Source organism: Pseudescherichia sp. (assembly GCF_031987975.1).
GTDB lineage: Bacteria > Pseudomonadota > Gammaproteobacteria > Enterobacterales > Enterobacteriaceae > Pseudescherichia.
In genome coordinates, this window is record NZ_DALZYX010000012.1 from 57672 (window position 1) to 98216 (window position 40545).

Annotated in this window: 36 protein-coding genes (1 of these 36 cut by a window edge); 17 read left to right on the top strand and 19 right to left on the bottom strand. The window is 55.5% G+C overall.

The window, feature by feature from the left end:
* The 5 genes in view from RTN40_RS18710 to rhaM are tightly spaced (at most 30 nt apart) and all read left to right on the top strand, a layout consistent with a single transcriptional unit that may run on beyond the window.
* Positions 1-1162, top strand: the 3' portion of a protein-coding gene (locus tag RTN40_RS18710) for a sugar ABC transporter ATP-binding protein (protein WP_312229783.1). 341 nt of this gene lie to the left of the window's left edge; only the last 1162 of its 1503 coding nucleotides appear in the window; the start codon falls outside the window, past its left edge; it ends in the stop codon at positions 1160-1162.
* Positions 1162-2166, top strand: coding sequence for an ABC transporter permease (locus RTN40_RS18715; protein ID WP_312213989.1), 1005 nt, complete (start codon positions 1162-1164; stop codon positions 2164-2166). Before RTN40_RS18710 ends, RTN40_RS18715 begins: the two co-directional genes overlap by 1 nt.
* A complete protein-coding gene (locus RTN40_RS18720) occupies positions 2163-3167 on the top strand; it encodes an ABC transporter permease (RefSeq protein ID WP_312229784.1) in 1005 nt (334 codons plus the stop codon). The genes RTN40_RS18715 and RTN40_RS18720 overlap by 4 nt, the downstream gene beginning before the upstream one ends.
* 30 nt (positions 3168-3197) lie before the next feature.
* Complete coding sequence (gene fucO, locus RTN40_RS18725) at positions 3198-4346, top strand: lactaldehyde reductase (protein WP_312229785.1); 1149 nt, start codon at positions 3198-3200, stop codon at positions 4344-4346.
* Positions 4343-4657 carry an L-rhamnose mutarotase gene (gene rhaM, locus RTN40_RS18730; RefSeq protein ID WP_312213995.1) on the top strand — a complete coding sequence of 105 codons (315 nt, stop codon included), beginning with the start codon at positions 4343-4345 and terminating at the stop codon, positions 4655-4657. The genes fucO and rhaM overlap by 4 nt, the downstream gene beginning before the upstream one ends.
* Before the next feature lie 496 nt (positions 4658-5153).
* Here rhaM and RTN40_RS18735 read toward each other — a convergent pair whose 3' ends face one another.
* The 6 genes from RTN40_RS18735 to RTN40_RS18760 form a co-directional block, all read right to left on the bottom strand.
* Complete coding sequence (locus RTN40_RS18735) at positions 5154-5546, bottom strand: hypothetical protein (RefSeq protein WP_312229786.1); 393 nt, start codon at positions 5544-5546, stop codon at positions 5154-5156.
* Positions 5547-5550: 4 nt separating this feature from the next.
* A complete protein-coding gene (locus RTN40_RS18740; protein ID WP_312229787.1) occupies positions 5551-7011 on the bottom strand; it encodes a PAAR domain-containing protein in 1461 nt (486 codons plus the stop codon).
* Between the two features lie 964 nt (positions 7012-7975).
* Positions 7976-9253: an MFS transporter gene (locus RTN40_RS18745; protein ID WP_312229788.1), complete on the bottom strand. Its 1278-nt coding sequence runs from the start codon at positions 9251-9253 to the stop codon at positions 7976-7978.
* Positions 9254-9297: 44 nt separating this feature from the next.
* On the bottom strand, positions 9298-11421 hold the full coding sequence (locus RTN40_RS18750) for an alpha-galactosidase (protein WP_312229789.1): 2124 nt from the start codon (positions 11419-11421) through the stop codon (positions 9298-9300).
* Positions 11422-11525: 104 nt separating this feature from the next.
* On the bottom strand, positions 11526-12521 hold the full coding sequence (locus RTN40_RS18755; protein ID WP_312229790.1) for a LacI family DNA-binding transcriptional regulator: 996 nt from the start codon (positions 12519-12521) through the stop codon (positions 11526-11528).
* A 19-nt stretch (positions 12522-12540) separates the two neighbouring features.
* Complete coding sequence (locus tag RTN40_RS18760; protein ID WP_312214004.1) at positions 12541-13089, bottom strand: XRE family transcriptional regulator; 549 nt, start codon at positions 13087-13089, stop codon at positions 12541-12543.
* Between the two features lie 115 nt (positions 13090-13204).
* Between RTN40_RS18760 and RTN40_RS18765 the strand changes: the two genes are divergently transcribed.
* Together RTN40_RS18765 and RTN40_RS18770 are read left to right on the top strand one after the other, a co-directional pair.
* Positions 13205-13864 (top strand): AzlC family ABC transporter permease, encoded by a 660-nt coding sequence (locus RTN40_RS18765; protein WP_312214006.1) that lies wholly within the window; start codon positions 13205-13207, stop codon positions 13862-13864.
* The gene (locus RTN40_RS18770) at positions 13864-14187 is read left to right on the top strand and encodes an AzlD domain-containing protein (RefSeq protein ID WP_268106337.1); all 324 of its coding nucleotides are present in this window, start codon (positions 13864-13866) and stop codon (positions 14185-14187) included. Before RTN40_RS18765 ends, RTN40_RS18770 begins: the two co-directional genes overlap by 1 nt.
* A gap of 39 nt (positions 14188-14226) precedes the next feature.
* Here the strand turns inward: RTN40_RS18770 and RTN40_RS18775 are convergent, their stop codons facing one another.
* Positions 14227-14439, bottom strand: a complete 213-nt coding sequence (locus RTN40_RS18775) for a DUF1471 domain-containing protein (RefSeq protein ID WP_312214009.1) — start codon at positions 14437-14439, stop codon at positions 14227-14229.
* Positions 14440-14567: 128 nt separating this feature from the next.
* Positions 14568-15392, bottom strand: a complete 825-nt coding sequence (gene fdhD, locus RTN40_RS18780) for a formate dehydrogenase accessory sulfurtransferase FdhD (protein ID WP_312229791.1) — start codon at positions 15390-15392, stop codon at positions 14568-14570.
* 191 nt (positions 15393-15583) lie between these two features.
* Here fdhD and fdnG point away from each other — a divergent pair, with 191 nt between their 5' ends.
* The 4 genes from fdnG to fdhE are packed head-to-tail and all read left to right on the top strand — an operon-like array spanning position 15584 to position 21110.
* Positions 15584-18634, top strand: a complete 3051-nt coding sequence (gene fdnG / locus RTN40_RS18785; protein WP_312229792.1) for a formate dehydrogenase-N subunit alpha — start codon at positions 15584-15586, stop codon at positions 18632-18634.
* A gap of 12 nt (positions 18635-18646) precedes the next feature.
* Positions 18647-19552 carry a formate dehydrogenase subunit beta gene (gene fdxH / locus RTN40_RS18790; RefSeq protein ID WP_312229793.1) on the top strand — a complete coding sequence of 302 codons (906 nt, stop codon included), beginning with the start codon at positions 18647-18649 and terminating at the stop codon, positions 19550-19552.
* Positions 19549-20184: a formate dehydrogenase cytochrome b556 subunit gene (gene fdoI, locus RTN40_RS18795; RefSeq protein ID WP_312214017.1), complete on the top strand. Its 636-nt coding sequence runs from the start codon at positions 19549-19551 to the stop codon at positions 20182-20184. Before fdxH ends, fdoI begins: the two co-directional genes overlap by 4 nt.
* Complete coding sequence (gene fdhE / locus RTN40_RS18800) at positions 20181-21110, top strand: formate dehydrogenase accessory protein FdhE (protein WP_312229794.1); 930 nt, start codon at positions 20181-20183, stop codon at positions 21108-21110. The genes fdoI and fdhE overlap by 4 nt, the downstream gene beginning before the upstream one ends.
* Before the next feature lie 63 nt (positions 21111-21173).
* Here fdhE and fabY read toward each other — a convergent pair whose 3' ends face one another.
* The 5 genes from fabY to typA form a co-directional block, all read right to left on the bottom strand.
* Positions 21174-22115, bottom strand: a complete 942-nt coding sequence (gene fabY / locus RTN40_RS18805) for a fatty acid biosynthesis protein FabY (protein WP_312229795.1) — start codon at positions 22113-22115, stop codon at positions 21174-21176.
* A gap of 44 nt (positions 22116-22159) precedes the next feature.
* Complete coding sequence (gene dtd, locus RTN40_RS18810; protein WP_312229796.1) at positions 22160-22597, bottom strand: D-aminoacyl-tRNA deacylase; 438 nt, start codon at positions 22595-22597, stop codon at positions 22160-22162.
* Entirely contained in the window at positions 22594-23466 is an 873-nt protein-coding gene (locus RTN40_RS18815; RefSeq protein WP_312229797.1) for a virulence factor BrkB family protein, read from the bottom strand. The genes dtd and RTN40_RS18815 overlap by 4 nt, the downstream gene beginning before the upstream one ends.
* Positions 23460-24059, bottom strand: a complete 600-nt coding sequence (yihX, locus tag RTN40_RS18820) for a glucose-1-phosphatase (RefSeq protein WP_312229798.1) — start codon at positions 24057-24059, stop codon at positions 23460-23462. The genes RTN40_RS18815 and yihX overlap by 7 nt, the downstream gene beginning before the upstream one ends.
* 155 nt (positions 24060-24214) lie before the next feature.
* The gene (typA, locus tag RTN40_RS18825; protein ID WP_312214028.1) at positions 24215-26038 is read right to left on the bottom strand and encodes a ribosome-dependent GTPase TypA; all 1824 of its coding nucleotides are present in this window, start codon (positions 26036-26038) and stop codon (positions 24215-24217) included.
* Between the two features lie 372 nt (positions 26039-26410).
* On the opposite strand from typA, the gene glnA reads away from it, so the two are divergent.
* The 3 genes from glnA (at position 26411) to glnG (ending at position 30488) form a co-directional block, all read left to right on the top strand.
* Entirely contained in the window at positions 26411-27820 is a 1410-nt protein-coding gene (gene glnA, locus RTN40_RS18830; protein ID WP_312214505.1) for a glutamate--ammonia ligase, read from the top strand.
* Positions 27821-28017: 197 nt separating this feature from the next.
* Positions 28018-29067: a nitrogen regulation protein NR(II) gene (gene glnL, locus RTN40_RS18835; protein ID WP_312229799.1), complete on the top strand. Its 1050-nt coding sequence runs from the start codon at positions 28018-28020 to the stop codon at positions 29065-29067.
* Between the two features lie 11 nt (positions 29068-29078).
* Positions 29079-30488 carry a nitrogen regulation protein NR(I) gene (gene glnG / locus RTN40_RS18840; protein ID WP_312229800.1) on the top strand — a complete coding sequence of 470 codons (1410 nt, stop codon included), beginning with the start codon at positions 29079-29081 and terminating at the stop codon, positions 30486-30488.
* 45 nt (positions 30489-30533) lie between these two features.
* Here the strand turns inward: glnG and hemN are convergent, their stop codons facing one another.
* Positions 30534-31907: an oxygen-independent coproporphyrinogen III oxidase gene (hemN, locus tag RTN40_RS18845; RefSeq protein ID WP_312229801.1), complete on the bottom strand. Its 1374-nt coding sequence runs from the start codon at positions 31905-31907 to the stop codon at positions 30534-30536.
* A 200-nt stretch (positions 31908-32107) separates the two neighbouring features.
* The gene (yihI, locus tag RTN40_RS18850) at positions 32108-32620 is read right to left on the bottom strand and encodes a Der GTPase-activating protein YihI (protein ID WP_312229809.1); all 513 of its coding nucleotides are present in this window, start codon (positions 32618-32620) and stop codon (positions 32108-32110) included.
* A 586-nt stretch (positions 32621-33206) separates the two neighbouring features.
* Between yihI and yihA the strand changes: the two genes are divergently transcribed.
* Positions 33207-33839, top strand: coding sequence for a ribosome biogenesis GTP-binding protein YihA/YsxC (gene yihA, locus RTN40_RS18855; RefSeq protein WP_312229802.1), 633 nt, complete (start codon positions 33207-33209; stop codon positions 33837-33839).
* A 260-nt stretch (positions 33840-34099) separates the two neighbouring features.
* Here yihA and polA read toward each other — a convergent pair whose 3' ends face one another.
* From polA to RTN40_RS18875, 4 genes are all read right to left on the bottom strand, one after another.
* Positions 34100-36886: a DNA polymerase I gene (gene polA, locus RTN40_RS18860; RefSeq protein WP_312229803.1), complete on the bottom strand. Its 2787-nt coding sequence runs from the start codon at positions 36884-36886 to the stop codon at positions 34100-34102.
* A 412-nt stretch (positions 36887-37298) separates the two neighbouring features.
* On the bottom strand, positions 37299-37922 hold the full coding sequence (gene dsbA, locus RTN40_RS18865) for a thiol:disulfide interchange protein DsbA (protein WP_312229804.1): 624 nt from the start codon (positions 37920-37922) through the stop codon (positions 37299-37301).
* 27 nt (positions 37923-37949) lie between these two features.
* On the bottom strand, positions 37950-38936 hold the full coding sequence (locus RTN40_RS18870; RefSeq protein WP_312229805.1) for a serine/threonine protein kinase: 987 nt from the start codon (positions 38934-38936) through the stop codon (positions 37950-37952).
* A 76-nt stretch (positions 38937-39012) separates the two neighbouring features.
* Positions 39013-39282, bottom strand: a complete 270-nt coding sequence (locus tag RTN40_RS18875) for a YihD family protein (protein WP_312229806.1) — start codon at positions 39280-39282, stop codon at positions 39013-39015.
* A 70-nt stretch (positions 39283-39352) separates the two neighbouring features.
* On the opposite strand from RTN40_RS18875, the gene mobA reads away from it, so the two are divergent.
* Together mobA and mobB are read left to right on the top strand one after the other, a co-directional pair.
* On the top strand, positions 39353-39937 hold the full coding sequence (mobA, locus tag RTN40_RS18880) for a molybdenum cofactor guanylyltransferase MobA (RefSeq protein WP_312229807.1): 585 nt from the start codon (positions 39353-39355) through the stop codon (positions 39935-39937).
* On the top strand, positions 39934-40434 hold the full coding sequence (mobB, locus tag RTN40_RS18885; protein ID WP_312229808.1) for a molybdopterin-guanine dinucleotide biosynthesis protein MobB: 501 nt from the start codon (positions 39934-39936) through the stop codon (positions 40432-40434). The genes mobA and mobB overlap by 4 nt, the downstream gene beginning before the upstream one ends.
* The last annotated feature ends 111 nt before the right edge of the window (positions 40435-40545 follow it).

A 40545-nucleotide genomic window follows, 5' to 3' on the forward strand; every position in this document is an offset into this window, starting at 1 on the left:
CGACTGGCCCGCCATGCACCAGAAAGCGCGGGATATCCTCGCCCGTCTCGAAGTACAGATCGATCCCCACGCGACCCTAAAAACCCTGAGCATCGCCCAGCGTCACATGGTCGCTATCGCCCGCGCGCTCTCCTTTGATGCGCAGGTGGTGATCCTCGACGAACCCACCGCCGCGCTCTCCCAGCACGAGATTCTGGAGTTCTACCAGATCGTTGAGCGCCTGAAGCAGGAGGGCAAAGCGATTCTGTTTATCTCCCATAAGTTCGACGAGATTTTTGAGCTGGCGGATCACTACACCATCCTACGCGACGGGGTGTACGTTGGCTCCGGGGCGATGAGCGAAATCAGCGAAGAGCGGATGGTGGCGATGATGGTAGGCCGCGCCATTACCCAGACCTATCCCAGGATCGCCTGCGATCCTGGCGAAACGGTGCTAGAGGTGAAGGATCTTTGCCATCCTACCGAGTTCGCCCACATCAACTTCACCCTGCGCAAGGGGGAAATCCTCGGCTTTTACGGGCTGGTGGGCGCAGGCCGTACCGAACTGATGCAGGCGCTCTCCGGCGTATCGCGTCCCTCCTCCGGCGAGATCGTGCTTAACGGTAAAGCGGTGCAGTTCCACCAGCCTGCGGACGCCATCCGGGCCGGTATCGTCTGCGTACCGGAGGAGCGGCAGAAGCAGGGGGCAATCATCGCCCTGCCCATTGCCCAGAACATTAGCCTGCCGCAGCTCAGCAAGCTTAACCCGAACGGCGTTCTGCATGACGACCGTGAGTGGCGGCTGGCCGACGAGTATGCCAGACGGCTTCAGGTCAAAGCGTTCAGCTGGAAACAGCCGGTGGAGACGCTCTCCGGCGGCAACCAGCAGAAGGTAGTGATCGGTAAATGGCTTGCCACCCATCCTGACGTCATCATCCTCGATGAGCCGACCAAAGGTATCGATATCGGCTCGAAGGCCGCCGTACACCAGTTTATGTCCGAACTGGTGGGCCAGGGGCTGGCGGTGATCATGGTCTCCTCGGAGCTGCCGGAGGTAATGGGCATGGCCGACCGGATCGTGGTGATGCACGAGGGGCGGATGGTCGCTGAATATGCGGCGGGTGAAGCCACGGCGGAGACTATCGTCAGCGCCGCCAGCGGTGCGAAACAGGAGGCTGCATAATGTGGCAACAACTGCTTAAAAACCGTGAAGCGCTGCTGGCCGCGGTGATCGTCCTGATGGTACTGGCTATCGGCAGCCGTGTGCCGTCGTTTATCGCGCCCGGCAACCTGGCGGAAATTTTCAACGATACCGCGATCCTGATTATTCTCGCCCTCGGCCAGATGATGGTGCTGCTGACCAAGGGCATCGACCTGTCGATGGCCGCCAACCTGGCGCTGACCGGGATGATCGTCGCCCTGCTCAACTTCCATCATCCTGATATTCCGGTCTGGGCGCTGCTGATCCTGGCGACCGGCCTTGGATTGGTGATGGGCATGATCAACGGCCTGCTGGTGTGGAAGATGGGGATCCCGGCGATTGTGGTCACCCTCGGCACCATGAGCATCTATCGCGGGATTATCTTTCTGCTCTCCGATGGAGGCTGGATCAACTCCCACCAGATGAGCGGCGACTTCCTTGCCCTGCCGCGCACCAGCGTGCTGGGGCTGCCGCTGCTGAGCTGGTGCGCCATCGCCGCGCTGCTGGTAGTGGGCTACTTCCTGCGCTACAGCCGCACCGGCCGGGCGCTCTATACCGCCGGCGGCAACGCCACGGCAGCCTACTACACCGGCATCAACGCCGGAAAAATGCAGTTCGTCAGCTTCTGCCTCTCGGGGGCGCTGGCCGGTTTCTGCGGCTACCTGTGGATCTCCCGCTTCGCCGTGGCCTATGTCGACGTCGCCAATGGCTTTGAATTACAGGTGGTGGCCGCCTGCGTGATCGGCGGGGTCAGCACCATGGGCGGCACGGGCCGCGTGCTCGGCTGTTTGTTTGGCGCGCTGTTCCTCGGCGTGATCAACAACGCGCTGCCGGTGATCGGTATCTCGCCCTTCTGGCAGATGGCCATCTCCGGCACGGTGATCGTGATAGCGGTGCTGCTTAACGAGCGCGGCAATAAACGTAAAGGTCGGCTGATCCTGCGCGATGCGGCGCTGGCCCGACAGAAACAGGCGGTGAAACCATGAGCAAAATGTTAACCACTGACGGCATGGGCAGCACCCCCACAACGCTGCCGCTGCTGAAACGGCTCCTGTGCTGGGAAGGCTTTTTACTCGCCGTCACGCTGCTGGTGTTTTTAATTAACGCCTTCGCGTCGCCCTACTTTCTTAATATTTGGAACCTCTCCGACGCCACCTTTAACTTCACCGAGAAGGCGATCATCGTTCTGCCAATGGCGATGCTGATCATCGCCCGAGAGATTGACCTGTCGGTGGCCTCCACCATTGCCCTCAGCTCTACCGTGATGGGCTTTTGCGCTCAGGCAGGGGTGGATACGCCGCTGCTGGTGATTGTGGGATTAGGCGTGGGCCTGCTGTGCGGGCTGTTCAACGGCCTGCTGGTGACGCGGTTTAATCTCTCCTCCATTGTTATCACCATCGGCACCATGAGCCTCTATCGCGGCATTACCTACATTCTGCTTGGCGATAAGGCGCTGAACGACTATCCCGAAAGCTTTGCCTGGTTCGGCCAGGGCTACGTCTGGGGGGCGCTGTCATTTGAGTTTGCGCTCTTTATCGTACTGGCGGGCCTCTTCGCGTTCGTGCTGCACCGCACTAACTTTGGCCGCCGCACCTATGCCATCGGCAATAACCCAACCGGGGCCTGGTACTCCGGCATCAACGTTAAGCGCCACAACCTGCTGCTCTTTGCCCTGGTAGGGCTGATGGCCGGGCTGGCCTCGGTGCTGCTCACCTCGCGCCTCGGCAGCACCCGCCCCACCATCGCCACCGGCTGGGAGCTGGCGGTGATCACCATGGCGGTGCTGGGCGGGGTCAACATTCTTGGCGGCTCCGGCAGCATGGTGGGCGTGATTATCGCCGCCTTCCTGATGGGACTGGTGACCTTTGGCCTGAGCCTTCTCAACGTGCCGGGCATCGTGATGTCGATCATTATCGGCGCGATGCTGATTGTGGTCATCTCCCTGCCGATCATCACCCGCCGGATTTTGCAGCGAAGACGAATTTAACAAAATCACAGTACTTAACGGAGATCTATCATGAGCTTTATGTTGGCACTGCCTAAAATCAGCCTGCATGGCGCAGGCGCAATTGGCGATATGGTTAATCTGGTAGCAAACAAGCAGTGGGGCAAGGCGCTGATTGTCACCGACGGCCAGCTGGTTAAGCTGGGCCTGCTCGACAGCCTGTTTGCCGCCCTGGATGCGCACCAGATGCCATACCATCTGTTTGATAGCGTCTTCCCCAATCCCACCGAGGCGCTGGTGCAGGAGGGCTACGCGGCCTATCGCGCAGCGCAGTGTGACTACATCATCGCCTTCGGCGGCGGCAGTCCGATCGATACCGCGAAAGCAGTAAAAATCCTTACTGCCAACCCCGGTCCCTCAACCGCCTACTCCGGCGTCGGTAAAGTGGTTAACGCTGGCGTGCCGCTGGTAGCCATTAATACCACCGCCGGTACGGCGGCAGAGATGACCAGCAACGCGGTAATCATCGACTCGGCGCGCCAGGTGAAAGAGGTGATTATCGACGCAAACATTATTCCGGATATTGCCGTGGACGATGCCAGCGTGATGCTGGCGATCCCGGCATCGGTTACCGCCGCCACCGGCATGGATGCCCTGACCCATGCGATAGAGGCGTTTGTCTCCGTCGGTGCGCATCCGTTAACGGACGCCAACGCGCTGGAGGCGATTCGCCTGATCAACCTCTGGCTGCCGAAGGCGGTCGATGACGGAAAAAATATCGAAGCCCGCGAGCAGATGGCCTTCGGTCAGTATCTGGCGGGGATGGCGTTTAACAGCGCCGGGCTGGGCCTGGTACACGCCCTGGCGCATCAGCCGGGAGCGACGCATAACCTGCCTCATGGCGTCTGCAACGCGATCCTGCTGCCGATTATCGAAAACTTTAACCGCCCACATGCGGTGGCGCGCTTTGCCCGCGTCGCCCAGGCGATGGGGGTCGATACACGCGGCATGAGCGACGAGGCGGCAAGCATGACGGCCATCCAGGCGATTCGTGACCTCAGCGCCCGCGTCGGGATCCCGTCCGGCTTCAGCCAGCTCGGCGTGACCAAAGAGGACATCGAAGGCTGGCTGGATAAGGCTCTGGCCGATCCGTGTGCCCCCTGCAATCCGCGTACCGCCAGCCGCGACGAGGTGCGTGAACTCTATCTGGAGGCGCTATGATCCGTAAGGCCTTTGTGATGCAGGTTAACGCTAACGCCCACGAGGAGTACGAGCGCCGCCATACTCCCATCTGGCCCGAGCTTGAGGCGGTCCTGAAGGACCACGGCGCGCATCACTACGCTATCTACCTCGATAAGGCGCGTAACCTGCTGTTTGCCACCGTGGAGATCGAGTCTGAGGAGCGCTGGAGTGCGGTCGCTAATACCGACGTTTGCCAGCGCTGGTGGAAGCATATGCGCGACGTGATGCCTGCCAATGCCGATAACAGTCCGGTCAGCGCCGAGCTGAAAGAGGTGTTCTATCTGGAGTGATAGGTTGCCAGGTGACGTTAGCCTATGTCGCCTGGCTGATCGGTTGAACATTCGTGAAGTTGTTCGTGCTGTGATCAGCCGTGTGAGCATCAGTAAAGCGGCCAATAAGACGCTGATGTTGAGGTATGACATTTATGATAAGCAAAGCTGCCTTTTCGAGTGGAAAATCAAAGCTGACAAGAGCAGTGGTAAGTGTTGTTGATATTTGATGTATATTGAAGATTATACGTTCTTGCTTATAGCCATTCTCCGGCAATATCAGAACCGCTCAAGAAATTTACTGACACAACCATATTGCTTTAAGAAAAAATAGATGGAGTATTAACCACTTCCTCGAATAAAAACATCAGATTCCGTAAGTAAGTTACGGATATTTGGTAGGTCGACCTTTGGGCTTTTTGAGCTTAACAATAATGATTTTTGGGAAACATTAAGGTTATCAACGCCACCAAATGACAACGCTTCATTTGGTGCCGTTCAAGGGATGATATGTGTGCTAGTTTCTGCCGTATGTTATTACCAGAATCAATATTACCGCGATGATAAAGAATGCAAGGCTTGCAAGTGTAAGATATAGCTCAAGGTAAAACGGCCCGATAAGTCGTTTGGGTAATTCACGGATAAAATCTTTATCATCATTCTTAGTAAAATTTGAACTTTTTTTCCTGAGCAGCGGCTTGAAAATAAACTGCATCTTTATACTGTAAGCAAAGTTCACATAGAAAGTATTCATATTATCAAAAACTTTCACCACCTCTGGTAAATCTCCATATTTCTCCTTATATAGTAAGCATATATCCTTGAACCGTTTGCGATTTAATACAGACATTATAATGCTTGTGATCCCAAGTAAGATCGCAATTATCCATACTATGGCTTCGGTAATCATCAAACTAATCATTGTTTATGACCTCATACAGAGTGTTCATAATTTCGCCTGTTTTTTCACCCGCCCAGCTGAAAGCACCTTCACTTCCATATGAGATTCCACCAGCAATGCCAATCGTACAAAGTAATGCCCCCGCGCCACCAGCCTCAAAAGTAGTAGCACCTAAAACAACAGCGCAGACTGCATCTGCAGCGTTACCTGCCAATATTTTTGTTGCAACCCTTCCACCAATTAAACTTCCGGAAAATTCACCAATTGACGTAAACGAGGTTTTGGCGCAATCCCTACCCACAGTGCAGGCTTCAGTAATTTTTGCTGTGGTATCAAGTGCAGACAAGCCAAGGCCTATTTTCCCGGCGGTTTCCATCAGTTTCACGTATTTCGCCAGCTTTTCAATATGAGTGGCGTAACCTTCAATATCGCTTACGCCCGTTTCATTCCAGCGGTGAGTGATAGAATTACTTGAAAGTCCAAGAGCCTTTTTGAGACTGGTGTATTCGTTGAGCATAAAACGGTGTTTTGTGAACATCCTGAGGACGCTATCAAGTTGACCAAACAAGCGACGGCGCTCAACGAAAAATTGTTCACCGAGCAGAGCGCCGCTGGTGATGTAATGGTTCTTATATGTCTTCTCGATCTGTATCAGAATTTTTTCTATTGTTTCGAAATACCCCTTTGCGGCTTCGGTTGCCTTGCCTGAATATCCGGCTGCATCGTTTACAGTGCTCGCTGCGGCTGCGAACATTTCAATGGTATCTTTATGCTTGTACAGAAAGTTGGCTTGCTGATGTGAGAGTGGCGCTAAAGCGTCATCAATACGTTGTTTCGCCGCTTGCATATGGGCGATCTGTTCACTGTCCTGCATGTCTGGATCGACTACCAGCATAATAGAACCGGCTTTATATTCTTTACCTTCGCCGTTCAGAGAGCGAAATAACTCGCGAGTTCCTGCTGGCGGTTCGCTTTGAAATAGCCATGGCTCATATGCCTTTGTAACTGCGCCATAAGGGAGGATACAAAAGCCAGCATCTACAGGCTCGCGTTTTGACTCTTGCAGTTTTGGTTCTTCTTGCACAGGCTTTTTAGCTGCCTGTGCGTGTTGTTCCGGCTCCTGAACTGGCTCAGACGTGGCTTTCATCGCAACTGGCATAGAGGCTGCTTTTACAGGTGCGTCCTGGTAAGGGCCATGTTTAGCCCAGGTTTGGGAAGGAATAAAAAAAGCCTTACATGGGCAAGTTGAACGACTGTAGAGCGTGCTTGCCCCCAGACAACCATGAATAATTTCTCCCGGATGTCCTCCACTAATGCTATATATGCCTGGATGTTTACCGCATGATACTTTGTTACCTTGTACCGCTTGCGGATTTAGATTACGTCCAAATTTTTGCCCTTTTGGGTGCCCTTCAAGAACACTACCACCGCAAGAAGTTTTGTCACCTTTAATAATCCAGTAACCCAATCTCATAAATCCCTCTACTTTTAGTGAAAATAATTACAGTGGTCATTTTACAAGCAATAACCACATGCACAACAAGCATTAGACTTAAGCCAAATTGTCTTTGGTAACATTGGGTAAACGTATTTCCGCCCTGAATGTTTTATTCGCTGTCGTCGATATTGGAGGTGCTACTGTAGGAGCAATACTTCGACTTGGTGACGTAGGTATCGGTAGTAAATGGACGTGACGATTCGCTGGCGCTATTGGTGTGCGTCAGTCGTTATAGCTTTGCTGTGATATATATGATCTATCAGTAAGCGGCGTTAAAAGTTTGATTGCAGTTCGGACAGAATTTCGGTCCCTCTGCTATCAGGAGATATCAGCGACAGGCTCCCGAGTGATCGACAATGAAATCCACCAGACCAAAATCGGCAAAAGTGGACAGATTTTGGTGTATTGTTGATAGTGGCAAATTAACCTGCTGTAACAGGTCAAAAGCAGTGAGAGGGATCTGGACCTGCGTCAGGTAGTATAATAGGTGAATTGTAGTGGTTAAGGTTAGACCTGCGGTCTTAGGGATAGTTACCAGCTTTTTACGTTCATCGGTGGATGGAGGGTTAAATACTGATGGAATGTAACGGCACAATGCATCCTCATGCTGGGACCATATATAAATACCATAAAGTTCGCATTCATTGGCACTGCGAAACGTTGTACGATAGCTTCCAAGCCTTACCGATGAGATTAACGATATAACTGGTGAATAATTAGCAGCTTGCGGCATTTATGCTTGCTCCGTTAGCGGTGTGCTGAAGCATACCATATATGTGCAGAAGAAGTTGACGGCGATAAATACACCCTTTAGTATCCACAATTAACAGCCTGTACTGTCTACTTCCCCTTTACCAGGTTCTGGTTGCGTACACCATAGGCAAAGCGATTTATGAAACCCACCTCTGGTGGGTTTCGTCGTTTTTGGATAACAGCCCGATTAGCGTCGAGCTGAAAGAGGTGCTCTGCCTGGGTTAATACCGACGCTCTGCTGCCTGCCGCTGAGCGTAAACGCCGATACCACCGTAATTGCCAGAACAAAGCAGCCCAACATCAGATAGGTATCCTGGAAGCCGATCCGGTCATACATATTACCGGCAAAGGCAGAGAGGAATATCGCCGCTGACTGCTTAGCAAACTGGAAGCCAATCAGGTAGATAGTGGCAGACAAACGGGTATCAAATACGCCGGTAATGTACTTAAAGGCTCCCACCAGCAGGAACGGCACCTCCAGCGCATGCAGCATCTTGAGGGCGACGACCTCTACTACCGTAGTGGCAAACGACGAGCCGATAATGCGTGCCGCCATAATCAGCCCGGCAATCAGCAGCGTATTTTTTGCGCCGATGCGGTTAATGATCCACGGCGAGCAGAACATAATGATGGCATTGCAGATCTCCCCGGCCGTGGTGGCAAAACCAAAGGCGCGGGTACCCTCCTGCGGCGTGGCGAAGAAGGATTTGAAGAAAGTGGCAAACTGCTGGTCGAACACGTCATAGACGCAGGCAACGCCAACCACGTAGAGAATAAACAGCCACATTTTGCGCTGGCGGAACAGGTTAAATACCGTCTTCGCCGTGATCTGCGGCTGGTTGGCACCGAGCGCGTTCATCACCTCCGCCGTCTGGTTGGGTTTCGGTTTGGCGATAATTAGCAGCAGCATGAGCAGCAACGCCGCCGCTGAACCCATCCAGAACACGTACGACGGGTCGATACCGAACAACACCCCGCCCGTAGAGGCACATAGCCCCCAGCCCAGGCAGCCAAACATGCGTGCCTTACCGTATTCGAAGTAGCTGTTGCGGCTTACACGCTCAACATAGGCTTCGATGGCCCCCGATCCCGCCGAGAAAACAAAGCCGATATACAGACCGCCGCTTAATGCCCCCAGCCAGATGTTAGTTTTCAACAGGGGGGCGAAAACATAGAGGAAAAACGGCGCAAACAGAAACAGCAGCACCGAGATGATCCACAGCATATGTTTTTTCAGCCCCAGCTTGTCTGAAATTACGCCCAGCACGGGTTGAAAGGCGATGGCGGAAAGCGAGATGCAGGAGAAGACGATCCCCGTATGGGTTTTATTCAGGCCGATGATATCCGACAGCCAGATCGGCAGGAACGGAAAGCAGGTGGCCATAATGAAGAAGTAGAAAAAGAAAAACAGTCCGAAGATCCAGAAGTTAGGGTTATCTTTGTGGGTACAGGCAGTTGTGCTCATTATTATTATCCTCAGCTGTGGGCCGGCTTCCCGGCCCATCACCATTACACCCGTTCTACACCAATCAGAATGGCGCTTTCCGGATCCAGAATCGGCAGTGCAATTCCCGACTGCATCAACCACTCACCGCTTACCGTCTGCGGGGCCTCCATCCATGCGGGCAGCTTACGCATGGTGTGCCCGCCCTCGCCGGTTAAGCGAATATTGGGATGATCGAGCAGCGTGATACGGTACTGCGCGCCAGCCTCCAGCCCTGGCATGCGCAGCGGCATCATCAGGGTGTGATCCGGCATCGCCAGTTGGCTGACGATAAACAAGCCCTGGCCTCGATCCTGGCTCACGACTCCCTGCGCCAGGGTGGTGGCATCCGGCATATCTACGCGCCACTGGGTACCCGTGTGGATGATCGCGCGCCACCGTTTGTGCAGCGCGGCATAGTGCCGGTAGCCTTCACGCTCCTGCTCATCGACGCTGAGCGGATCCAGCTCCAGCCCCATATGACCAAACAACGCGGTAAGCCCGCGAAACGCAATGCTGTGCTGACGGAAGGTGGCGTGACATTTATGATGACCGATATGCGCGCCCATCACTTCTGGCGGGAAGAAGTAGCTCATCCCGCGCTGAATGGTATTACGCTCCAGCGCGTCGTTGTTGTCCGATGCCCAGAAACGGTGGCAGCGGGTGAGCACCTCGTAGTCAATGCGTCCCCCGCCCGAGGAGCAGGACTCAAACTCGACCTGCGGGAAGCGTTCCCCCAGCGCATCCAACAGACGATAGAACTGACGCGTCTGCGCATCGGCGGCAGCCTTGCCGTTGTGTCCAGGCTGCACCAGCTCCCGGTTCATGTCCCACTTCACATAGTCCACCGGATGCTCGCCCAGCAGCCAGCTCATACGCTCAAGCAGGTACTCAAACGCCTCTGGAATATTCAGGTTGAGCACGTACTGATGGCGGCCCGTGGGCTGAGCATAGCCCGGCAGCGCCAGCACCCAGTCCGGGTGCGCCCGGTAGAGATCCGAGTTGGGGTTGATCATCTCCGGCTCGGCCCAGATACCAAACTCCATGCCGAGATTTTTAACGTGGTTAATCACCGGCATCAGACCGTTGGGGTATTTCTTCTCGTCGAGGTACCAGTCGCCCAGCGCAGCGTGGTCGTCGTTGCGTCCTTTAAACCAGCCGTCGTCGATAATAAAGCGCTCCACGCCCAGCGCTGCCGCTTCGTCCGCCATCCGCATGATGTATTGCGGATCGTGGTCGAAATAGATCCCTTCCCAGGTATTGAGGTGTACCGGGCGCGGCTTGTTCTCCGGGAAGCGGATAACGTTGTCTCGCAGGTAGCGGTGAAACTGCTGGCTCATTCCGTTCAGCCCGTTTGCGGAGTAGCTGGCGTATAGCCGCGGCGTCCACAGCGTTTCCCCCTCCTCAACGGCCATCTCTCCCGGCAGGTAGAGCGCTTCGGCCTGCAGATAGCGGCGACCGTCGGTTTTTACTTCGGCCCGCAGACGGTGGTTGCCGCTCCAGCCCAGATGCACGCCCCATACGTCGCCGCGCATTTCACTGAATGCCTGCGTGCCGCTAATCAGTGCCGGAAAGTGTTCATGGGAGGTGCGGCCGCGACGGTTTTCAATCACGAAGCTGTCATGCTCAAGCTTCATGCGGTGCGGCTGAAACTCGCGGGTCCAGCGTCCATGAAAGGCCATCACCTCTCCGGCGCGCTCGGCAATCGGCAGCGTGACGGCAAGGCGATCAGCCTGCCACGCCTGCGCCCGAAGATTAGTTAAACCGTGGCGTACCACCAGCACGCCGCTGTCGTCGAGCGCAAGTTCGCTGGTCAGGCGCAGTCCGGCATGCTCATCTTCAGCAGTAATCGTCAGGGTTTGCCCTTGCTGCTGTACGTGTGTGGTTTTGAATACCGGCGACCCGTCCAATCCCTGGCGGTGACCTTCAATGCCCGGCGAACCAAACAGACCCTGACCCAGCTCGGCCATCAGCGTCACTGGCGAGTCCACGTCCAGCCTGCCGTTGGCTACCGGGCGGGATAAACTTGCTGCATCCTGCGGCGAAAAGTGGTGAAGGTGCGAACCCCAGTAAAGAATTTCGGCAAAGGGGTGAGTTTTGATCACCACGTCTACCGTTTTGCTTTCCAGTCTTAAAATCGAATCATGCATCAGACATCTCCTGTCATCGGGATGTTCTGAGTGTTGATCCGAAACGTTTCGGATACAAACCAAAACGTTTCGGATTTGTGATCGGCTTTAGAATTTCGGCAGATTTACGCCGTCTGGCCAGCAGAAAACTCAGGCTGCCATAGCACCTGAAGCTGATTGATATCTTCGCCGTTGATTAACCGCAGCACCATGTCAGCGATCTGTTTGCCTACGCCCTGACGGGTAGCCTGGATCACCGCCGCCACGTCGATATCCACAATGCTGTCCTGCGGCAGACCGTCGTAAACCACCAGCGAAACGGCGTTATCACCGGTTAAAAGGCCAAGCTGGGACAGGGCCATCGCCACACCGTCGCCGTGGGTGTTACAGTCAGTAAGAATTGCCGTTGGAGGCGAGTCCAGCGAAAGCAGATCCTGAGTCGTGGTATAGCCCGCCCGCCGTGAAGGCGGCATGGTGCGCAGCCATTCGCTGGACAGCCCTGCTTCGCTCAGGGCATCAAGGTAACCCTGGCGGCGCTGGGTGATAAAAGCCTGCGTGTTACTCTCTCCCAGCAGGGCGATACGCCGATGGCCCTTTTCAATCAGCCAGCGCGTGGCGTGATACATCCCGGCGTAGTTGTCGAAGTCAAACCATGCATAGGGCTGCGGCAGCTGGCTGCGGCCCAGCGCGAGGAACGGGAAACCGATAGCCTGAAGCTGTGCCAGGCGCGGATCGTGATCGAGGGTATGGGCAACAATTAGCGCATCCACGCGGCGGCTTTGCACCATACGCATATAGCTATGCTTATCAGCCAGATCGTCGTCGGCGATCAGCAGCAAATCAATCTCATATCGCGCAAGTTCGTGGCTAATTTCGCCAACCATCTCCATAAAAACGCTGTTATTGAGCGGAACAGGGTGCACCGGAAAAACCAGCCCAACGGCGTCAATTTTGCCCATCTTCAGACGGCGGGCAAAGGTGTTCGGGCGATAGCCACGGCGTTGTGCTTCCGCTTCGACCCGCGCACGCGTCTCTTTGGAGACATCATCATAACCGTTGAGCGCACGGCTAACGGTGGTAACGGACAGTCCCAGTTCTTTGGCAATGGCTTTAAGCGACATGTTTTTCCGTGTCTTGCTGTTAATTTTGTTCCGCAACCAGAAGCGCATGCGTATCCGGTTCGAGAGCCTGAAAGATATGTGGCCGATCGGCGGGATAGCAGATGTAATCCCCCTCTCCCAACTCCTCCGGCGCGTCGGTCAGCCCCACAATCGCCCGCCCCTGGGTCACAATGATGTGCTCTACCGATCCCGGAGGGTGAGGCTGGGAGATGCGGTCTGCGCCCGGCTGGGTCAGCAGTAGATAGATATCACGTCGCGCTCCCGGTGGACAGGCGGCCAGTAAAATGGCCTCATAGTTAGCCTGCCCGGCAATGACTTTCGTTCCCTCTCCCCGACGGATCACCTGCGTAGCGGGCTGCTGCGGCTCCAGCAGACGGGCGAAAGGAATGTCCAGTGCTACGCACAGCGACCAGAGCGTCTCCAGGCTGGGGTTGCCGTTGCCTGATTCCAGCTGTGAAAGCGTGGATTTGGCGATCCCGGCCCGGCGGGCAATTTCCGCCAGTGAAAGTCCGGTTCGCAGACGTTCTCGCACTAAACTTTTAGCGATCACGCTAATTGGCTGCGTCATATAACGGCCCTTGCTCTATAAATCGAACGAATCGTTCATCTTGTAAAACGCACCTGATGTGTTCATTATAATGGATACTCGTTCGATATAGCTAAACCAATACGGCTAAAATAGTATGAAACATCATCTCTCTTGTCTTAAAGGCGATACGATAAAGGCGATCGTTCTGGTCTGCCTGGCCGTAGGTATCGTCGGCATGTCCTACGGCTCGCTGGCAATGGCCTACGGCTTCCCGCTCTGGGTTCCTTTTGTGCTCTCTATCACCGTGCTGGCGGGCGCGTCTGAGTTTATGTTTATCGGCATCGTTGCCAGCGGTGGTAATCCCCTGGCGGCCGCCGCCGCTGGACTCCTGGTTAACGCCCGCCATGTGCCGTTTGGCGTGACGGTGCGCGACCTGGTCGGCAAGCGCGGTGCCAGCCTGCTCGGCTGCCACATTATGAATGACGAAAGCGTGGTGTTTGGCCTGTCGCAAAAAACGCCTGAGCAGCGTAAGGCGGCCTACTGGCTGTGCGGCCTGGGGGTAGCGATTATCTGGCCTCTCGGCGCGCTGCTGGGTGCTATGGTGGGTAAACTGCTACCCGATCCGGAAACCATCGGTCTGGACGCGGTCTTTCCGGCTATTTTGCTGGCGTTAGTGGTGCCGGCGTTTAAAAACCGTACCACGCTTATTCGAGCCTGTAGCGGCGCAGCGTTATCACTTGCCGCCGTACCCTTTGCACCAGTGGGTTTACCGGTTCTGCTTTCTCTGCTCGGCCTGGCCGCGAGGAAAAAATAGTGGAAAACATGACGGTATTTATTCTCGGCATCGTTCTGTTATCGGCAGGGACCTATTTGATGCGTCTCGGCGGCGCTAAACTCGGTAGCCGCCTGGCCCTCTCTGAGCGTTCACAGGCGCTGCTTTCTGATGCCGCCACCGTGCTGCTGTTCTCCGTGGCGCTGGCAACTACCTTTTATGAAGGGGATCATTTTGCCGGTATGGCGCGGGTGATCGGCGTCGCCTTTGCCGTATTTCTGGCCTGGCGGAAGATGCCGTTAATTGTGGTGATCGTGGCGGCGGCGGTAGTGACTGCGCTGCTGCGGCTGGCGGGAATAGCATAAAAAAAAGCGCCCGTAGGCGCTCTTTCAACGATGAAGATGTTATTTAGTCAGCTCAGCAGTCATGTGTACATAGTTACCTGAGTAAGCCTGGGTAATTTTGTAGGATGATGCGCCAGCCTGCTCGGCCTGAGCGGCGATTTTCGCTTCCGCACCGGAGAGCGTGGTGTCAGTCACAGAGACGGACTGGGCAGCGAAAGAACCGAAGGAAGCGGCAAGAGCGATAACTGCAACAAAAGTTTTGATGTTTTTCATGATGGTTACCCTTTAATTAAGTTGTTTGTATAAGGCGTGTCGCCTTGATGTGATAAATAATAGACCGGTTAATCACCAACTAAAAGTAAAGGGATTTGCTGACTACATTCAAAATTTTTGAATAAATGCTATGCACCCGCTAAACGCTGAGGATGGGTATAGATTGTTGCCCTGCCCGGCTTGCAAAAACCCACCAGCGTCAGATTGCAGCGCTCGGCCACCTCGACTGCCAGCGTGGTTGCCGCCGACACCGCAAACAGAATCTCCACGCCGCACATGGCGGACTTCTGCACCATCTCATAGCTTGCCCGGCTGGAGACCAGCGCCGCCCCCTGCTGCCAGCCTGCGCCTTCCCGGGCGCGATGGCCCAGCAGCTTATCCAGCGCCACGTGTCTGCCAACATCCTCGTGCCCGCCAATCAGTTCACCCTCGGGCGCGATCCACGCGGCGGCATGAGTGCAGCCGGTGAGCTGGCCGACCGGCTGGACGCTGCTCAGTTGGCGCAGCGCCCGATCCAGGTTCGCCAGATCGAACGTCTGGGTAAAAGGCAGCGGGGCGACCGGCTTGCCAATATCGTTAAGCTGCTCCACGCCGCATACGCCGCAGCCGGTACGGCCCGCCAGCGCCCGGCGACGCTCCTTCAGTCCCATAAAGCGACGACTGGAGAGCTCAATCTGTACCTCCAGGCCATTACAGGAGGGCACAACCTCCATCCCATAGATCTCCGCTGGGGCATCAATAATGCCTTCCGACAGAGAAAATCCCATGGCGAACTCGGTGAGATCCTTCGGCGAGGCCATCATCACCACGTGTGAAATCCCGTTGTAGACCAGCGCGATAGGTACCTCTTCCGCCAGGCTGTCCGGCTGAGGATGCTGTAGATCATCACGTTTCCAGAGCATCACCTCGCGACACCCTGTGATATCGGTCGACTTTTTAGGAGTAGAGAGCATTTTATTGTTCACTTTTTGTTAACTGAATGGGAACAGGCCTGGCGACATTGTGGTATTCTGGCGGCAATTCCTCCAGCGCGAGGAGGACCATCCTATTCTGAACCTTTACGGCCATGCCCGCAAAGCGTAAAGACTCGAGAGCACCATTCGAGACAATGTCGATATAAATAAAAAAAGTAAGGAGCGACCCCATGCAGGTCAGCAGAAGACAGTTCTTTAAGATCTGTGCTGGCGGTATGGCAGGTACAACGGCAGCCGCACTGGGCTTTGCACCCAGCGTCGCGCTGGCGGAAACACGGCAGTATAAGCTGCTGCGCACCCGCGAAACTCGTAACACCTGTACGTACTGCTCCGTTGGCTGTGGGCTATTAATGTATAGCCTTGGCGACGGTGCAAAAAATGCCAAATCATCCATCTTCCATATTGAAGGGGATCCGGATCACCCGGTGAACCGCGGTGCATTGTGTCCAAAAGGGGCCGGACTGGTGGACTTCATCCACTCCGAAAGCCGCCTGAAATATCCGGAATACCGCGCACCAGGTTCTGATAAATGGCAGCGTATCAGTTGGGATGAAGCGTTCGATCGCATCGCCAAACTGATGAAAGAGGACCGCGACGCAAACTATATCGCGCAGAATGAGCAGGGCGTGACCGTAAACCGCTGGCTCTCTACCGGTATGCTGTGCGCCTCTGCGGCCAGCAATGAAACCGGCTATTTATCCCAGAAATTTACCCGCGCACTCGGCATGTTAGCCGTCGACAACCAGGCGCGTGTCTGACACGGACCAACGGTAGCAAGTCTTGCTCCAACATTTGGTCGCGGTGCGATGACCAACCACTGGGTCGACATGAAGAACGCCAACCTCATCGTGGTGATGGGTGGGAACGCGGCAGAAGCGCATCCGGTGGGTTTCCGCTGGGCGATGGAAGCCAAGATCCACAATGGCGCGAAGCTGATTGTCGTCGATCCGCGCTTTACGCGAACCGCCTCGGTCGCGGATTTCTATGCGCCTATTCGTTCCGGTACTGACATCGCTTTCCTGTCAGGCGTCATGCTGTACCTGCTGAATAACGAAAAATATAACCGTGAATACACCGAAGCCTATACCAACGCCAGCCTGATCGTGCGGGAAGATTTCGGCTTTGATGACGGTCTGTTTACCGGCTATGACCCGGATAAACGCAAGTATGACAAAGCCAGCTGGAACTATGAGCTGGACGAAAACGGCTATGCGAAACGCGACATGACGTTGACGCATCCTCGCTGCGTATGGAACCTGCTGAAAAAGCATCTGGCTCGCTATACGCCTGAGGTTGTAGAGAACATCTGCGGTACGCCAAAAGCTGACTTCCTGAAGGTTTGCGAATACATCGCCGAAACCAGCGCCCACGATAAGACCGCGTCGTTCCTCTACGCGCTCGGCTGGACGCAGCACTCGGTCGGTGCGCAGAACATTCGTACCATGGCGATGATCCAGCTGCTGCTCGGCAACATGGGCATGGCAGGCGGCGGCGTTAACGCCCTACGCGGCCACTCCAACATTCAGGGTCTGACCGACCTTGGCCTGCTGACCCAAAGTCTGCCGGGCTACATGACGCTGCCGAACGATAAGCAGAGCGATCTGGAAACTTACTTCGCGGGTAACACCACGAAACCGCTGCTGGAAGGCCAGGTTAACTACTGGAGCAACTACCCGAAATTCTTCGTGTCGATGATGAAAGCCTTCTACGGCGATAAGGCGACGGCAGAGAATAACTGGGGCTTTGACTGGCTGCCGAAGTGGGATAAAGGCTACGACGTCCTGCAGTATTTCGACATGATGGCGAAAAACGAGGTGACGGGCTACATCTGCCAGGGCTTTAACCCGGTGGCATCGTTCCCGAATAAAAACAAGGTTGTCTCGTCGCTGTCGAAGCTGAAGTTCCTGGTCACTATCGATCCGCTCAATACCGAGACCTCGACCTTCTGGCAGAACCACGGCGAGCAGAACGACGTCGACTCATCGAAAATCCAGACCGAGGTGTTCCGTCTGCCATCCACCTGCTTCGCGGAAGAGGACGGCTCCATCGTCAACTCCGGTCGCTGGCTACAGTGGCACTGGAAGGGTCAGGACGCTCCGGGCGAAGCGCTGAACGACGGTGAAATTCTGGCAGGCATCTTCCTGCGCCTGCGTAAGATGTACGCGGCAGAGGGCGGTGCGAACCCGGAACAGGTTCTGAACATGTCCTGGAACTACACCACGCCGGAGAACCCTTCTCCGCAGGAAGTGGCGATGGAGAGCAACGGCAAAGCGCTGGAAGATATCATCGACCCGGCGAGTGGCAAGGTGCTGGCGAAGAAGGGCGATCAGCTCTCCTCCTTTGCCCATCTGCGCGACGACGGTACCACTTCCAGCGGCTGCTGGATCTTTGCCGGCAGCTGGACGCCGGACGGTAACCAGATGGCGCGCCGTGACAACGCCGATCCGTCAGGGCTGGGGAATACCCTCGGCTGGGCATGGTCGTGGCCGTTGAACCGCCGCATCCTCTACAACCGTGCCTCGGCGGACCCGCAGGGTAAACCGTGGGATCCGAAACGCCAGCTGCTCTCCTATGCCAATGGTAAATGGGTGGGCGCGGATATTCCGGACTACAGCACTGCGCCTCCGGGCAGCAACGTTGGTCCGTTTATCATGCTGCAAGAGGGCGTCGGACGTCTGTTCGCCATCGATAAGATGGCGGAAGGGCCGTTCCCGGAGCACTACGAGCCGTTTGAAACGCCGCTGGGCACCAACCCGCTGCATCCGAAGGTGATCTCTAACCCGGCAGCCCGCGTGTTCAAAGATGATATGGACGCGATGGGTAAAGCGGATAAGTTCCCGTACGTAGGGACCACTTACCGCCTGACTGAGCACTTCCACTACTGGACCAAGCACGCGCTGTTGAACTCAATTGCGCAGCCGGAGCAGTTTGTGGAGATCGGCGAGAAGCTGGCAGGCAAGCTGGGCATCGTCCAGGGCGATACGGTGAAGGTCTCCTCTAACCGTGGCTATATCAAGGCCAAAGCGGTGGTGACCAAGCGTATCCGTACTCTGAACGTGCACGGCCAGGAAGTCGACACCATCGGGATACCTATCCACTGGGGTTATGAAGGCGTGGCGAAGAAGGGCTTTATTGCCAATACGCTGACGCCGGTTGTTGGTGATGCGAACACGCAGACGCCGGAGTTCAAGGCGTTCCTCGTGAACGTGGAAAAGGTGTAACGGAGACGACCTATGGCTTATCAATCGCAAGACATTATCCGTCGTTCCGCGACTAACAGCTTTACCCCCGCGCCTCAGGCGCGGGATCACCAGCTCGAGGTAGCGAAGCTTATCGACGTGACCACCTGTATCGGCTGTAAAGCCTGTCAGGTGGCCTGTTCCGAGTGGAACGACCTCCGTGATGAGGTCGGTCATAACGTCGGGGTCTATGATAACCCGGCGGATCTGACGGCCAAATCCTGGACGGTGATGCGCTTCTCGGAAGTCGAGCAGAACGACAAACTGGAGTGGCTGATCCGTAAGGATGGCTGCATGCACTGTGCCGATCCCGGCTGTCTGAAAGCCTGCCCGTCTGAAGGGGCAATCATTCAGTACGCTAACGGCATCGTCGACTTCCAGTCTGAGCAGTGCATCGGCTGCGGCTACTGCATCGCCGGCTGTCCGTTCGACGTCCCGCGCCTGAACCCGGAAGATAACCGCGTCTACAAATGCACCCTGTGCGTGGATCGCGTGACCGTCGGCCAGGAGCCAGCCTGCGTGAAGACCTGTCCAACTGGCGCTATTCACTTTGGTTCCAAAGAGGATATGAAAACGCTGGCAGGGGATCGCGTCGCAGAGCTGAAAACCCGTGGGTACGATAACGCGGGCCTGTACGATCCGGAAGGCGTTGGTGGTACGCACGTCATGTACGTGCTGCACCATGCCGACAAGCCGAATCTCTACCACGGCCTGCCGGAGAACCCGGAGATCAGCGCCACCGTGAAGTTCTGGAAAGGTATCTGGAAACCGCTCGCCGCCGTCGGCTTTGCGGCGACCTTTGCCGCCAGCGTCTTCCACTACGTGGGCGTCGGTCCAAACCGCGCTGACGATGATGAAGACAACCTTCACGATAAAAAAGATGATGAGGTGCGCAAATGAGAAAACGTGACACCATCGTGCGCTACACCGCGCCGGAACGCATCAACCACTGGGTCACCGCCTTTTGCTTCGTGCTGGCGGCGGTGAGCGGGCTGGGGTTTTTCTTCCCCTCCTTTAACTGGTTGATGAATATTCTCGGTACGCCGCAGCTGGCGCGGATCCTCCACCCCTTCGTTGGGGTGGTGATGTTTGCCTCGTTTATCATCATGTTTTTCCGCTACTGGCACCACAACCTGATCAACCGGGACGATATCTTCTGGGCGAAAAACATCCAGAAAATCATCGTTAACGAAGAGGTCGGCGACACCGGGCGCTATAACTTTGGCCAGAAGTGTGTCTTCTGGGCAGCGATTATTCTGCTGGTGCTGCTGCTGGTCAGCGGGATTATCATGTGGCGTCCGTGGCTCGCGCCGTACTTCTCCATCCCAACAATCCGTCTGGCGATCATGCTGCATTCATTTGCCGCAGTCGGGCTAATTGTGGTTATTATGGTGCATATCTACGCCGCCCTTTGGGTAAAAGGCACGATTACCGCCATGGTAGAAGGATGGGTAACGAAAACCTGGGCGGAGCGACACCACCCGCGCTGGTATCGTGAAGTCCGGAGCAAATCGGAAAAAGAGGCTGAATGAGTATTCGCATAATCCCGCAAGATGCGTTGGAGAAAGGCGAGAAACGTGCGGCGGAAGCTATTCCGCCGTTACTGTTTCCCAGGCTGAAAAATCTCTACAACCGTCGGGCAGAACGCCTGCGCACGCTGGCCGAGAGTAATCCGCTGGGTGACTATCTGCGCTTCGCCGCGCTGGTGGCCCATGCCCAGGAGGTGGTGCTGTACGATCATCCATTAACCATGGATTTGACCGCACGCATCAAAGAGGCTGCCGATCAGGGCAAGCCGCCGCTGGATATTCACGTCCTGCCACGCGACACCCACTGGCATAAGCTGCTGCACTCTCTGATTGCCGAGCTGAAACCAGAGATGAGCGGCCAGGCGCTGGCGGTGATTGAGAATCTGGAGAAGGCCTCGACTCAGGAGCTGGAAGAGATGGCGAGCGCCCTGTTCGCCAGCAACTTCGCGGCGGTGAGCAGCGATAAGTCGCCGTTCATCTGGGCGGCGCTGTCGCTCTACTGGGCGCAGATGGCCAGCCTGATCCCGGGTAAAGCCCGCGCCGAGTATGGCGAGCAGCGTCAGTTCTGCCCAGTCTGCGGATCCATGCCGGTCTCCAGCATCGTGCAGATTGGTACTTCGCAGGGGCTGCGCTATCTGCACTGCAACCTGTGCGAAACCGAGTGGCACGTGGTACGCGTGAAGTGCAGCAACTGCGAGCAAACCCGCGATCTGCACTACTGGTCGCTGGACAACGAGCAGGCTGCGGTCAAAGCGGAGAGCTGCGGCGACTGCGGTACTTACCTGAAGATTTTATATCAGGAAAAAGACCCGAACGTAGAGCCGGTGGCCGACGACCTGGCATCGCTGGTGCTGGACGCCCGTATGGAGCAGGAGGGCTTCGCCCGCAGCTCCATCAACCCGTTCCTGTTCCCGGGTGAAGGGGAGTAATCCTCTGTGACACTGCCGGGCGGCGCTACGCTTGCCCGGCCTACATATGAATGCCCCCTTCCGCTACTCCTCCTCGTTACCGCCCTCTTCGTATGAACCGAAGGGTTTCGCTGGCAGCACGATAAAGATCCCTTCAAAGATAGCCCCGGCGACGTCGTTGCCGAACAGCTCGACCTGCAGCTGCACGCGGGCTTTGCGGCCGCGCGCCAGACGATCGAGATCGCCGCTGAGGGAACCCAGGTCGGCAATGGCGCTGGGTCGGCCGGTGATAGGATGGCTGTAACGAATGTGGGCGTCGGCAAGAATAATGGTGCCGCCGAGATGGCGCTCCCGCAGCATCAGCCAGATCAGCCCCCAGCCGGTCAGCGTGGCGAGAGAGAAGAGACTCCCGGCAAACAGCGTATGGTGCGGATTCTGGTTTCCCGTCTCCGGCATGGTGGTAATAAACTTCTGCCCGGTGTACTGCTGAATACGTACGCCCATCTTCTCGCTCAGCGGAATATGCTGGTACCAGGCCTGCTGTAGCTGTCCGCACCAGTCGCCACGATGCAGAATATCGTCCAGCGTGGCGACGGGTTTCATCATCAGAAAGTGACGCAGCGGCGTGGTTTGCGGGGCGGTGATCTCGCCTTCGTTGATAAACCCGAGCTTGGCGAAAAACTCCACGGCGTCCTCACGGGCGCTACAGGTAACCCGCTTAACCCCCTCCTGCCGTGCTACTGACTCCAGGGTCATCGCCATCAGCGTGCCCAGCCCTTTATCCTGTACCTCTGGGTGCACGGCCATAAAGCGAATCGAGCCTTCGTTATCGGCGTTGATATAGAGCCGCCCGACGGCAACCAGCTGGCCCTCTTCATCCAGCACCATCTGATGATGCGCCATCGCATCCCAGGCGTCGCGCTCGGAGCCGCGCGGCTGGTGGAGGGGCTTGCGTAGCATTTCCCAACGAAACGCGTAGTAGCGCTCTAACTCTGCTTCGGTTTGCGGTACGCGAAGATGATACATAGCAGCACTCTCTCTTGTGACCTGGGGCCAGGCTAGCTGCTGGCTCATACTTGCAGCCAGAAGGTAACCGGACCGTCGTTAACCAGCGAAACCTGCATATCGGCAGCGAACTGCCCGGTTTGCGTAACCATTTCCTGCTGGCGGCAGCGCGCAACAAAATAGTCATACAGCGCCTCGGCACGATCTGGCGCAGCGCCCCGGGAGAAACCGGGACGCATGCCGCGCTCGGTATCCGCCGCCAGCGTAAACTGCGACACCACCAGTACGCTGCCACCGGCCTGCTGAACGTTCAGGTTCATCTTGCCGTCGGCATCGCTAAAGATACGGTAGCCTAATACTCGTTCGCAAAGACGGTTCGCTTTTTGCTCGTCGTCCTCTTTTTCGACACCTAACAGCACCAAAAGTCCTGGGCCAATTTCACCCGTCACGTTACCTTCCACGGTCACGCTGGCACGGGAAACACGCTGAATTAATGCAATCATGGTTGGTCTATTGTCTCTTGCTCTGCGGCTAATTTGAGTTTGCGGTACTCCCCGAGAGTGACAGTTATTTCAGCGCCAAGCAAGACGATACACCAGGTCCAGTAGACCCAGACAAAGAGGATCGGCACCACCGCCAGCACGCCGTAAATGAGCTGATAGGAGGGAAACATGGTGATATAGAGCGCGAACGCCTTTTTTCCCAGCTCAAAGAGCAGCGCCGCCACCAGCGCGCCGACAACGGCATCGCGGTTAGGCACCCGGGTAGTGGGTACGATGCTATAGAGCAGCCAGAACGAGAGCCAGGAGAGGATCAGCGGGAATATGCGCAGCACATGATCTATCACGCTATCCAGCTCGGTAGCCCAACGCAGCGAGAGCAGATAGGAGCTAATCGCCAGGCTTGCCCCCGCCAGCAGCGGCCCGAGCGTGAGGATCATCCAGTAGACGGCAAACGAGTAGACCTTTGGCCGCGCCCGCTTGCTGCGCCAGATGGTATTCAATGCACTATCAATGGCATACATTAACAGCAGCGCGGTGACAATCAGGCCGCACGCCCCCACCGCCGTCATTTTGCTGGAGTTGGCCACGAACTGCTCAATATAGCGCTGGATAATATCGCCAGTCGATGGCAGGAAATTGGCAAAAACAAAGTGCCGAAGCTGCAGACTGACGTCGTTAAACATTGGAAACGCAGCGAATAGCGCAAAGATCACCGCCACCAGCGGCACCAATGAGAGCAGCGAGACGTAGGCGAGATTCCCCGCCAGCGTCGTCATATTGTCTTCGTCGATTCGCTGCCAGAGCAGCTTGAGCCACGCCCGCAGCGGGCGAGTATGGTGGCTGGCTTTATGATGAACGGTTTTTAGCATAGCTGTTTTGCAAAGTAGTTCGGTATCGTCTCTTTTCCGGTCACCAGAATTGAAGTAATACCCAACTGGTTAGCTCCCTCTATATTATCGGCGTTATCGTCAAAAAAGACCGCATCCTCGGCGGAGAAACCCTCTTCCCGCAACAGCGCCTGGTAGATGCGCGCCTCGGGCTTGCGCATCCCCATCTCTTGGGAGAGGTAGATCTTATCCGCTGCGGCGCGAACCTCAGGATACTGCTCCGGCCAGAAGGTGGTGTGCAGGCGGTTAGTGTTGGAGAGCACCACCACGCGATGCCCCTGCGCACGTAGCCTATGCATGATGTCGATCACCTCCGGACGCAGGCCGACAAATACCGCCTGCCAGCCGTGGGAGAACTGCTCATAGCTCAGCGGCAGCGACATCTCCTCGCACAGCGCCTCGGCAAAATCCTCATCCGACAGTTCGCCCCGCTCGTGACGATGAAACGCCTCACCCATGGTAAAACTTTGCTTCAGCGTTGCCAGCGGAACCCGGCTGAGATCGCTCCATGCACCCAGCACGCGATCGAAATCGATATCAACAATCACGTTACCTAAATCAAAGATATAGAGCATGTTTCTCTCCTTGTTGGCCGTGGAGAGTTAACTGTAGCGGGAAATCCAGACGGTGAATAGCTGCTCTGCCACAGATTCAGGCAGGAGGGGTTTGGAGAGAGGCATAAAAAAAGCCGCTGAATTTCAGCGGCTTTGATCGTCATGCGAAAAACAGATTACGCGTCGCGAGGACCACGCATCGCACGTTTACGGTCGTTCTCGGTCAGGTGACGTTTACGGATACGGACAGAGGTCGGGGTGACTTCTACCAGTTCGTCGTCATCGATGAACTCCAGCGCCTGCTCCAGGGACATCTTGATCGGCGGAACCAGAACCGTTGCTTCGTCGGTACCCGACGCACGCATGTTGGTCAGTTTCTTACCGGTCAGGCAGTTCACGGTCAGGTCGTTAGAACGGCTGTGAATACCGATGATCTGGCCTTCATACACTTCAGCACCGTGACCCAGGAAGAGCTTACCGCGATCCTGCAGGCTGAACAGCGCAAACGCGACTGCTTTGCCCTGGCCGTTGGAGATCAGCACGCCGTTGTTACGCTGGCCGATTTCGCCCGGACGCACGTCGTCGTAGTGGCTGAAGGTGGAGTACAGCAGACCAGTACCGGAGGTCATGGTCATGAACTCGGTACGGAAGCCGATCAGGCCACGCGCCGGGATCAGGTAGTCCAGACGAATACGGCCTTTGCCGTCAGGGATCATGTCTTTAACATCGCCCTTACGCTCGCCCATCGCCTGCATAACCGAGCCTTGATGCTGCTCTTCGATATCCAGGGTCACGTTTTCGAACGGCTCCTGCATACGGCCATCGATCATACGGTTGATAACTTTCGGACGGGAAACCGCCAGCTCAAAGCCTTCACGACGCATGTTTTCGATCAGAACCGACAGGTGCAGCTCACCACGACCGGATACACGGAATGCATCAGAATCGTCAGTCTCTTCCACGCGCAGCGCCACGTTGTGCACCAGCTCTTTGTTCAGACGGTCAAGGATCTGACGCGAGGTCACAAACTTACCTTCTTTACCGCAGAACGGCGAGGTGTTGACGTTGAAGAACATGGTCACGGTCGGCTCATCAACGGAGAGGGCCGGCAGCGCTTCGACGTTTTGCGGATCGCAAAGGGTGTCGGAGATGTTCAGCTCGCCCAGACCGGTGATCGCGATGATATCGCCCGCTTCAGCTTCGGTGGATTCAATACGCTCCAGACCGAGATGGGTCAGTACTTTACCCACTTTACCGTTGCGCGTTTTGCCTTCGCTGTCGATCAGGGTGATCTGCTGGTTCGGCTTCACCTTACCGCGCTTGATGCGGCCGATGCCGATAACGCCAACGTAGTTGTTGTAGTCCAGCTGGGAGATCTGCATCTGGAACGGACCGTCAAGGTCAACGTTCGGCGCCGGGACGTGGTCAACGATCGCCTGATACAGCGGGGTCATATCTTCCGCCATGTCAGTGTGGTCGTTACCCGCGATACCCTGCAGGGCCGATGCGTAGATGATCGGGAAGTCCAGCTGCTCGTCGGTAGCGTCGAGGTTTACGAACAGATCGAAGACCTGATCGACAACCCAGTCAGGACGCGCGCCCGGACGGTCAACCTTGTTGATAACGACAATTGGCTTCAGGCCATGCGCAAACGCTTTTTTAGTTACAAAGCGGGTCTGCGGCATCGGGCCGTCCATAGCATCGACCACCAGCAGTACGGAGTCTACCATGGACATGACACGTTCAACTTCACCACCGAAGTCGGCGTGACCCGGGGTATCAACGATGTTGATACGGTAGTCATTCCATTTGATAGCGGTGTTTTTCGCGAGGATGGTAATCCCACGCTCTTTCTCCAAATCGTTGGAGTCCATCACGCGTTCAGTAGTCTCAGCGCGCTCGCTGAAGGTACCGGATTGCTGCAGCAGCTTGTCAACCAGGGTCGTTTTACCATGGTCAACGTGCGCAATGATGGCGATGTTACGCAAATTTTCGATCACAACTTTGCCTCAGGCATTAGAAATAGCGCGTTATTGTACACGTATTAATCGCAGTACAGAACAGGATCACAAAGAACCTTTACAAACAATACAGAAAGTAAGGCTTTGTGATCGGTTTCACGGAGCGGTAGAGAGCCGCCTTAATGTAAATTGCACCAATATGGTGCACCTGGATCGCGCAGATGCACTATATTGATGCAAGATATCCATTATGGTGCAGCCCTTTTGCACTATGACGTGCATGATAGCGCCTTTTGGGGGTGTTTTAAAAGTTGGCACAGATTTCGCTTTATCTTATGCAAGGCGATTGTGCCACTTATAAAGTGTAGAACCTCGTTACCACGACGACCAAAAATTCCGGGAGAGTTAAGTATGTCCGCTGAACACGTTTTGACGATGCTGAACGAACATGAAGTGAAGTTTATCGATCTGCGCTTCACTGATACCAAAGGTAAAGAGCAGCATGTCACTATCCCAGCCCATCAGGTTAACGCTGACTTCTTTGAAGAAGGCAAAATGTTTGATGGTTCTTCGATTGGTGGCTGGAAAGGCATCAACGAATCCGACATGGTGCTGATGCCGGACGCCTCTACCGCTGTTATTGACCCGTTCTTCGAAGAGTCTACCCTGATTATCCGTTGCGATATCCTTGAGCCAGGCACACTGCAGGGCTACGATCGTGACCCGCGCTCCATCGCTAAACGCGCTGAAGAGTACCTGCGCTCCACCGGCATCGCAGATACCGTTCTGTTCGGGCCAGAGCCAGAGTTCTTCCTGTTCGACGACGTTCGCTTTGGTGCCAACATCTCTGGTTCCCACGTGGCTATCGACGATATCGAAGGCGCATGGAACACCTCCACCAAATACGAAGGTGGTAACAAAGGTCACCGCCCTGCAGTGAAAGGCGGTTACTTCCCGGTTCCGCCGGTTGACTCCTCTCAGGACATCCGCTCCACCATGTGTCTGGTAATGGAAGAGATGGGCCTGGTTGTTGAAGCTCACCACCACGAAGTGGCAACCGCAGGTCAGAACGAAGTGGCTACCCGCTTCAACACTATGACCAAAAAAGCGGACGAAATTCAGATCTACAAATATGTCGTGCACAACGTCGCGCATCGCTTCGGCAAAACCGCGACCTTTATGCCAAAACCGATGTTCGGCGATAACGGTTCCGGTATGCACTGCCACATGTCTCTCTCTAAGAACGGCACCAACCTGTTCTCTGGCGACAAATATGCTGGCCTGTCTGAAGAAGCCCTGTACTACATTGGCGGCGTAATCAAACACGCCAAAGCAATCAACGCCCTGGCGAACCCGACCACCAACTCCTACAAGCGTCTGGTCCCGGGTTACGAAGCACCGGTTATGCTGGCCTACTCTGCCCGTAACCGCTCTGCCTCTATCCGTATTCCGGTAGTGACCTCGCCGAAAGCGCGTCGTATCGAAGTGCGCTTCCCGGACCCGGCTGCTAACCCGTACCTGTGCTTCGCTGCCCTGCTGATGGCTGGTCTTGACGGTATCAAGAACAAGATCCACCCGGGCGAAGCCATGGACAAAAACCTGTACGACCTGCCGCCGGAAGAGGCGAAAGAAGTTCCGCAGGTTGCTGGCTCCCTGGAAGAGGCCCTGCAGGCCCTTGATGCAGACCGTGAGTTCCTGACCGCAGGCGGCGTATTCACTAACGACGCGATCGATGCCTACATCGCTCTGCGTGTTGAAGAGAACGACCGCGTTCGCATGACGCCGCACCCGGTTGAGTTCGAACTGTACTACAGCGTTTAATTGTTGTAAGACTCAGTCAATTTTTGCTCTGGCCTTGCTGGAGCAAAAAAGATGCTGACGATTTGAAGTTGCCGTGGAAACTTTAGCCCATCCCTGATGGGCTTTTTTCTCCGCCAACAACCTGATATTACGCGCTTTTTAACCATAAAAAGCTATAATGCACTAAAACAGTGCAACTCATTTCAGGAGACTGCTTAATGGCAACTGGCACGCTGCCCGATGCTGGGCAGATCCTCAACTCTCTAATCAACAGCATCCTGCTGGTTGATGACGAGCTGGCGATTCACTATGCGAACCCCGCCGCTCAACAGCTGCTGGCACAAAGTTCACGCAAGCTGTTTGGTACCCCCCTGCCGGAGTTGCTGAGCTACTTCTCCCTCAATATCGCCCTGATGCAGGAGAGCCTGGAGGCCGGACAAGGGTTTACCGATAACGAAGTGACGCTGGTGATCGATGCCCGCTCGCACATTCTCTCCGTGACGGCACAGAGGTTGCCGGAGGGGCTGATCCTGCTGGAGATGGCACCGATGGATAACCAGCGACGCCTGAGCCAGGAGCAGCTGCAGCAGGCCCAGCAGGTCGCCGCACGCGATCTGGTGCGGGGCCTCGCCCATGAGATTAAAAACCCGCTAGGCGGTCTGCGCGGCGCAGCGCAGCTGCTGAGCAAAGCGCTGCCCGATCCGGCGCTAACCGAGTACACCAAAGTCATTATCGAGCAGGCGGACCGGCTGCGTAACCTGGTTGATCGCCTGCTGGGACCGCAGCATCCGGGCATGCACGTGACCGAGAGCATTCACAAAGTCGCCGAACGCGTAGTGAAGCTGGTCTCGATGGAGCTACCGGAGAATGTCACCCTGGTGCGTGACTATGATCCCAGCCTGCCAGAGCTACCGCACGATCCTGACCAGGTTGAGCAGGTGCTGCTGAATATCGTGCGTAACGCCCTGCAGGCGCTGGGGTCAGAGGGTGGCACCATTACGCTGCGCACCCGCACAGCCTTCCAGCTGACGCTGCACGGCACGCGCTATCGACTGGCGGCGCGTATTGATATTGAGGATAACGGTCCGGGCATCCCGTCGCACCTGCAGGATACGCTCTTTTATCCGATGGTGAGCGGACGCGAAGGCGGAACCGGACTTGGGCTGTCGATCGCCCGCAGCCTGATCGATCAACACTCCGGCAAAATTGAATTTACCAGTTGGCCGGGTCATACCGAGTTTTCGGTTTACCTGCCAATTAAAAAATGAAGGTGACGATGATGCAACGAGGGATAGCGTGGATTGTTGATGACGATAGCTCCATCCGCTGGGTGCTTGAACGCGCCCTCACCGGGGCTGGCTTGAGTTGTACAACGTTTGAAAGTGGTAATGAGGTGCTCGACGCGCTGACCACCAAAACCCCGGATGTGCTGCTGTCGGATATCCGCATGCCGGGCATGGACGGGCTGGCGCTGCTGAAGCAGATCAAACAGCGTCACCCTATGCTCCCGGTCATCATAATGACCGCCCACTCCGATCTCGACGCAGCCGTCAGCGCCTACCAACAGGGGGCCTTTGACTACCTGCCAAAACCGTTCGACATCGACGAAGCTGTGGCGCTGGTTGAGCGAGCCATCAGCCACTATCAGGAGCAGCAGCAGCCGCGCAACGTGCAGGTTTTCGGCCCGACCGCGGATATCATCGGCGAAGCGCCCGCCATGCAGGATGTGTTTCGCATCATTGGCCGTCTCTCCCGCTCCTCGATTAGCGTGCTGATCAACGGCGAATCCGGGACCGGTAAAGAGCTGGTGGCCCATGCCCTGCATCGCCATAGTCCGCGCGTCAAAGCGCCCTTTATCGCGCTCAACATGGCCGCCATCCCGAAAGATCTCATTGAGTCCGAGCTGTTTGGCCATGAGAAAGGTGCGTTTACCGGCGCGAATACCGTCCGCCAGGGGCGTTTTGAACAGGCCGACGGCGGCACGCTGTTCCTGGACGAGATTGGCGATATGCCGCTGGACGTACAGACGCGCCTGCTGCGCGTGCTGGCGGACGGACAGTTTTACCGCGTTGGCGGCTATGCCCCGGTGAAGGTGGACGTGCGCATTATTGCCGCTACCCATCAGAACCTTGAGCTGCGGGTGCAGGAGGGGAAATTCCGTGAGGATCTGTTTCACCGCCTGAACGTCATCCGCGTACACCTGCCGCCCCTGCGCGAGCGCCGGGAAGATATTCCCCGTCTGGCGCGCCACTTTTTGCAGGTTGCCGCCCGCGAGTTGGGCGTTGAAGCCAAGCAGCTGCATCCGGAGACCGAGGCGGCGTTAACCCGCATCGCATGGCCGGGCAACGTTCGCCAGCTGGAGAACACCTGTCGCTGGCTGACGGTCATGGCTGCCGGTCAGGAGGTGCTCATCCAGGATCTCCCCAGCGAGCTGTTTGAAACCACGATGCCCGACAGCCCGACCCAGACGCTGCCGGACAGCTGGGCCACGCTGCTGGCGCAGTGGGCAGACCGCGCTCTGCGTTCCGGTCATCAAAATCTGCTCTCTGAGGCGCAGCCGGAGATGGAGCGCACCCTGCTCACTACTGCCTTGCGGCATACCCAGGGGCATAAGCAGGAAGCGGCAAGATTGCTCGGGTGGGGTCGCAATACCCTGACGCGCAAGCTGAAAGAGTTAGGAATGGAGTAGCGAAACGCGGTTGCCCCGGCAGGCGTCACGCCACCGGGGAAGCCGTTAAATGACCCGTGAGAACTGCTGCAGTCGCGCCTTCTGGCGTAGATAGGCATCAAAGCACATGCAGATATTGCGGATCAGCAGTCGGCCTTTCGCCGTCACCTGAATGCCATGCGCATCCACCGCCACCAGCCCGTCTTTTGCCAGCGGCGCGAGCAGGTTTAAATCCTCCGCAAAGTAGTCGGCGAAATTAAGGTTCCACTCTTTTTCCACTTCGCTAAACGCCAGCCGGAAGTTACAGATCAGTGATTTGATGACGTCCCGGCGAATACAGTCATCCTTTGTCAGGGCAATGCCTCGCCACAAGGCATTACCGGTATCGTCCACCTGCTGATAGTAGTGCTTCAGCTCTTTCTGGTTCTGCGCATAGCAGTCGCCGATCATGCTGATAGCCGAGACGCCCATCCCCAGCAGATCGCTATCGCCCTGCGTGGTATAGCCCTGAAAGTTGCGGTGCAGCACCCCTTCGCGCTGGGCCACGGCCAGCTCGTCATCCGGGCGTGCAAAGTGATCCATGCCGATAAACTGATAGCCCTCTTCGGTAAGCGAGGTGATCGTCTGCTGCAGAATATCCAGCTTCTGCTGCGCTGAGGGCAGATCGGCATCCTTAATCTTGCGCTGCGCGGCAAAGAGCGTCGGCAGGTGCGCGTAGTTAAATACGCTCAGCCGATCCGGGTTCAGCTCCCCAACGCGTTTCAGGGTGAAGGCAAAGCTCTCTGGAGTCTGCTTCGGCAGGCCGTAGATCAGATCGATATTGGTGGAGGTAAAGCCGATCTTCCGCGCATGACGTAATAACGCAAAGATAAACTCTTCATCCTGCTCGCGGTTAACCAGCCGCTGCACCTCTTTGTTGAAGTCCTGTACGCCCATGCTCAGGCGGTTAAAGCCCTCGGCGCGCAGGTGGTCGAGTACGTTCAGCTCTATTTCACGCGGATCAACCTCGATAGAGATCTCAGCATCGGCATTAAAATTGAAATGGTGGCGCAGCAGCCCCATCAGGCGGCTAATTTGTGCTTTGTTGAGATAGGTTGGCGTCCCGCCGCCCCAGTGCAGCTGGCTGACCTGACGGCCAGCAAATAGCGGCGCACGATGGATAATCTCCTGCTCAAGCGCATCGAGATACTGGTCTGCCTTATGCTGCTGGCGGGTGACGATCTTATTGCAGCCGCAGAAGTAGCACAGCCGGTGACAAAATGGGATATGCACGTAGAGCGACAGCGCACGCTCAGGGTAGCGAGCAACGGCCTGCTGAAAATCCGCTTCGCCAAAGGTCTCGGCGAACTCAAGGGCAGTCGGGTAAGAGGTATAACGCGGCCCGGAATAGTTATATTTCTGGATCAGGGCCAGATCCCAGTCGATTAACTGCGAAGACATGCTCACTCCTTCGGATAGCGTCGCTGGCGACGACGGCGGCCTGGCCTGACTCCCTGACGGAGTGCAAGCCGATTGCGCAGCCACTTTTGTCGCTGCGACAACCGTCGTAGTTTAACGAATAACCACGCCAGATAACACATAACCGGAAGGGTTATAAGCAGGACGGGCAAGCCCATGCTGTAAAGCCTGTCGTCCAGGGATCAGTTGCCGCCTTTGAGCAGGCGCATCATATCCTCTTTTTCCTCTTCCTCTTCCTCGTCTTCATCATCATAGGAGAGGCCAAGCTGCTGCATCAGCGCATCAATGCGGTCCAGTTTTGCGTCTACCCACGCCTGATCTTCGGCGCTCAGGGTATCGCCCTCTTCCAGACGCTCCAGTAGCGCATCCAGGCGCTCATCAGTTTCCAGCAAATCCAGTTCAGCCTGCGGTGAAAGCATAGGTTTCTCGCTCTTGGGTTTATGCTGACGGGTGACCGGAGTAGCGGTTACGCCCAACGGTACGGGGGTTTTACTGCCGATACGGGGATCTTTCTGCTGCTTCTGACCACGGGAGCCGGATGCGCCATCGCTGGCGGCCGTACGGCTGCCAGCCGCATTACCACGATGCTTTTTCTCACGCTTGCGATCGCGTGCTTCCTGGTTAATTTCTTCGCGTGTTTTACGACGCGATTTTGCGGGGCCTTTGCCACGCGGAGCCGATGCAGATTTATTCATCATAGTTGGTCTTTAAGCCGTTTTATTCAGTATAGAATTGCGGCGGAATCTAGCAGAAAGCAAGCAAAGAAAAAAGGCGACAGAGTAAACTGTCGCCTTTTTTCTTGACCACCCACCCTCAGCGGGTTAACTATTCCATGTTTGCTTACAACCGACCCTGTTTATCCCTTAGCATGAACGTTCCCTGTTGCGGTCCATTTCCCTGTGTCTCACGTCTCCTGACGTTTGCCATCCTGGCTATCCAGCGTCTTCGCCTCCTGGCGCTCCTGACCCCTTTTCCTTAAGTCACGTTCCCCGGCGCTCCTCGCCTTTGCGCAATACTTTACCTTGTTCAAAAAAAGTGACAAGACGCAAAAAGGCATAAAAGGCTAAATTCAGAAAATTCTAATCAATCAACCCTTTGATTTTAAACATTTTAGCACTTTTCTAAACCTGCAATTACTCTGAAATATCGCAGACCTAAAGTAGTTAATATCTTACAGAGTCTATAGCCAGTGGTGCCAGGAAAGGGGCATGGCGAGAAAAGCCGCCTTTTTCCTGCGTTCAGGTATAATCCCCCAAAGCTTTACTTATGGAGACGACCGCTTTGACTAATTTGAATTATCAACAGACGCACTTTGTTACCAGTGCGCCTGATATTCGCCACTTACCCGCCGATACCGGAATAGAAGTGGCCTTTGCTGGCCGTTCCAACGCGGGTAAATCGAGCGCCCTGAACACCCTGACGCATCAGAAAAGCCTGGCGCGTACCTCCAAGACACCGGGCCGTACCCAGCTCATCAACCTGTTTGAAGTGGCAGACGGCAAGCGTCTTGTTGACCTCCCTGGCTACGGCTACGCCGAAGTCCCGGAAGAGATGAAGATCAAATGGCAGCGCGCGCTGGGTGAGTATCTGGAGAAGCGCCAGTGCCTGCAGGGCGTGGTGATCCTGATGGATATTCGCCACCCGCTGAAGGATCTCGATCAGCAGATGATCCAGTGGGCCGTTGAGAGCAATATTCAGGTGCTGGTGTTGCTGACTAAAGCCGATAAGCTGGCAAGCGGCGCACGAAAGGCACAGCTGAATATGGTGCGTGAAGCAGTACTGGCTTTTAACGGTGACGTACAGGTTGAAGCGTTCTCGTCCCTGAAGAAGCTGGGCGTGGACAAACTGCGAGCGAAGCTGGACAGCTGGTTTAACGATTTGACGCCGGTAACAGAAGCAGACGCCGAAGCGTAACCCAATAAAAAACGCCCCAGTCATTACTGACTGGGGCGGCTAAAATATTCAGCCAAATCCGATTACGTGAAGTAAAAGGTCTGAAAGATAGAACATCTTACCTCTGTACCCTACATCTTTAACTCTACTCTTTTTTTAGACAGTTACAAACGCTTTTTGTAATTTTTTTTCATTCTTTACATAGGGAATTCTAATGATCATCACAAAAAGCTCTATCTTATGTTGCTTACTTACATAAAACTGCGCTATTACGCCAAAGGCTAGTGCGCCAGATCCCAGTTTTCACCACTGCCTACCTCCACCAGCAATGGAACATCCAGCTGGGTGCTGTTCTCCATCAGCTCATGGATCTTCTGTGAAACCTGCTCCACGTCGTCTTTGTGCACTTCAAATACCAGTTCATCGTGAACCTGCATAATCATACGCACGCGCGGCTGCTCCGCCTGTAGCCACGCATCCACGGCGATCATTGCCCGCTTGATGATATCTGCCGCCGTCCCCTGCATCGGGGCGTTAATCGCCGCACGCTCAGCGCCAGCCCGGCGCGCCGCGTTGCTGGATTTGATATCCGGCAGATAGAGGCGACGCCCCTCTAACGTTTCAACGTAGCCCTGCTCTTTCGCCTGCGCCCGGGTACGTTCCATATACTCACGCACGCCTGGATAGCGCTCAAAATAGAGATCCATATACCGCTGCGACTCTTTGCGCGGAATATTCAGCTGGCGCGACAGACCAAAAGCGCTCATGCCGTAGATTAGACCAAAGTTGATCGCCTTCGCGCTGCGGCGCTGGTCGTTCGATACGCTCTCCAGCGGCATACCAAACACCTCTGCCGCCGTGGCGCGGTGGATATCCTGACCCTCGGCAAAGGCGGAAAGCAGACCCGGGTCGCGGGACAGGTGCGCCATGATGCGCAGCTCAATCTGCGAGTAGTCCGCAGAGACAATGACGTAATCCTCCGGGGCGATAAACGCCTGACGGATGCGCCGTCCTTCCTCGTTTCGCACGGGGATGTTCTGCAGGTTCGGATCGGTGGATGAGAGCCGTCCCGTTGCGGTGACCGCCTGATGATAGGAGGTATGTACGCGTCCGGTTTTAGGGTTGATCATCAACGGCAGCTTATCGGTATAGGTCGATTTCAGCTTCGACAGGCCGCGATGCTCCAGAATGACCTTCGGCAGCGGGTAGTCCAGCGCCAGCTCCTCCAGCACCTCCTCTGAGGTTGAAGGTGCACCGCCCGGCGTCTTCTTCAGCGGTTTAATGCCCTGCTTTTCAAACAGGATGACCTGCAGCTGTTTGGTTGAAGAGAGGTTAAACGCCTCACCGGCGATCTCATGGGCCTTTTTCTCCAGCTCGGCCAGACGCAGCGTGATCTCCCCAGAGTGCTTATGCAGCACCGCCGGATCGATCTTCACCCCGTTACGCTCGATGCGGGAGAGCACCGGCACCAGCGGCATCTCAATGTTCTGGAAGATATTCAGCGGACCGGCATGTTTCTCCAGTTTTGGCCACATCTTGAGATGCAGCTGTAGCGTGACGTCAGCGTCTTCCGCCGCATAGTGTCCGGCCTGCTCCAGCGCGATCTGGTTAAAGGTCAGCTGATTTTTACCCTTGCCGGCAATCTGCTCAAAGGTAACGGTCTGGTGCTTCAGCCAGCGATCGGAGAGGCTGTCCATATCGTGACGTCCGGCGACGCTATCGAGAATGTAGGATTCAAGCATGGTGTCAAAGGCAATACCGCGCAGCTCAATGCCGTAGTTTTGCAGAATGCCGCGATCGAACTTGAGGTTCTGCCCCACCTTCAGCGCTTTTTCATCTTCCAGAATCGGCTTTAACAGCTCGAGCACCCGATCGCGGGAGAGCTGCTCTGGCGCATCCAGGTAGTCATGTGCAACCGGCACGTAGGCCGCAAGGCCCGGCTCGGTAGCAAACGACAGGCCTACCAGCTGGGCGCTGACGTTGTCCAGGCTGTCCGTTTCGGTATCAAAGGCAAATACCGGTGCCTTCTTCAGTCGCGTAATCCACTCGTTTAGCGTTGGCTCATCAAGAACGGTGACATAGTGCTCTGCGGAGAGCGGGGTGGCAGGCTCATCATCTTCAACCTCAACGACAGGAGCGGCCTGCGGCTTCGCGGCCGGTTTCGCCCCTTTACCCTGCAACCATGTTCCCGCTTCGACATCCGCCGTCCAGCGTTTAAATTCGTATCGCTTAAACAGGCTTAGCAGCTCGTCTGCGGCTGGCTGCTGTACCGTCAGCTGTTCGCAGGTGAGATCCAGCTCGACGTCGGTCTTGATAGTGGCCAGCTGATAGGAGAGGCGAGCAACCTCTTTATTCTGCTCCAGCTTCGCCGCCATGGTTTTTGCACCGCGGAAGCTCAGGCTGGCAATCTTATCGGATTCGCTAAACAGCGTTTCCAGACCGCCCAGACCCTGTAGCAGTGCCTGCGCCGTTTTTTCACCGACGCCGGGCACGCCGGGAATGTTATCTGAGGAGTCGCCCATCAGAGCAAGGAAATCGATGATCAGCTCAGGCGGCACGCCATATTTATTGATCACCTCTTCCGGGCCAAGAATGGTATTGGTCATGGTGTTAATCAGCGTCACGTTCGGCGTCACCAGCTGGGCCATATCTTTATCACCGGTACTGATCAGCACCGGGCGACCCATTTTTTCAGCCTCAAGGGCCAGCGTACCGATAACGTCATCCGCCTCGACGCCGGAAATGGCCATTAGCGGTAGGCCCATCGCTTTTACCATCGCATGCAGCGGCTCGATCTGCGATCGCAAGTCGTCAGGCATCGGCGGACGGTGTGATTTATAGTGCTCAAACAGCTCGTCACGGAAGGTCTTCCCTTTGGCATCAAACACCACGGCGGCATGCGTGGGCTGATACTGCAGGATCAAGCTTCTGAGCATGTTCAGTACCCCGTACATTGCGCCGGTTGGCTCTCCCGCGCTGTTGGTCAGCGGTGGGAACGCGTGATAAGCGCGATAAAGATAGGAAGAGCCATCAACGAGGATTAGCGGGTTTTCTGGGATCTGAACCATGATATCCGTGCCTGTTTAATAATTTATGGTTAAAGGATGCCACATACCGGACGAAAACTTGAGTTTTTCACGGTAATTCGTGGAAAAGATTTCCGGATCGTCGCGATCGTTCGCATTATTATCCTGTGGATAACTTTGTGCATGCTTTTTTGCTGAAGAAATAATAGACCATGTAATATTGGCGGGGCTGTTTATTTATCTATTAAAATTAAACAGATAGAAAAAGGATCGCGATCCTTATGTCCGTTAAGCGGCAATTTACTCCATGTGGATATAAGGTTTTGCCCATGCGTTTGATTGATACGACGGACAGTCAGTCACGCTTAATTCATCCGGCGCGCTGTTTTTGAACAACATCAATATGTCGTACTACAGGATCTATAAAAAAGCCGGTCATTGACCGGCTTTATGATTACTTCTGGCCAACCAGATATTTTACCGTTGCAGCATACTGCTGGACGAAAACGTCCATGCTACTGGTATCCATCCCCTGCGGGTTAACCTGGTATTTGCCGTTAACAAACATCGCCGGTACGCCCTGCAATTGCAGATCGGCAGCGGCTTTCTCTTGCTGGGCAACCAGGGATTTCACTACGAAGCTGTTCCAGGCGGCGTCATAGTCTTCGCCTTTAATACCAGCATCAACAAACACTTTGCGGATATCGGCTACGGTTGTGACGGTCTGGGTCTTCTGCACCGCTTCAAACATGGGGGCAGTGATCTTATCTTCTACGCCCAGTGCCATCGCCACAGCCCATGCCTGGGTCAGATCTTTGCCCAGCGGCCCCAGAAACTCGACGTGGTATTTGGTCATCTTGGTGCCTTCCGGCAGCTGCTGTTTCACCGTGTCGGAAACGTGCCATACGCGTTCAAAATCGTAGCAGTGCGGGCAGTAGAAAGAGAAGAACTCCAGCACCTGCGGCTCTCCCACCGCCGGTTTATCAAGGGCGATATACTGTTTTCCCTCGGTGAATTGAGCCGCAGACGCGCTAAATGCCAGAATGAGACCTGCCAGCGCCAGCCAAATTTTCTTCATGGTTAATACTCTCCTGAAAGTGTCAAATTAATACATCGGCGTAAGTTGCAGAGGCGGTTCTTGCAGAACCTTAACCTGCTCAATAAAGGTCAGAGTTTGCCTGTGCCAATAGTCTTCCCCGGTTAGCCACGGGAAATTTTTGGGGAATGCGGGATCGTCCCAGCGGCGGATCAGCCATGCCAGATAATAAACCATACGCATGGCGCGTAAAGGTTCAATGAGGGCGATTTCATCGGTTTTAAATTCGCTAAATTCCTCATAGGCCTCAATAATCGTCTCAAGCTGCATGCGCCGCTCGGCCTTATCGCCGTTGAGCAACATCCACAGATCCTGAACCGCAGGGCCGTTACGGGCATCATCGAGATCGACGAACAGCGGCCCGTCGCGCCAGAGAATGTTCCCGGCATGGCAGTCGCCGTGCAGGCGCAGCAGATCGAAACGCGTATGCCACTGCGCCATCACCGCCTCGATAAGGGAATCCGTGGCGTTAAGGAAGGCAGCTTTCAGGCCAGAAGGGATAAGCGCCGACTGTTCAAAGACGTTTCGAGGCTCAATCAGGTACTCATTGACGTCGATAGAGGGGCGGCTGGTAAACGTTTTTTTACGCCCGGTTTGATGCAGGCGGCCAAGGTAGCGCGCCACCCACTCCATCTGATCCAGATTATCGGCTTCGAACTGACGACCGCCGAGGCTGGGGAACACGGCATAGTAGTATCCTTGATGAGTCAGCAGCGTCTGGCCGTTAAATTCAAGCGGGGCCGCAACCGGAACCTCATTATTCATCAGCTCGTGGGCGAACTGGTGCTCCTCAATAATTTGCTCTGCCGACCAGCGCTGCGGACGGTAAAATTTCACCACGTAGCGGCGGCGATCTTCATCCTGAAACTGATAGACACGGTTCTCGTAACTGTTGAGCGGGGTAAGGCCAGAATCCACCCGGATCCCCTGTTCAAACAGCGCATCCATGATGGTATCCGGGTGTAGCGTCTGGAAAGTAAAAGCGTTGTCGTTCATCCCATCATCCGGAAATTACTACGAATAGTTCAGGATATCATTTCGTAGCGCATTCAGTTGCACCGCTTACAACCTTTTACTCTTTAATTACGCCCCGGGCGCGCAGCAAGGCAGTTTTGAAATCCTCTTCGTAATCTTTCTGGATCCCAGGGATAGCGGCATCCTTTGCCGAGTCGCGCATTTTGAGGTGATAGATCAGAATATCGTCAGAAAGATCGGCCAGCTCGCCGTCATAGCCTGACTCCTGCGCCAGTTTTTGCAAAAATTGCATCAGATTAAGCTCGGGTTCTTTTTGCCAGGCGGGCTGGAGGAGTTCAATTACTTCATTCAGACGTTTACATTTCATGGTCAGTGCTCCTTACTCGTGAGAGACACACGTTAGCAGGGTCAAACCCACAATAAAAGAGGCGATATTAGTGAATAGTGGACTGGACATCACCGGTGTCGTACTGGCCGGCGGCAGAGCGTCGCGTATGGGGGGAGAAGATAAAGGACTGTTGCTGCTTAACGGCATTCCGCTCTGGCAGCACGTCGTAAGCCGTCTGGCTAAGCAAGTAAGCCGTGTTGCGTTGAGTGCTAACCGCAACCTCGATCGCTATCGGGCCAGCGGCCTGGCGGTTATCGAAGATACGCTGAATGATTTTCCCGGTCCGCTGGCCGGTATGCTGGCCGTTATGCAGCAGACAGCATCCGACTGGTTCCTGTTTTGTCCGTGCGATACGCCGGGCATACCGTCCGATCTGGCAGCGAGACTGGCTTCTGAGCGGAAGGATGCGCCGGTAGTATGGGTGACCGACGGTGAACGCGACCATCCCACCATTGCGCTGGTTCATCGCCAGGTGATACCGCAGCTTACGGCTTATCTGGCATCCGGCGAGCGGCGGGTAATGCTATTTATGCGCCAGGTGGGAGGCCATGCCGTGGACTTTAGCGATTGCCGGTCGGCGTTTATTAATATCAATACGCCGGACGATCTCACCGGCAGGCAGGAGAAAAAATGAAGCCGATCCTCGCGATAGCCGCATGGAGCGGTACAGGGAAAACCACGCTGCTTAAGCGCCTGATCCCTGCTCTCTGTGAACGGGGCATCCGTCCCGGCCTCATAAAGCATACGCATCATAATATGGATGTCGATAAGCCCGGCAAGGATAGCTATGAGTTACGCAAGGCAGGTGCGGCACAAACCCTCGTCGCCAGCCAGCAGCGGTGGGCCTTGATGACCGAAACGCCAGACGAAGAGGCGCTCGACTTAACGTTTCTGGCCAGCAGAATGGATCACACGAAGTTAGATCTGGTTTTGGTAGAGGGCTTCAAGCATGAGCCAGTGGCGAAGATCCTGCTTTTTCGGGCAGATGCCGGGCATCGGGTGGAGGAGCTGGAAGTTGACGATCGCGTTATTGCGATCGCCAGTGATATAGCAATTTCAACTACAGTGCCGGTATTGGATTTGAATGATGTGGCTGGGATTGCTGATTTTGTAGAGCAATGGTTACGTTAATACGCCGGGCGGCGCTACGCTTGCCCGGCCTACAGAATCGGTCATTTCTGCGGCACAACGCAAAAAGGCCATCCTTACGGATGGCCTTCTGCTTGTTTGATGCCTGGCAGT

Coding starts and splice junctions, on each gene's coding strand:
- RTN40_RS18715 (WP_312213989.1), top strand. CDS start 1,162: ATGTGGCAACAACTGCTTAAAAACCGTGAAGCGCTGCTGGCCGCGGTG.
- RTN40_RS18720 (WP_312229784.1), top strand. CDS start 2,163: ATGAGCAAAATGTTAACCACTGACGGCATGGGCAGCACCCCCACAACG.
- fucO (WP_312229785.1), top strand. CDS start 3,198: ATGAGCTTTATGTTGGCACTGCCTAAAATCAGCCTGCATGGCGCAGGC.
- rhaM (WP_312213995.1), top strand. CDS start 4,343: ATGATCCGTAAGGCCTTTGTGATGCAGGTTAACGCTAACGCCCACGAG.
- RTN40_RS18735 (WP_312229786.1), bottom strand. CDS start 5,546: ATGATTACCGAAGCCATAGTATGGATAATTGCGATCTTACTTGGGATC.
- RTN40_RS18740 (WP_312229787.1), bottom strand. CDS start 7,011: ATGAGATTGGGTTACTGGATTATTAAAGGTGACAAAACTTCTTGCGGT.
- RTN40_RS18745 (WP_312229788.1), bottom strand. CDS start 9,253: ATGAGCACAACTGCCTGTACCCACAAAGATAACCCTAACTTCTGGATC.
- RTN40_RS18750 (WP_312229789.1), bottom strand. CDS start 11,421: ATGCATGATTCGATTTTAAGACTGGAAAGCAAAACGGTAGACGTGGTG.
- RTN40_RS18755 (WP_312229790.1), bottom strand. CDS start 12,521: ATGTCGCTTAAAGCCATTGCCAAAGAACTGGGACTGTCCGTTACCACC.
- RTN40_RS18760 (WP_312214004.1), bottom strand. CDS start 13,089: ATGACGCAGCCAATTAGCGTGATCGCTAAAAGTTTAGTGCGAGAACGT.
- RTN40_RS18765 (WP_312214006.1), top strand. CDS start 13,205: ATGAAACATCATCTCTCTTGTCTTAAAGGCGATACGATAAAGGCGATC.
- RTN40_RS18775 (WP_312214009.1), bottom strand. CDS start 14,439: ATGAAAAACATCAAAACTTTTGTTGCAGTTATCGCTCTTGCCGCTTCC.
- fdhD (WP_312229791.1), bottom strand. CDS start 15,392: ATGCTCTCTACTCCTAAAAAGTCGACCGATATCACAGGGTGTCGCGAG.
- fdxH (WP_312229793.1), top strand. CDS start 18,647: ATGGCTTATCAATCGCAAGACATTATCCGTCGTTCCGCGACTAACAGC.
- fdoI (WP_312214017.1), top strand. CDS start 19,549: ATGAGAAAACGTGACACCATCGTGCGCTACACCGCGCCGGAACGCATC.
- fdhE (WP_312229794.1), top strand. CDS start 20,181: ATGAGTATTCGCATAATCCCGCAAGATGCGTTGGAGAAAGGCGAGAAA.
- fabY (WP_312229795.1), bottom strand. CDS start 22,115: ATGTATCATCTTCGCGTACCGCAAACCGAAGCAGAGTTAGAGCGCTAC.
- dtd (WP_312229796.1), bottom strand. CDS start 22,597: ATGATTGCATTAATTCAGCGTGTTTCCCGTGCCAGCGTGACCGTGGAA.
- RTN40_RS18815 (WP_312229797.1), bottom strand. CDS start 23,466: ATGCTAAAAACCGTTCATCATAAAGCCAGCCACCATACTCGCCCGCTG.
- yihX (WP_312229798.1), bottom strand. CDS start 24,059: ATGCTCTATATCTTTGATTTAGGTAACGTGATTGTTGATATCGATTTC.
- glnA (WP_312214505.1), top strand. CDS start 26,411: ATGTCCGCTGAACACGTTTTGACGATGCTGAACGAACATGAAGTGAAG.
- glnL (WP_312229799.1), top strand. CDS start 28,018: ATGGCAACTGGCACGCTGCCCGATGCTGGGCAGATCCTCAACTCTCTA.
- glnG (WP_312229800.1), top strand. CDS start 29,079: ATGCAACGAGGGATAGCGTGGATTGTTGATGACGATAGCTCCATCCGC.
- hemN (WP_312229801.1), bottom strand. CDS start 31,907: ATGTCTTCGCAGTTAATCGACTGGGATCTGGCCCTGATCCAGAAATAT.
- yihI (WP_312229809.1), bottom strand. CDS start 32,620: ATGAATAAATCTGCATCGGCTCCGCGTGGCAAAGGCCCCGCAAAATCG.
- polA (WP_312229803.1), bottom strand. CDS start 36,886: ATGGTTCAGATCCCAGAAAACCCGCTAATCCTCGTTGATGGCTCTTCC.
- dsbA (WP_312229804.1), bottom strand. CDS start 37,922: ATGAAGAAAATTTGGCTGGCGCTGGCAGGTCTCATTCTGGCATTTAGC.
- RTN40_RS18870 (WP_312229805.1), bottom strand. CDS start 38,936: ATGAACGACAACGCTTTTACTTTCCAGACGCTACACCCGGATACCATC.
- RTN40_RS18875 (WP_312229806.1), bottom strand. CDS start 39,282: ATGAAATGTAAACGTCTGAATGAAGTAATTGAACTCCTCCAGCCCGCC.
- mobB (WP_312229808.1), top strand. CDS start 39,934: ATGAAGCCGATCCTCGCGATAGCCGCATGGAGCGGTACAGGGAAAACC.